General features: G+C 62.2%; 50 protein-coding genes and 1 tRNA gene (1 of these 51 running past the window's edge). 36 read left to right on the top strand and 15 right to left on the bottom strand.

What is annotated here, in order from left to right; all coding sequences use genetic code 11:
* The 4 genes in view from mnmG to GPA21_RS02255 are tightly spaced (at most 22 nt apart) and all read left to right on the top strand, a layout consistent with a single transcriptional unit that may run on beyond the window.
* Positions 1-1549, top strand: the 3' portion of a protein-coding gene (mnmG, locus tag GPA21_RS02270; RefSeq protein ID WP_168986590.1) for a tRNA uridine-5-carboxymethylaminomethyl(34) synthesis enzyme MnmG. 365 nt of this gene lie to the left of the window's left edge; only the last 1549 of its 1914 coding nucleotides appear in the window; its start codon lies off the left edge, out of view; the stop codon is at positions 1547-1549.
* Positions 1546-2172, top strand: a complete 627-nt coding sequence (gene rsmG, locus GPA21_RS02265; RefSeq protein WP_168986589.1) for a 16S rRNA (guanine(527)-N(7))-methyltransferase RsmG — start codon at positions 1546-1548, stop codon at positions 2170-2172. Before mnmG ends, rsmG begins: the two co-directional genes overlap by 4 nt.
* Positions 2172-2942: a ParA family protein gene (locus tag GPA21_RS02260; RefSeq protein ID WP_168986588.1), complete on the top strand. Its 771-nt coding sequence runs from the start codon at positions 2172-2174 to the stop codon at positions 2940-2942. The genes rsmG and GPA21_RS02260 overlap by 1 nt, the downstream gene beginning before the upstream one ends.
* Before the next feature lie 22 nt (positions 2943-2964).
* Positions 2965-3816, top strand: coding sequence for a ParB/RepB/Spo0J family partition protein (locus tag GPA21_RS02255; protein ID WP_168986587.1), 852 nt, complete (start codon positions 2965-2967; stop codon positions 3814-3816).
* Positions 3817-3842: 26 nt separating this feature from the next.
* Here GPA21_RS02255 and GPA21_RS02250 read toward each other — a convergent pair whose 3' ends face one another.
* Positions 3843-5159, bottom strand: coding sequence for an MFS transporter (locus tag GPA21_RS02250; protein ID WP_168986586.1), 1317 nt, complete (start codon positions 5157-5159; stop codon positions 3843-3845).
* Between the two features lie 216 nt (positions 5160-5375).
* Here GPA21_RS02250 and GPA21_RS02245 point away from each other — a divergent pair, with 216 nt between their 5' ends.
* Genes GPA21_RS02245 through GPA21_RS02205 form a run of 9 tightly spaced genes read left to right on the top strand, consistent with a single transcriptional unit; the run spans position 5376 to position 12268 of the window.
* A complete protein-coding gene (locus GPA21_RS02245) occupies positions 5376-5717 on the top strand; it encodes an ATP synthase subunit I (RefSeq protein ID WP_168986585.1) in 342 nt (113 codons plus the stop codon).
* A gap of 1 nt (position 5718) precedes the next feature.
* Positions 5719-6573 (top strand): F0F1 ATP synthase subunit A, encoded by an 855-nt coding sequence (atpB, locus tag GPA21_RS02240; protein WP_168986584.1) that lies wholly within the window; start codon positions 5719-5721, stop codon positions 6571-6573.
* A gap of 53 nt (positions 6574-6626) precedes the next feature.
* The gene (gene atpE, locus GPA21_RS02235; protein WP_168986583.1) at positions 6627-6872 is read left to right on the top strand and encodes a F0F1 ATP synthase subunit C; all 246 of its coding nucleotides are present in this window, start codon (positions 6627-6629) and stop codon (positions 6870-6872) included.
* Between the two features lie 37 nt (positions 6873-6909).
* Positions 6910-7383: a F0F1 ATP synthase subunit B gene (locus GPA21_RS02230; RefSeq protein WP_168986582.1), complete on the top strand. Its 474-nt coding sequence runs from the start codon at positions 6910-6912 to the stop codon at positions 7381-7383.
* 3 nt (positions 7384-7386) lie between these two features.
* Positions 7387-7923, top strand: a complete 537-nt coding sequence (locus GPA21_RS02225) for a F0F1 ATP synthase subunit delta (protein WP_168986581.1) — start codon at positions 7387-7389, stop codon at positions 7921-7923.
* Positions 7924-7935: 12 nt separating this feature from the next.
* Complete coding sequence (gene atpA, locus GPA21_RS02220) at positions 7936-9474, top strand: F0F1 ATP synthase subunit alpha (RefSeq protein WP_168986580.1); 1539 nt, start codon at positions 7936-7938, stop codon at positions 9472-9474.
* Between the two features lie 21 nt (positions 9475-9495).
* A complete protein-coding gene (gene atpG / locus GPA21_RS02215; protein ID WP_168986579.1) occupies positions 9496-10362 on the top strand; it encodes a F0F1 ATP synthase subunit gamma in 867 nt (288 codons plus the stop codon).
* A gap of 25 nt (positions 10363-10387) precedes the next feature.
* On the top strand, positions 10388-11785 hold the full coding sequence (gene atpD / locus GPA21_RS02210) for a F0F1 ATP synthase subunit beta (RefSeq protein WP_168986578.1): 1398 nt from the start codon (positions 10388-10390) through the stop codon (positions 11783-11785).
* 57 nt (positions 11786-11842) lie between these two features.
* The gene (locus tag GPA21_RS02205) at positions 11843-12268 is read left to right on the top strand and encodes a F0F1 ATP synthase subunit epsilon (protein WP_168986577.1); all 426 of its coding nucleotides are present in this window, start codon (positions 11843-11845) and stop codon (positions 12266-12268) included.
* Between the two features lie 57 nt (positions 12269-12325).
* On the opposite strand, the gene GPA21_RS02200 is transcribed toward GPA21_RS02205, so the two are convergent.
* From GPA21_RS02200 to GPA21_RS02185, 4 genes are all read right to left on the bottom strand, one after another.
* The gene (locus GPA21_RS02200) at positions 12326-12922 is read right to left on the bottom strand and encodes a ubiquinone biosynthesis accessory factor UbiJ (protein ID WP_168986576.1); all 597 of its coding nucleotides are present in this window, start codon (positions 12920-12922) and stop codon (positions 12326-12328) included.
* A 227-nt stretch (positions 12923-13149) separates the two neighbouring features.
* Entirely contained in the window at positions 13150-14013 is an 864-nt protein-coding gene (locus GPA21_RS02195) for a Tim44 domain-containing protein (protein WP_168986575.1), read from the bottom strand.
* Between the two features lie 49 nt (positions 14014-14062).
* Positions 14063-14800, bottom strand: a complete 738-nt coding sequence (gene ubiE, locus GPA21_RS02190) for a bifunctional demethylmenaquinone methyltransferase/2-methoxy-6-polyprenyl-1,4-benzoquinol methylase UbiE (RefSeq protein WP_168986574.1) — start codon at positions 14798-14800, stop codon at positions 14063-14065.
* Between the two features lie 2 nt (positions 14801-14802).
* A complete protein-coding gene (locus GPA21_RS02185; protein WP_168986573.1) occupies positions 14803-15225 on the bottom strand; it encodes a gamma-butyrobetaine hydroxylase family protein in 423 nt (140 codons plus the stop codon).
* A 178-nt stretch (positions 15226-15403) separates the two neighbouring features.
* On the opposite strand from GPA21_RS02185, the gene phoB reads away from it, so the two are divergent.
* Both phoB and phoR read left to right on the top strand, forming a co-directional pair.
* Complete coding sequence (phoB, locus tag GPA21_RS02180) at positions 15404-16105, top strand: phosphate regulon transcriptional regulator PhoB (protein ID WP_168986572.1); 702 nt, start codon at positions 15404-15406, stop codon at positions 16103-16105.
* 111 nt (positions 16106-16216) lie between these two features.
* Entirely contained in the window at positions 16217-17560 is a 1344-nt protein-coding gene (gene phoR / locus GPA21_RS02175; protein ID WP_246261702.1) for a phosphate regulon sensor histidine kinase PhoR, read from the top strand.
* Between the two features lie 9 nt (positions 17561-17569).
* Here phoR and GPA21_RS02170 read toward each other — a convergent pair whose 3' ends face one another.
* The 7 genes from GPA21_RS02170 to gatC all read right to left on the bottom strand — a co-directional run bounded on the left by GPA21_RS02170 (position 17570) and on the right by gatC (position 24586).
* Entirely contained in the window at positions 17570-19183 is a 1614-nt protein-coding gene (locus tag GPA21_RS02170) for a hypothetical protein (RefSeq protein ID WP_168986571.1), read from the bottom strand.
* Positions 19184-19227: 44 nt separating this feature from the next.
* Positions 19228-19638 (bottom strand): HIT family protein, encoded by a 411-nt coding sequence (locus GPA21_RS02165; protein WP_168986570.1) that lies wholly within the window; start codon positions 19636-19638, stop codon positions 19228-19230.
* 81 nt (positions 19639-19719) lie between these two features.
* Positions 19720-20535, bottom strand: coding sequence for a class II glutamine amidotransferase (locus GPA21_RS02160; protein ID WP_168986569.1), 816 nt, complete (start codon positions 20533-20535; stop codon positions 19720-19722).
* Between the two features lie 168 nt (positions 20536-20703).
* Positions 20704-21240, bottom strand: coding sequence for a DUF3617 domain-containing protein (locus tag GPA21_RS02155; protein WP_168986568.1), 537 nt, complete (start codon positions 21238-21240; stop codon positions 20704-20706).
* Positions 21241-21263: 23 nt separating this feature from the next.
* Complete coding sequence (gene gatB, locus GPA21_RS02150) at positions 21264-22721, bottom strand: Asp-tRNA(Asn)/Glu-tRNA(Gln) amidotransferase subunit GatB (RefSeq protein ID WP_168986567.1); 1458 nt, start codon at positions 22719-22721, stop codon at positions 21264-21266.
* A 16-nt stretch (positions 22722-22737) separates the two neighbouring features.
* Complete coding sequence (gene gatA, locus GPA21_RS02145; RefSeq protein WP_168986566.1) at positions 22738-24216, bottom strand: Asp-tRNA(Asn)/Glu-tRNA(Gln) amidotransferase subunit GatA; 1479 nt, start codon at positions 24214-24216, stop codon at positions 22738-22740.
* 82 nt (positions 24217-24298) lie between these two features.
* Complete coding sequence (gene gatC / locus GPA21_RS02140) at positions 24299-24586, bottom strand: Asp-tRNA(Asn)/Glu-tRNA(Gln) amidotransferase subunit GatC (protein WP_168986565.1); 288 nt, start codon at positions 24584-24586, stop codon at positions 24299-24301.
* A gap of 118 nt (positions 24587-24704) precedes the next feature.
* Here gatC and GPA21_RS02135 point away from each other — a divergent pair, with 118 nt between their 5' ends.
* The 10 genes from GPA21_RS02135 (at position 24705) to lipA (ending at position 34823) form a co-directional block, all read left to right on the top strand.
* Complete coding sequence (locus tag GPA21_RS02135) at positions 24705-25748, top strand: rod shape-determining protein (protein WP_168986564.1); 1044 nt, start codon at positions 24705-24707, stop codon at positions 25746-25748.
* A gap of 43 nt (positions 25749-25791) precedes the next feature.
* Entirely contained in the window at positions 25792-26739 is a 948-nt protein-coding gene (mreC, locus tag GPA21_RS02130; protein WP_168986563.1) for a rod shape-determining protein MreC, read from the top strand.
* A 202-nt stretch (positions 26740-26941) separates the two neighbouring features.
* Positions 26942-27463: a rod shape-determining protein MreD gene (gene mreD / locus GPA21_RS02125; RefSeq protein WP_168986562.1), complete on the top strand. Its 522-nt coding sequence runs from the start codon at positions 26942-26944 to the stop codon at positions 27461-27463.
* A gap of 9 nt (positions 27464-27472) precedes the next feature.
* Positions 27473-29371 carry a penicillin-binding protein 2 gene (mrdA, locus tag GPA21_RS02120; protein ID WP_168986561.1) on the top strand — a complete coding sequence of 633 codons (1899 nt, stop codon included), beginning with the start codon at positions 27473-27475 and terminating at the stop codon, positions 29369-29371.
* Positions 29368-30510: a rod shape-determining protein RodA gene (gene rodA, locus GPA21_RS02115; protein WP_168986560.1), complete on the top strand. Its 1143-nt coding sequence runs from the start codon at positions 29368-29370 to the stop codon at positions 30508-30510. The genes mrdA and rodA overlap by 4 nt, the downstream gene beginning before the upstream one ends.
* A gap of 6 nt (positions 30511-30516) precedes the next feature.
* On the top strand, positions 30517-31650 hold the full coding sequence (locus GPA21_RS02110) for a septal ring lytic transglycosylase RlpA family protein (protein ID WP_246261700.1): 1134 nt from the start codon (positions 30517-30519) through the stop codon (positions 31648-31650).
* A 92-nt stretch (positions 31651-31742) separates the two neighbouring features.
* Entirely contained in the window at positions 31743-32870 is a 1128-nt protein-coding gene (locus GPA21_RS02105; RefSeq protein WP_168986559.1) for a D-alanyl-D-alanine carboxypeptidase family protein, read from the top strand.
* Positions 32871-32875: 5 nt separating this feature from the next.
* A complete protein-coding gene (locus GPA21_RS02100) occupies positions 32876-33148 on the top strand; it encodes a YbeD family protein (protein ID WP_168986558.1) in 273 nt (90 codons plus the stop codon).
* Positions 33149-33164: 16 nt separating this feature from the next.
* The gene (gene lipB, locus GPA21_RS02095; RefSeq protein WP_168986557.1) at positions 33165-33848 is read left to right on the top strand and encodes a lipoyl(octanoyl) transferase LipB; all 684 of its coding nucleotides are present in this window, start codon (positions 33165-33167) and stop codon (positions 33846-33848) included.
* 27 nt (positions 33849-33875) lie between these two features.
* Entirely contained in the window at positions 33876-34823 is a 948-nt protein-coding gene (lipA, locus tag GPA21_RS02090) for a lipoyl synthase (RefSeq protein ID WP_168986556.1), read from the top strand.
* 82 nt (positions 34824-34905) lie between these two features.
* Here lipA and dksA read toward each other — a convergent pair whose 3' ends face one another.
* Positions 34906-35337, bottom strand: a complete 432-nt coding sequence (dksA, locus tag GPA21_RS02085; protein WP_168986555.1) for an RNA polymerase-binding protein DksA — start codon at positions 35335-35337, stop codon at positions 34906-34908.
* 268 nt (positions 35338-35605) lie between these two features.
* On the opposite strand from dksA, the gene GPA21_RS02080 reads away from it, so the two are divergent.
* On the top strand, positions 35606-37600 hold the full coding sequence (locus GPA21_RS02080) for a UvrD-helicase domain-containing protein (RefSeq protein WP_168986554.1): 1995 nt from the start codon (positions 35606-35608) through the stop codon (positions 37598-37600).
* 65 nt (positions 37601-37665) lie between these two features.
* Here the strand turns inward: GPA21_RS02080 and GPA21_RS02075 are convergent, their stop codons facing one another.
* On the bottom strand, positions 37666-38124 hold the full coding sequence (locus GPA21_RS02075) for a c-type cytochrome (protein ID WP_168986553.1): 459 nt from the start codon (positions 38122-38124) through the stop codon (positions 37666-37668).
* A 143-nt stretch (positions 38125-38267) separates the two neighbouring features.
* On the opposite strand from GPA21_RS02075, the gene GPA21_RS02070 reads away from it, so the two are divergent.
* The 10 genes from GPA21_RS02070 to GPA21_RS02025 all read left to right on the top strand — a co-directional run bounded on the left by GPA21_RS02070 (position 38268) and on the right by GPA21_RS02025 (position 56937).
* Positions 38268-38344, top strand: a tRNA-Arg gene (locus GPA21_RS02070).
* Between the two features lie 210 nt (positions 38345-38554).
* Positions 38555-39679, top strand: coding sequence for a tyrosine-type recombinase/integrase (locus GPA21_RS02065; RefSeq protein WP_168986552.1), 1125 nt, complete (start codon positions 38555-38557; stop codon positions 39677-39679).
* Between the two features lie 1633 nt (positions 39680-41312).
* Positions 41313-41585: a hypothetical protein gene (locus GPA21_RS02060; RefSeq protein ID WP_168986551.1), complete on the top strand. Its 273-nt coding sequence runs from the start codon at positions 41313-41315 to the stop codon at positions 41583-41585.
* Between the two features lie 146 nt (positions 41586-41731).
* Positions 41732-45271 carry a helicase-related protein gene (locus GPA21_RS02055; RefSeq protein WP_168986550.1) on the top strand — a complete coding sequence of 1180 codons (3540 nt, stop codon included), beginning with the start codon at positions 41732-41734 and terminating at the stop codon, positions 45269-45271.
* Between the two features lie 211 nt (positions 45272-45482).
* On the top strand, positions 45483-46103 hold the full coding sequence (locus GPA21_RS02050; RefSeq protein ID WP_211163379.1) for an NYN domain-containing protein: 621 nt from the start codon (positions 45483-45485) through the stop codon (positions 46101-46103).
* Between the two features lie 8 nt (positions 46104-46111).
* Positions 46112-48991 (top strand): DUF1156 domain-containing protein, encoded by a 2880-nt coding sequence (locus tag GPA21_RS02045; RefSeq protein WP_168986549.1) that lies wholly within the window; start codon positions 46112-46114, stop codon positions 48989-48991.
* 17 nt (positions 48992-49008) lie between these two features.
* The gene (locus GPA21_RS02040; RefSeq protein WP_168986548.1) at positions 49009-50724 is read left to right on the top strand and encodes a DUF262 domain-containing protein; all 1716 of its coding nucleotides are present in this window, start codon (positions 49009-49011) and stop codon (positions 50722-50724) included.
* A 58-nt stretch (positions 50725-50782) separates the two neighbouring features.
* The gene (locus GPA21_RS02035; RefSeq protein ID WP_168986547.1) at positions 50783-52252 is read left to right on the top strand and encodes a hypothetical protein; all 1470 of its coding nucleotides are present in this window, start codon (positions 50783-50785) and stop codon (positions 52250-52252) included.
* Positions 52253-52279: 27 nt separating this feature from the next.
* Positions 52280-54022 carry an acetate and sugar kinases/Hsc70/actin family protein gene (locus tag GPA21_RS02030; RefSeq protein ID WP_211163378.1) on the top strand — a complete coding sequence of 581 codons (1743 nt, stop codon included), beginning with the start codon at positions 52280-52282 and terminating at the stop codon, positions 54020-54022.
* An 80-nt stretch (positions 54023-54102) separates the two neighbouring features.
* Positions 54103-56937 (top strand): ATP-binding protein, encoded by a 2835-nt coding sequence (locus GPA21_RS02025; protein WP_168986546.1) that lies wholly within the window; start codon positions 54103-54105, stop codon positions 56935-56937.
* Between the two features lie 74 nt (positions 56938-57011).
* Here the strand turns inward: GPA21_RS02025 and GPA21_RS02020 are convergent.
* Positions 57012-57671: hypothetical protein (locus GPA21_RS02020; protein WP_211163377.1), on the bottom strand; the 660-nt coding region annotated here is incomplete at its 5' end.

The raw sequence follows: 57671 nt of genomic DNA, 5'->3' as shown, positions 1-57671 counted from the left end.
GCAGGCAGTGGACGACATCACCGTAGAGGGCGATCGCGTTACCGGTGTCGTCACCCAGCTCGGCATCCGTTTCGAGGCGCCGGCGGTGGTGCTGACCGCGGGTACCTTCCTCAACGGTCTGGTCCATGTCGGTCTCGAAAACTTCTCGGCCGGTCGCGCGGGCGATCCGCCGGCGATCTCGCTGGGCCGGCGCCTGAAGGAGCTGGCCCTGCCGCAAGGTCGACTCAAGACCGGCACGCCACCGCGCATCGACGGCCGCAGCGTCGACTACTCGGTGATGCAGGAGCAGCCGGGCGACGATCCGGTGCCGGTGTTCAGTTTTCTCGGCTCGGCCGATCAGCACCCACGTCAGTTGCCCTGCTGGATCACGCACACCAACGAACGCACGCACGACATCATCCGGGCCAATCTCGATCGGTCGCCGATGTACTCCGGCATCATCGAAGGCGTCGGGCCGCGTTACTGTCCGTCGATCGAAGACAAGATTCATCGCTTCGCCGACAAGACCAGCCACAACATCTTTCTTGAGCCCGAGGGGCTGGAGACGCACGAGCTCTACCCTAACGGCATCTCGACCTCGCTGCCTTTCGATGTGCAGCTCGCGGTGGTGCGCTCGATCCGCGGCATGGAAAACGCCCATATCCTGCGCCCGGGCTACGCAATCGAGTACGACTACTTCGACCCGCGCAATCTCAAGTCGTCACTCGAAACCAAGACCTTTGCCGGCCTGTTCTTCGCTGGCCAGATCAACGGCACCACGGGTTACGAAGAAGCCGCAGCGCAAGGCCTGCTCGCCGGTGCCAACGCCGCGCTGCAGGTCTCCGGTCGTGAACCCTGGTGTCCGCGCCGCGACGAAGCCTATCTCGGTGTCCTGGTCGACGATCTGATTACCCGTGGCGTGTCCGAGCCCTATCGCATGTTCACCTCGCGGGCCGAATATCGACTGCAACTGCGTGAGGATAACGCCGACCTGCGCCTCACCGAGAAGGGCCGCGAGCTCGGCCTCGTCGATGATGCCCGGTGGTCAGCGTTCTGCGCAAAACGCGAAGCCATCGAGCGGGAGACCGCGCGGTTGCGCGCGGCCTGGGCCTTGCCCGACCGCATACCGGCGAGCGAGGCGGAGCGTGTTTTCGGCAAGACGCTCGAACGCGAGTACCGCTACTTTGATCTGTTGCGCCGGCCGGGCGTCGCGTATGCCGATCTGATGTCGCTGCCAGGTGCACCCGAGCAACCGGAGACCGAACCCGCCGTCGTCGAGCAGATCGAAATCGCCGCGAAGTATCAGGGCTACATCGATCGTCAGCAGGACGAAGTCGCGCGCACATTGCAGGCCGAGTCGACGCGCCTGCCTGTGGACTTCGATTACGCCGAGGTGCGCGGTCTGTCGCGAGAGGTGCAACAAAAGCTCAATCAACATCGGCCAGAGACCATAGGCCAGGCCAGCCGAATCCAGGGCGTGACGCCGGCGGCGGTGTCCCTGCTGCTCGTGTGGCTCAAGCGCAAGGAAATGATGCGCGACGCGATCGCCGGCGAGAAGAAGTCCGCATGAACATCGAAAGCGGTCTTGAGGCCGGCCTGCTGCGGCTTGGACTTGCGCTCTCGCCCGAAGCACGCAAGCGTCTGCTCGATTATGCTGCGCTGCTCGCCAAGTGGAACCGGGTCTACAACCTCACCGCGATCCGCGACCCGGAGCAGGTGCTGACCCATCATTTGCTCGATTCGCTGGCGGTGGTGCCGCATCTCGAGGGTATCGGGACGATTGCCGACGCTGGTTCCGGCGGCGGCCTGCCCGGTATCGTGCTGGCGATCGCCCGGCCCGCATTGTCGGTGACTTCCATCGAGACCGTCAGCAAGAAGGCGAGCTTCCAGCAGCAGGCGCGCATCGAGCTGGGCTTGACCAACTTCGTGGTGCTCAACGAGCGGGTCGAGAACGTGCGCCCCGAGGCGGGTTTCGATGCAGTCATTTCGCGTGCCTTCACCGAACTCGCCGATTTCGTTCGGCTCACCCGTCACCTGATCCGTCCTGGAGGGCGTCTGCTGGCGATGAAGGGCGTGCGACCCGACGCCGAAATTGCCCGACTCCCTGATGACGTACGCGTCGTCGAAACCCATTCGCTCGACGTGCCCGGCCTGGGCGCGGAGCGACATCTCGTGATCCTGGAAACCGACTGATGGCCCGAATCTTCTGTGTCGCCAACCAGAAAGGTGGCGTTGGCAAGACCACGACCTGCGTGAATCTCGCCGCGGCGCTGGCCGGCGCCGGTCAGCGTACCCTCCTGGTCGATCTCGACCCTCAGGGCAACGCGACCATGGGGAGCGGCGTCGACAAGCGCGAGCTGGATCGCTCGATCTACCATCTGCTCGTCGGGCTGGCCGCACTGGACGACGTGCGCACGACATCGCCGAGCGGTGGTTTCGATGTGCTGCCGGCCAACCGCGATCTCGCCGGGGCTGAAGTCGAGCTGGTTGACCTCGAGCACCGTGAGCGCCGGCTGAAGCAGGCACTCGCCGACGCTGCCGAGGCCTACGATTTCGTGCTCATCGATTGCCCGCCATCGCTGTCGATGCTCACCCTGAACGGACTGTGTGCGGCGCACGGCGTGATCATCCCGATGCAATGCGAGTACTATGCGCTCGAAGGGCTGTCGGATCTGGTCAATACCATCAAGAAGGTCCATGCCAATCTCAATCGCGACCTGAAGATCATCGGCCTGTTGCGGGTGATGTTCGACCCGCGCATGACACTGCAGCAGCAGGTTTCCGCCCAGCTCGAGAGCCATTTCGGTGACAAGGTCTTCAACGCCGTGGTCCCGCGCAACGTGCGTCTTGCCGAGGCCCCCAGCCATGGCATGCCCGGCGTGGTATTCGACCCGTCGTCCAAGGGCGCCCAAGCCTACATGGCCTTCGCCCACGAGATGATCGAACGCATGAAGACGTTGTGACCCACACACGGAACGAACAAGCATGACACCACCCAAGCTCAAGGGCCTCGGTCGGGGGCTCGATGCCCTACTGGCGGGTAACCGCGAAGACGAAACGCCTCAAGGCGAATTGCAGACCCTCGCCATCGACAGCCTGCGGTCCGGCAAGTACCAGCCGCGCACCCGTATGGACCCGGGTTCGCTCGAGGAGCTCGCGGCGTCGATCAAGGAGCAGGGTGTGATGCAGCCCATCCTGGTTCGTCCGGTGGGCGGTGGCCGTCACGAGATCATTGCCGGTGAGCGGCGCTGGCGCGCCGCGCAGTTGGCCGGGCTCGGCGAAGTTCCCTGCCTGGTGCGAGAGATACCCGATGAAGCGGCGCTGGCGATGTCGCTCATCGAGAACATCCAGCGCGAGGATCTCAATCCTCTTGAGGAAGCAGCCGGCATTCAGCGTCTCATCGACGAGTTTGCCATGACCCATCAGCAGGCGGCCGATGCGGTAGGCCGCTCCCGTCCGGCAGCATCGAACCTTTTGCGCCTGCTGCAGCTCGCCAAACCGGTGCAGGAGCTGCTGATGGTTGGCGATCTAGACATGGGTCACGCACGGGCACTGCTGCCGCTCGATCCGGCAAGCCAGATCCAGATCGCCAATCTCGTCGCGACCCGCGGCTTCTCGGTGCGCGAAACCGAGCGCATGGTGCAGCGCCTGCTCAACCCCCGTCCGAACAAGGCGTCCCAGCCGGTCGATCGCGATCTGCTCCGCCTGCAGGAGGAGGTTTCCGACAACCTTGGGGCGACCGTGCGTATCAAGGCCAACCGCAAGGGTGCCGGCGAGGTCAGCATCCGCTTCGGCAATCTCGACCAGCTCGATGGATTGCTCGCGCGCTTGAAATAGCGCGGTTGAAGCGGTCTGCCAGCGCGTCAGTCGTGCGCCGCGGCGACGCCGCGCTGCTCGTCGATGCCGGCAAGCGGGATCAGTGCCGCTGCAAAAAGCAGGATGCAGAACAGCACCGCACCCTGGAGTCCGAACGCCCATTGCAGCAGACCGACGCCAAAGATGCCGAAAATCGCGGCGAGCTTGGTGAACAATCCCCAGAACCCGAACAGTTCGGCAGCCCGATGCTCGGGAGAGAACATGCCCACCAGCGCGCGGCCGACCGATTGGCTCGATCCGAGGCTGAGTCCCGACAGCAGGCCGGCGAACAGGAACACCTGCTCCACCTCCAGCGACAGCCCGAAGGACTGGTCGAGCCATGCCGTCAGCTCGGCAACGAAGTAGATCGCGAGAATCGCAAGAATCCACAGAATGAGCGTGAGCGCGTAGGTCAGTCGGCCGCCCAGCCAGCCCTGAAGCCAGCCAAACGCGAGCGCGCCCACCAGGGCGGTGATCTGCACGACGACGAACATCAGGTTTCGCGTGCCCTCGCTCCAGCCTATGACCTGTGCGCCGTAGATGAACGAAAAAGCCACGATCACATAGACCCCCGCCATCGCGAACAGGATGGACAGGAACAAGCGGGCAAGATCCGGATAGCGTGCGACCGAGCGCACGGTGACCAGCAGCCTGCGATAGCCTTCGGCCACCACATCCGTGCCGAGCTCGTGTCTCACCCCGACTGCGGGCTCGCGAAGCCAGATGAAGGTCGGAATCGCCGCCAGCAGAAAGAAAACGGCGGCAAAGGGGCCGACCCAGCGGATGCGCTCGAAATTTTCGAACGTCACCGCGCCGAGAAAGAGCAGCACGAAACCGGCCGAGACCAGGCCGCCCGCGTAGCCCAGCGCCCAGCCCAGGCCGGAGATCTTGCCCAGCTCGCGAGGCTCGCCGAGAAACGGCAGAAAGCTCGCGATGAACGACTCGCCTGCGGAATAAGCGGTGTTGGAGACCACGATGAGCAAGAAACCCAGCCAGATGTAGCCGGGCGCGACGAAATACAGCATGCCAGTGCTCAGCACCGTGATCACGTAGCTCGTAAACAGCAGGCGCTTCTTCGCGCGCGCATAATCCATCATCGCGCCGAGAAGCGGTGCGGTCACCACTACGATCGCATAGCTCAGACACAGCGCCAGCGACCATAACAGGTTGCCCAGGCGATAGTCTGGCGAGTCTCCCACTACGATCCGGGTGTAGAGGTCGCCGAAGATCACGGTGATGATCAACAACGTGTAGGCCTGATTGGCGAAGTCGAACATGCTCCAGCCGAAGATTTCGCGCCGCCCCGCCTTTGCCGTTCTGATCATTGTCTGCCCTTGGAACTCATCAGCGCGAGGTTATCACTGCTCTCGATCGCACCGTTTATTCACAGATCGTAAACCGTGTTCAAGGGCTGTCTTTTATAAGACCCATGACCGATGTTGCATTGCACACGGATTTGACTTGGTCGTGGTTAACCCCTACCATTCACCCAGTTTACACATGACGGTCGGCGCATCGCCCGCTTCGCGCCACGCGGATCCATGATCAAAGTGGTGTTCCTGCAGCTCGGCGCTACCCTCGTCGCAACGGCCATCGCGGCCGTTTTTTTCGGGGTGCATGGTGCGGCGTCGGCGGCGATCGCAGGCTTGGCCTGCTTGCTGCCCAACGCGGTTTTCGCGTTCCGGCTGAGTCTTGTGGCGAAGCGCACGGGCAATGCGTCCGTGGCCGGCTTCTTCGTCGGAGAGTTCTTCAAGCTCGCGACGATTGTGGGATTGTTGGTGCTGGCTCGAGCCTTGTACGCGGATCTCCACTGGGGGGGTCTGTTCGTCGGTTTGATTCTGGTGCTGAAGGCGAATTTATTTGCTTTTTTGGTGAAGACATAACATGGCTGGAAACGCTCCCACCGCTTCAGAGTACGTCGTACATCACCTGACCAACCTGACTCTAACCGGTAAGGCTCAGCAGGACGTCGTCGACTGGAGTGTCATCAACATCGACTCCGTTTTCTGGGGTTTTGGTCTCGGCATTCTCACCGTCGTCGTGCTGTGGCGCCTCGCGCAGCGCGCCACCTCGGGTGTGCCCGGCCGGTTCCAGGGCTTTGTCGAGCTCATGGTCGAAATGGTCAATGACCAGGCCAAGAGCATCGTCCATAGTGCCGAGTCCCGCAAGTTCGTCGCGCCCCTCGCGCTGACCGTGTTCATCTGGGTGTTCCTGATGAACTTCATGGATCTCATCCCGGTCGATCTGTTCCCGATGATCTGGGAGAACGGCTTGCTGCCCGCGCTTGGCGGCGATCCTGCGGTCGCCTACGGCTACATGCGTATCGTGCCGACGGCCGACATCAACGTGCCGCTCGGGATGTCCATCTCCGTGTTGCTGCTGTGCTTCTATTACAGCATCAAGATCAAGGGCTTCGGCGGCTGGATCCATGAGCTCTTTACCGCACCCTTTGGCAACCACCCGGTGCTGTGGCCCATCAACTTCATCATGCAGATGATCGAGTACCTCGCCAAAACGGTGTCGCACGGTCTTCGTCTGTTCGGCAACCTGTTCGCCGGTGAGCTGCTCTTCGTGCTGATCGCGCTGCTCGGTGGTACTGCAACTGTCATGGGCTTCATCGGTCATCTGATCGCAGGCTCCATCTGGGCGATCTTCCACATCCTGATCATCGTGCTGCAGGCATTCATCTTCATGATGCTCACCCTGGTGTATGTCGGCCAGGCGCATGAATCACACTGATTTCTGTATCATCGCGAGTTTTTACTTAGTTACCTTTAATTGAAGGAGTTGTCATGGAACTTACCCTGGGTCTCGTCGCGCTGGCTTCTGGTCTGATCATTGGTATGGGTGCTATCGGTGCGTGTATCGGTATCGGCATCATGGGCAGCAAATACCTCGAAGCTTCCGCTCGCCAGCCCGAGCTGATGAACGCCCTGCAGACCAAAATGTTCCTGCTGGCTGGTCTGATTGACGCTGCGTTCCTGATCGGCGTCGGTATCGCGATGATGTTCGCCTTCGCCAACCCGTTCGTAGCCTGATCGGTCTCCACTACAACTCAACCGAGGGCCAAGAACAGTGAATTTGAACGCAACCCTGATAGCCCAGATCGTTGTGTTCTTCATTCTCGGCTGGTTCACGATGAAATTCGTGTGGCCGCCGATCATGAAGGCACTCGATGAGCGTGCGGCGAAAATCGCCGACGGGCTGGCAGCTGCGGACAAGGCCAAGGCCGACCTCGCACTCGCGGAGAAGAAGGCTGTCGAAGAGATGCGCAAAGCTCGCGAATCAGCGGGTGACGTGCGCGCGACTGCCGAAAAGCAGGGCGCCAAGGTGCTCGAAGACGCCCGTGCCGAAGCCAACCGCATCATCGCCCAGGCGCGTGAAGCCGCCGAAGGCGAAGCCGCCGCCGCCGCCCAGCGTGCCAAGCAAGATCTCCGTGAGCAGGTCGCTCTTCTCGCCGTTGCCGGTGCAGAGCAGATTCTGCGTCGCGAGATCGACGCCAAGGCTCACGCCGATCTGCTTGCCAACCTGAAACAGGAACTGCAATAAGTCATGGCCGAGAACGTCACCATCGCGCGTCCCTATGCCGATGCCGCCTTCGAGCTGGCTAAAGGGGCCGATGCGCTGGGGCCTTGGTCGGAAGCACTCGCAAAGCTGGCTGCAATCGTGGCCGATCCGGCGATGCAGGAATGCATCGGCGACCCTAACCTGACCGATGACCAACTTCATGGTCTGGTCGTAGGGGTTGCCGGTGAAGTCCTGAATCAGGATCAGCAGAACTTTGTACGCCTACTCGTCGAGAACGAACGCCTCAAGGTGCTTCCCGAGATCCGTGACCTTTTCGTTCGACGCAAGAACGATCACGAAGGTGTCAAGGAGGCGCTCATCACCTCCGCCTTCCCGATCGACGATGCCATCCTGGCGACCATGAAGTCCGATCTTGAAGCCCGCTTCAAGGCCCGGCTCAATGTCAAGGTCAGCCTCGACCCCGAACTCATCGGGGGTGTCCGCATCGCGGTCGGCGACGACGTCATCGACACCTCGGTCCGCGGCAAGCTCGCGAACATGGCCGCTGCGCTTAAGAACTAGGAGCATACGTAAATGCAACTCAACCCCTCTGAAATCAGTGATCTGATTAAGAGCCGCATCCAGAACCTGCAGCTTGCTGCAGCGTCGCGGAATGAAGGCACGGTGGTTTCGGTGACTGACGGCATCTGCCGCGTGCATGGTCTTGCGGATGTGATGCAGGGCGAAATGCTGGAGTTTCCGGGTAACACCTTCGGTCTGGCACTCAACCTCGAGCGCGACTCCGTCGGCGCCGTTGTGCTCGGCGAGTACGAGCACATCACCGAAGGTTCGACGGTCAAGGCGACCGGTCGAATCCTCGAAGTGCCGGTTGGTCCCGAGCTGTTGGGCCGCGTGGTCAATGGACTTGGCCAGCCGATCGACGGCAAGGGCCCGATCAACGCCAAGCTGACCGACAAGATCGAGAAGGTCGCCCCGGGCGTCATCGCCCGCCAGTCGGTGTCCGAGCCGGTTCAAACCGGTCTCAAGTCGGTCGACTCGATGGTGCCTATCGGTCGTGGCCAGCGCGAGCTGATCATCGGTGACCGTCAGACCGGCAAGACCGCGGTCGCTGTCGACGCGATCATCAACCAGAAAGGCCAGAACATGTTCTGCGTCTACGTTGCGATCGGTCAGAAAGCCTCGACCATCAACAACGTGGTGCGCAAGCTCGAAGAGCACGGCGCTCTTGAGTACACCATCGTCGTTGCCGCATCGGCATCCGAGTCGGCCGCGATGCAGTATCTGTCGGCCTACGCCGGCTGCACCATGGGCGAGTACTTCCGCGATCGCGGCCAGGACGCGCTCATCGTTTATGACGATCTTACCAAGCAAGCCTGGGCCTATCGTCAGGTCTCCCTGCTGCTGCGTCGTCCGCCGGGCCGTGAAGCCTACCCCGGTGACGTGTTCTATCTCCACTCCCGTCTGCTCGAGCGCGCCGCGCGCGTGAATGCCGACTACGTTGAGAAGTTCACCAACGGCGAAGTCAAGGGCAAGACCGGTTCGCTGACCGCACTGCCGGTCATCGAAACCCAGGCCGGTGACGTGTCCGCGTTCGTTCCGACCAACGTGATCTCGATTACCGACGGCCAGATCTTCCTCGAGACCGACCTGTTTAACGCTGGTATCCGTCCCGCGATCAACGCCGGTATTTCGGTGTCGCGCGTTGGTGGCGCCGCGCAGACCAAGGTCATCAAGAAGCTCTCCGGTGGTATCCGTACCGACTTGGCGCAGTATCGCGAACTCGCAGCCTTCGCCCAGTTTGCATCCGATCTTGACGATGCGACCCGCAAGCAGCTCGAGCGTGGCCGTCGCGTGACCGAACTCATGAAGCAGCAGCAGTACTCGCCGATGTCGATTGCCGAGATGGCGATCGTGCTCTACTCGGTGAATAACGGCTACTTCGATGATATCGAGGTGGACCGCTTGCTCAAGTTCGAGCACGGGCTGCTCGATCACGTCAAGTCCAAGCATTCGGCCCTGATTTCCCGGATTCTCGACAAGCGTGAACTCGACGCCGATGGCGAGAAGGAACTCGCCGGTGCGGTCCAGGAGTTCAAGAAGAGCTGGTCCTGAGCCCGCTGACGGAGACGCATTATGGCAAGCGGTAAGGAAATCCGAACCCAGATCAAGAGCGTGCAGAACACGCGCAAGATCACCAAGGCCATGGAGATGGTGGCCGCATCCAAGATGCGCAAGGCGCAGGAACGGATGCGGTCCGCCCGTCCGTACGCCGAGAAGATCCGCCGCCTCGCTGCGAATCTTTCGCAGGCCAACGTTACCGACTACAAGCACCCGTTCCTCGTCCGTAAAGCCGAGAACAAGCGAGTTGGCTTGATCCTCGTCACCACTGACAAGGGATTGTGTGGCGGTCTCAACACCAACATCCAACGGGTTGCGCTGGGCGCGATGAAGGAATGGGACGCCGCCGGCGCCTCGATCCAGGCATGCTGCATCGGCAACAAGGGCCTTGGCTTCATGCAACGCATGGGCGCCAAGGTCGTGTCGCAGGTGGTTCAACTCGGCGACACGCCGCATCTGGAAAATCTGATCGGGCCGGTCAAGATCATGCTCGACCTGTTCCAGAAAGGTGAGCTTGACTCGGTGCATATCGCCTACACCCGCTTCGTCAATACGATGAAGCAGGAGCCGGTGCTTGACCAGTTGCTGCCGCTGACGGGCGAGAAGCTCGGCACGCCGGACGCGTCCTGGGACTACCTGTACGAGCCGGATCCGCAGGTCGTCATTGATGAACTACTGCTTCGTTACATCGAGGCACTGGTGTATCAGGCGGTGGCGGAAAACATGGCGTCGGAGCAGAGCGCGCGAATGGTTGCGATGAAGGCTGCGTCGGACAATGCGAAGAACGTGATCGGAGAACTGCAACTGGTCTATAACAAGACCCGCCAGGCTGCGATCACCAAGGAATTGTCCGAAATCGTCGGCGGTGCCGCGGCGGTCTAACGAATTTTGATTTAAGGAAACGACGATGAGTACTGGTACGATCGTTCAGTGTATCGGCGCGGTGGTGGATATCCAGTTCCCGCGCGAAGCGATGCCGCGAGTCTATTACGCGCTGAAACTCGAGGAATCCGACAGCTCGTTCGCCGAGCCGGGTCTGACCTTCGAGGTGCAGCAGCAGATCGGTGACGGCGTGGTGCGGACCATTGCACTGGGTTCCACTGACGGCCTGCGCCGCGGCATGAAGGTGTCAGACACCGGTGCACCGATTTCGGTGCCTGTTGGTCATGGCACCCTGGGTCGCATCATGGACGTGCTGGGCCGTCCGATCGACGAAGCCGGCGACATCGAAACCGACGAGAAGCGCGCAATTCACAATGCCGCGCCGAAGTTCGACGAACTTTCCCCGTCGGTCGAGCTGCTCGAAACCGGCATCAAGGTTATCGATCTGATCTGCCCGTTTGCCAAGGGCGGTAAGGTCGGACTGTTCGGTGGTGCTGGCGTGGGCAAGACCGTCAATATGATGGAGCTCATCAACAACATCGCCAAGCAGCACTCGGGTTTGTCGGTGTTTGCCGGTGTGGGTGAGCGTACCCGTGAGGGCAACGACTTCTACCACGAGATGAAGGAGTCGAACGTTCTCGACAAGGTTGCGATGGTGTTCGGTCAGATGAACGAGCCCCCGGGCAACCGTCTTCGTGTCGCGCTGACCGGCCTGACCATGGCCGAGCGTTTCCGCGACGAAGGCCGTGACATCCTGTTCTTCGTCGATAACATCTACCGTTACACCCTGGCCGGTACCGAAGTGTCCGCGCTTCTGGGTCGTATGCCTTCCGCGGTGGGCTACCAGCCGACGCTGGCTGAAGAGATGGGTCGCCTCCAGGAACGGATTACCTCGACCAAAGTGGGTTCGATCACCTCGATCCAGGCGGTTTACGTGCCGGCGGATGACCTTACCGATCCGTCGCCCGCAACGACCTTCTTGCACCTTGACTCGACCGTCGTGCTGTCGCGTGACATCGCTGCGCTGGGTATCTACCCGGCAGTCGACCCGCTCGACTCCACGAGCCGTCAGCTCGATCCGCTGGTCGTCGGTGAAGAGCACTACAACGTCGCACGTCAGGTACAGCAGACCCTGCAGAAGTACAAGGAACTGCGCGACATCATCGCGATTCTCGGTATGGACGAACTGTCGCCGGAAGACAAGCTGGCGGTCGGCCGCGCACGTAAGATCCAGCGCTTCCTGTCGCAGCCCTTCCACGTCGCCGAGGTGTTTACCGGCTCGCCGGGCAAGTATGTGTCGCTCAAGGACACCATCGCCGGCTTCAAGATGATCGTCAGCGGCGAATGCGACCACCTCCCCGAGCAGGCCTTCTATATGGTGGGCGGCATCGAAGAGGCAATGGAAAAAGCCAAGAAGCTGTAAGGCTGACCTGTGGGCCGGTGAAGAACACCGGCTCACAGTAACCAAGAGGACACCATTATGGCAATGACGGTTCACGTCGACGTCGTCAGCGCGGAAGAAGAGATCTTCTCCGGTCTGGCCGAATTCGTCGCGCTGCCCGGCGAAACCGGGGAGCTCGGCATTCTGCCTGGGCACATGCCGCTGATGACACGCATCAAGCCGGGTGCCGTTCGAGTCAAGGTACCGAATCAAACCGACGAAGAGCTGATCTTCGTGGCGGGTGGCATTCTCGAAGTGCAACCGGGTTTGGTCACCGTGCTTGCTGACACCGCCATCCGCGGGGCAGATCTGGACGAGGCCAAGGCGCTCGAAGCCAAGAAGAAGGCCGAAGAAGCGTTGAAGAGCCAGGCGGCGAAGATCGATTATGTGAAGGCTCAGGCCGAGCTGATGGAAGCGATTGCGCAAATCGCTGCAATCCAGAAGCTGAAGAAGCGCGGTCACTGATCCGCTTTGCGGATAGACTGAAGAAGGCGGCCCGAGGGTCGCCTTTTTTAGTTTTTGCTACGCGCCGCTGCGAGGAATCCGGGCTAGCCGGGAGATCCGCTTTTCGAGTCGTGCGATGTCGTCTCGCAAGGCTCGGACGTCGGAATCGACCGGCGCGACGGCTGCCTTCCCAACGAGCAGGGGCTGCTCTTCGACAAGGTAGTCACGCAGGTTGTCGGCGACAGATTCGGCCGCCCGTCGTGGCACCGGTGTGAGCCGGCGAAATCCGCCGACGATGCGGTGGGCTGCGATGTCACCGACGAATCCGGCCAGGTCGGCTTCGACGTCCCATTCGAGATGGCGGAGCACGAACGCGACTGTGTCGGCCAATTCAGCGTTGCCCGAAAGCCGAACCGCACCCATCGCATTTTGCTGATCTTCAAAGGCGAACTTGGGTACGGACGCAAGTGGCACCGTGATCGTGACATCGGGTTCGACTTCGCTGGTGTTGGCGGCAAACAGCCCCTGGGGGTCGATCTCGAGCCTGAGTTCCAGCGCGTCCAGGTGAATCCAGACGACGGCTCCACCATGAGGACGAAGACGTTCCAGCGCCCAGGCGTTGCCAGCCAGTACATGATTCAGCGGTGCGATCAGGAGGGCTGCGGGTAGTTGCATCTGAATCGGGTTATGAATTGGAAGGCAACACCAATGGCCATCGGCTTGGGGCGATCTGACACCTGCGCGAAGAGTAAAGCCCTTACCATCCAGCACTTCCCCATGCCGAGCTGAGTACCTGCTAATCAGGTTTGCGCTCGTACGGCCACCGGAAGTTGTGTCGCAGCGGTCTGCACGGCGCCGGGAGACCAGCGCCGTGCAGACCGAAGCGTTAGACCATCGCGTGCTCAGGCAACTTGCTGGATGCCGGCAATCAGCCAGCCGCGGTCGGAGACCTTCGATTTCGTGAGATGCCAGATTTCGTCGAAGGCCGTCGGCGCGCTACCGGCTTCTTCACGCAGGAGGCCGTTGAAACGCACGCTGACGACGTAACGGCTCTCCTCCTCTTCGACCTCGATGACCTCGGCGTTGAGCTCCACGACATCGGTCCGCTGCCCGGGGGTGTGGAAGTCGTTCATCTGCATGCGGATCTCGGCGAACATCTCGGGTGTGGTGAACTCGCGGATATCGTCGAGGTTGCCCTCATCGTGTGCGGCTTGCAGGCGGATGAAGTTGACCTTGGCCTGGCGGGCGAAGCCTTCTGCATCGAAATCAGGGTGCTGACTGGCAACCGCGGGTGCCACCGAAGCGCTGGCGCTCATCGGTTGATGAAACGGCGCGGCGGGCTCGGGGCGGCCGGCGCCTTGACCGGCGGCTGCGAACTGCATTTGTCCGTTACGGCCGCCCTGGTTTGCAGCGGCACGACGCGACAGCATGCGGAAGAGCATGACCGCGGCGAGCACCATCAGTGCGATGAGCACGAAGGAGGCGAACCCCTCGCCCAACCCGAGGTGCGAGAACAGGGCGGCAAGGCCGAGACCTGCAGCGAGGCCCGCGATCGGACCCATCCAGGAGCGACCGCCCTGTTGTGCTGCCGCACCCTGGCCCTGGCGCTGAGGCGTGGCCGCAGGTTGCCGGGGTTGGGACGGCGGGGTTGCCTGGCGTTGCATGCCGAAGCTGCTGCCCCCGCCCAGCCGACGCGCTTCGGCATCAGGCACGAATCCGGCGAAAGCGAAGATGGCGACGACGAAACTGATCACTAGATGCTTCATCTTGTTATGGACTCCTTGAAACGAAATCGGAAAACGCGAGCGCCCAGGCTCACATCTTGTAGCCGCGGTGCAGGCAGACCACACCACCGGTCATGTTGAAGTAGTCGACTCGCTTGAGACCGACTTGTTCCATCAACTGCTTGAGCTCGTCCTGGGATGGGTGCATCCGGATCGATTCCGCCAGATAGCGGTAGCTGTCGGCGTCATTCGCCACGCGCTGCCCCATCCACGGGAGAATCTTGAACGAATAGAAGTCGTACGCCGGCGCCAGCGGACCCCATACCTTGGAGAACTCGAGTACCAGCAGACGCCCGCCGGGTCGCAGCACGCGAAGCATTTCTGCAAGCGCCTGGTCCTTGTGGGTCATGTTGCGCAGGCCGAAAGCAACGGTCACGCAATCGAACCAGTTTGACGGAAACGGAAGCTTCTCGGCGTCACACTGTGCGACTGGCCCGTTGAATCCGTTGTCGATCAGCCGGTCACGCCCGCGCGCGAGCATCGCATGGTTGATATCCGTGAGCCATACCTGTCCGCTTGAACCGACCTTGCGGGAAAAGGCGAGCGACAGATCGGCGGTGCCGCCGGCGACGTCGAGCACGCGGTCGCCCGGTCCCACGCCGGAAATCTGGATCGTGAATGTTTTCCAGAGGCGGTGAAGTCCGAGCGACATCAAGTCGTTCATGATGTCGTAGCGATTCGCCACCGACGAAAAAACCTTTTCGACGTGTTTGCTCTTCTCGGCCTCGGGGACCGACTGAAAGCCGAAGTGTGTCTTGTTATCGCTCATGCTCAGTGCTTTGAACAACCACTCGATTTCGGGGCGGGCGGAGGCGCGAGAGCCGGGTCGCGACTCGCGCCCTCGGCCTCGAGGCGTGCGAGGTACTCTTCCCACAACGCCTCGTAGCGACTGCCCAACATGTAGAGGTAGTCCCAGGAATACAAGCCGCTGTCGTGCCCGTCCGAAAACGTCGGTTTGATCGCATAGTTGCCTACAGGGTCGAGACCGGTGATGTAGACATCCTGCTTGCCGACCTGCAGCACCTCCTGCCCCGGTCCGTGACCGCGCACCTCCGCGGAGGGAGAGTAGACTCGCAAAAACTCGAACGGCAGCGAAAAGCGATTGCCGTCGTCGAATGTGATCTCGAGCAGTCGTGACTTGCGATGCATCGTGATGTCGGTGGGGATCGGTGTGTTCTTGTCTAGTCCGGCCATGGCGAGGGGTGAACCAGGTTTTGGGTTGGGGTCCCAATCATACCCGAATCCCCGGCCGTTAAAGCCCTTGCGGGTCGGCGGTCGTGCAAGCGGGAGTGTGTCGGGCGGAGCGGTTTATGTTGTCACAAAAACGTCAAATAGCTGCAATACACTGCAGGCTCTCACAGAGGGAGCAGTCATGCCTGCCAATATTCTTCTTGTAGAAGACGAGCCTGCGATCCAGGAGCTCATAGCGGTGAATCTCACCCGAGCGGGCCACCACGTGGTGCGGGTCTCGGACGCGGAAACCGCCGAGCGCATGGTGCGCGAGGCCTTGCCGGACCTCATCCTGCTCGACTGGATGCTGCCCGGCATGTCGGGTGTTGAGCTGGCGCGCCGGCTTCGCGCGGACGAGCGAACCCGGCCGGTGCCGATCATCATGCTGACCGCCCGCGGCGAAGAGCAGGACAAGGTGGTTGGACTGGATACCGGCGCGGACGATTACATCACCAAACCGTTCAGCCCGCGAGAGCTCGTTGCCCGCATCAAGGCGGTATTGCGTCGGCGCGCCCCGCAGGTCACCGACGACCCGGTCGAGGCCGGTGGCATTCGCCTGGATCCGAGCACGCACCGCGTCAGTGCGAACGGTCAGTCGCTGTCTCTGGGCCCGACCGAGTTCCGGCTGCTGCACTTTCTCATGACGCATCCCGAGCGGGTGCATTCGCGCACCCAACTGCTCGATCGCGTGTGGGGTGACCATGTGTTCGTCGAGGAGCGCACGGTGGATGTGCATATCCGCCGGTTGCGTTCGGCTCTCGAACAAACCGGCCATGACGCACTCGTGCAGACCGTGCGCGGCAGTGGCTACCGGTTCTCCACTCAGCTCGAAAGCAACACCTGAAAACTGATCGTCGCCGTCGTCCCGGGGGCACGCGACAGCGCAGACCGGTGGTGGGCGTCCACCATCAAGTCCGCTGATGCGGAGGGCGGTTGCGTCCGCAGCGCGCGTACAATGAGCAGCGATGCCGCACTAACATCGATCATGCCGCCTCCCTCACGTCCCGTCTGGATTCCGACTCTTTATGCACTGGCCGCCACCGGCTTGCTTGGCCTTGCCACGCTGTGGTCTGTCGGCTCCGGGTTGGCCGTTGCCGTAATCATGTTCGGAATGCTGGCGATCATTTTCCGGCATTTGCTCAACCTGGCGCGCCTGCAGTTCTGGCTGGAGGACGCGCAACAGGTACCCGAGGGTAGCGGCGAGTGGGCGCCGGTTTTCAAACGGCTCGACCAGCGACTGCGAGATCTGCAGCAGCGACACGACAAACTGGTCGCTTCGCTCGAGCGCTTCCGTGCCGCCAGTCAGGCGATGCCCGATGGCGTCATCTACCTCGGTGACGACGGTCGTATCGAATGGATCAACCAGAAGGCCGAGCAGCACTTCGGGCTCAATCACCTATCCGACCTGGGGCATCCGCTGGTCGGACTGGTGCGCCACCCTGAGCTGTTGAGCTACCTCGAGAAAGGGCCGTCAGATGAGCCCCTGGTGATTCCGTCTCCGCGCAGGCCCGCGATCCGCCTCATGATTCAGCGGGTTCCCTTTGCCGAAGACCGGCAAATGCTGGTGTCGCGCGATATCACCCAGATAGAGAAGCTGGAGACGATGCGCCGCGACTTCATTGCCAACGTCTCGCACGAGCTACGCACACCGCTCACCGTGGTTGGTGGTTTCGTGGAGACGGTGATGGACGGGCTGGATGACCTGCCGCGCGAGGACGTTCTACGTTATCTCAATCTCGCACTCGAGCAGTCCGTGCGCATGCAGCGCCTGATCGAGGACTTGCTGGCGCTGTCCGCGCTGGAAACCGGCGCGCCGCCGCCGCGGGAAGAGCGCGTCAGCGTTCTCGACCTCGTGCGCAAGGTCCATCAGGAGGCAGAGTTGTTGTCTGCCGGTCGGCATGAGGTCAAGCTGCTGATCGACGAGCGTGATGAAGGCGACCAGTTGCTGGGCAGCCAGAAGGAACTGCACTCGGCATTCGCCAACCTCGCGAGCAACGCGGTGCGTTACACGCAACCGGGCGGAACGATCAGCATTGGCTGGCAGCATACCCGCAAGGGTGCCGAGTTCACGGTCGAAGACAACGGTATCGGAATCGCACCTGAACACATCAGTCGTCTGACCGAGCGCTTCTTCCGGGTGGACCGGAGCCGCTCACGCGAGACCGGAGGCACCGGTCTCGGCCTGGCGATCGTCAAGCACATCCTCTCAAGGCATCACGGTGAGCTTCAAATCGAGAGCGAAGCGGGCAAGGGGAGCCGGTTCAGCGTTGTCTTCCCGGCGAATCGGCTCCGTCATTGAGGCGAGCACTCAAGTGCTCGATGTGACTGCTTCGTAGGCGACCTGGTCGTAGTTGGCGCCACGCTGCAACAGCGTGGTCAGTCGCACTTGTTTGACTTCGCCATCGTGGATCTCGATTACACGGTGCGGCTGGAACCAGCCGGCCGGAAGAACGAGCGACCGCGGCCGCTTGAGGGCTGGCGTCTCCGGAAGGCTGAAAGCCTGCTGATACGCACCGCGCACGGTGGCCTGCATGCCCACCTGGCGAACGGCGACAACACGCGGGATACCATTCAGCATGTTGATCCCGGCCTCGAGCATGCCGTCATCGTGAAACATCAGCCAGCTGATCTGGCCAAGCAGGAAGTGGCCGCCGTCAGCAGGGCGCAAGCCGACGAGTTGATGATGCTCGAGGCGCTCTGGGGACTGCAGCTGGGAAAGGCGGAAGCCCCCTACCGACTGATCTCTTATTTCCCAACGGCCGCAGACGAAGCCGAGCTTGTCGGCCTCGCGACGTCGCTGCAGTTCGACGTCGTCCAGGTTGCGGCCATCAGCCCGTTCGCCAAAAGTCAGCAAAGTGATGTCACTGCGCAGACTGCGCGTGACCGGTGCCCCGCCCGGCTGTTCGAACAGCTTTCCCTGCACGTGAAAACCGATCGCAAGCCAGTCTCCGGTCAGCTCAACATGGCCGCGTCCGCCGCGGCGGGGAAAGCGGCGTCCGACCGACGCCAGACCCCAGGGGCGGTAAAGCGACAGCAACAGCTTTGCGCTTGCTTCGGCAGCACAATCCGACCCCAGGCCGAGAGACGCTGGAGTCACCCCTTGCTTGAGCTGCCCGAGCACCGCCTGAATCTGGCCCGCGAGCCTGCTGCCATCGAAGCGTCGCAAGGTCTTGCTTGTCGCGTTCAGCACACCGATGGGGCGCAGGCCGTGGTCGGCTGCAAGGTCTATCCCGTAGCTGGTCGGCTTGACGGCCGGATCGGCATCCTTGGCGCCGAGCAAAGTGCAGTAAGGCGCAAAGCGCTGCGACCAGCGACAAATCCAGTTGAACTCCCGCTCTCCCCGCCCGAAAGGGTTGGAGAGGTCGACCAGCAGAAAAGTGATGAAAGCTTCGGTCGCGCTCTGCGCCCGCCAGATCTGGTTGAGCGTGTCTGCGACCCGGATGTCGGCGACACCCTGTGCCTCGGCCATCGAGAAGCTCTCTTGCAGTTCGGCCCACATGCCGATTGGTACCGCACGGTGTGCGCGGAAGTATTCGAGCAGGGCAAGCCCTTTGTAATGGACCCGACGCTGGGCAAGCAGTGCGCGCTGGTCGTCGAGCGTGCCCGAGGTGGCGTCCCGGCGAGTGATTTCCGCATAGGATTCGGCGAGGTTGCGCCACAGCGCCACCACGCGCTTCAGAGTGGCGTTCTCGATGCTGTCGGGTGGCAGTGAACGGGAGGCATACCGCTTGGCCAGTTCAGCCTGGACCAGGGTTATCGTTTCCCGTGCGGCTTCGAGTACCTCCAGGTGCTGGTTCGATGGTGCGGTGCCGTCGAGCAGTCCGCTGACCATGTCGGACAGCGACTTCTGGGTTTCATCGACGTTGACCGGATTCAGCCGTTTCAGCAGGTCAAGGCATTCGGCCGGATTGCGATAGTCCATGAGTTCTCCACGTGCAGCATCATTCTTGTTGTTGATTGTGTTTGTCAGGTTTCACGTAACGATGATTCGATGGCCTGAGCCAGCAGCTCGCCAGGTGGTGCCGTCCGTCCGGTGCCGTCACGGCGGACAGGAGCCCAGATCGGGTCCGGAAAATTAGCGTCGTCGCGGAACCTTGGGATCACGTGCCAGTGCAAGTGGGGCACCAGGTTGCCAAGACTGGCGAGATTGATCTTGTCGGGTTGCATCAGGCTGCGCAGTGCCTTTTCGGTTGCGAGCACCACGTCAAGAAGGTGTTGCCGTTCGGCAGGCAGCAGATCCGACATCTCGGCAACGTGGGCCGACCACACCACCCGGCAAAAACCGGGAAACGCCTGGTCATCCACGGCGATGACACGGCACGCCTCATCCTGCCACAACACGGTTTCGGCCACGGGAACGCAAAGCGGGCAGGTCATGTCGCGAAGGCCCCCATAACCTTTGGTTACTCGAATTTACAGTTTATCCCCACTGAATGGCGCTGCGAAGCAAAAACGTGATCAATTCGTGACAGATTGCGACGTGAAGGCGAGCGTTTCTGTTGCCCCGAGATCTTCCGGTTCACCGTGGCTGAAGCTCAGCAGGTTGCCGGGTTCGATCAATGTCCAGGTCTCGTTGTCGGTCAGCGGCGTGGTGGCGATGACTGCAACCCTGTCCTGGGGCGTGGTGAGCCGTTCGAAATCCACCGCGACATCCTGGTCGGACAAATGCGCGACAGCAAACGGTGCCTTGCGCACGATGTACGCAAGGTGTGAAGAGCAGTGCGCGAACAGGCGTTCGCCATTGGACAGCATGAAGTTGAATTCGCCATGGCCGCCGATCTCCGTCGCGAGATCGCGCAGCGTGCGATGAAGTACATCCGGAGCAGGCATGCCTTCGGGGTGTCTCGATGCCAGTGACTGCATGATGTGGCAGAAGGCGAGCTCCGAGTCGGTGCTGCCAACCGGCCGGAAACGGCCATCGAGCTGAGGTGAAAAGTCGATCAGATTGCCGTTGTGGGCGAAGATCCAGTAGCGACCCCACAGCTCACGCTGGAAAGGATGCGTATTGTCGAGACGCATTTCACCCTGCGTCGCCTTGCGGATGTGGGCGATGACATTGAGCGAACGTATCGGATAGTTTCGCACCAGTTCCGCGACCGGGGATTCGATGCTTGCGCACGGGTCCAGGAATACACGTACGCCTTTTCCCTCGAAAAACGCGATGCCCCAGCCGTCGCGATGATGGTCGGTCAGCCCGCCTCGCGCTTGAAAGCCGGTAAAGGAAAAGCAGATATCGGTCGGCACATTGCAGTTCATGCCGAGCAGCTGACACATTTCGGACGACCCCCGGTGCTTAACCCATCGTGAGGTCATTATATCGTCGCCGCTACAGGAACTCCGGAATTCGCGGGTGTCACCGGTTCGCGCTTCTCCTCGGGCCGCTGTCGGCGCATATCGGCGCCTCGCGAATCGATCCAGTAGCGGGGGCAGGTGCCGCAGGGTTCAGCGTCGCTGCATTTGCTCGAGTTGCTTCATGATCGCTTCGAGGTCGATCTCGCCCATCCCGGGCAGGCCTGGCATACCGTCGATGATGACGTCCCCGGCTTGCTGGCCCGGAGCGCAGGCGCCGACCCATTGCGCTTCCAGTGTCATGTCGGTGCGTGCGATACCTTCCAGAGGCGGCGTGAAAGTGGTCGTGATGTTGCCCTGGTAGCTCCGCCGGACATCTCCTGTGAACACGCCTTCGACCTTGGCCTCCGAGCCGTCTGCATCGCAGGTCGCGTTGTAGATCAGGCGGTTGCCGTCTCGCCGGTAGCTCAGGTCGCGGCACTCGACGTCTTCCTCGGGTTGCATCAGCAGGTCGTCGACATCGTCGCCGATGCACACGCGATAGCTCATGCCCATGCCGCCCATCTGCACGATGGAGGTTTGCATCTGCCACAGGCCGGGATCGGGCCGGGGCATGTCTGCCGGAATCTGGGCGAATGCGCTGCCGACGAGCAGCGTACTCATGCATACGGTCAAGAATGGGGTCTTCATGGTGGTTATCCTCGTGTTGCGAATCAGCCGCCGAGCTTACGGCGCAGGATTTCGTTGACCTGTGCCGGGTTGGCCTTGCCGCGGCTGGCCTTCATGACTTGACCAACCAGCGCATTGAAGGCCTTTTCCTTGCCGGCCCGGAATTCGTCCACCGATTTCTGGTTGGCGGCGAGCACTTCGTCGATCATCGCCTCGATCGCGCCGCTGTCGGTAACCTGTTTCAGACCCTGCGCCTCGATGATGTCGTCAGCGCTGTCACCCTCGCCGTTCCACAGCGCGTCGAATACCTTCTTGCCGATGGCGTTGGAGATGGTGTTGTCGGCGATGCGGGTGACCAGGCCGGCGAGCTGTGTGGGTGATACCGGCGAGGCGGTGACATCGAGTTCGGCCTTGTTCAGTCTTGCGGCCAGATCGCCCATGACCCAGTTGGCGCATGTCTTGGCCTGCGCCTGGCCAGCGGCATCCACGGCAGCCTGGTAATAGGTGGCGACTTCGCGGCTGGCAGTCAGCGTGGTCGCGTCGTAGGCGGACAGGCCGTAGTCGTCGATGAAGCGGGCTTTCATCGCGGCCGGCAATTCGGGGAGCTGCTCGCGGACCCGGTCGATCCATTCCGGGACGATCACCAGAGGCATCAGATCGGGGTCCGGGAAGTAGCGGTAGTCGTGCGCGTCTTCCTTGGTCCGCATCACCCGGGTTTCACCGGTGTCCGGGTCGAACAGCACGGTGGCCTGCTGGATTGTGCCGCCGTCCTCGAGTCGCTCGATCTGCCACTGGACCTCGAAGTCGATGGCCTGTTGCAGGAAGCGGAAGGAATTGAGGTTCTTGATCTCGCGCCGGGTGCCGAGCGGCCCGCCGGGGCGGCGCACGGACACGTTGGCGTCGCAGCGGAACGAGCCTTCCTGCATGTTGCCGTCGCAGATCTCGATCCAGCGCACCAGTGCGTGCAGCGCGCGGGCGTAGGCCACCGCTTCGGCCGACGAACGCATGTCCGGCTCGGAGACGATCTCGAGCAGCGGCGTGCCGGCGCGGTTGAGATCGATGCCGCTCATGCCATGGAAGTCTTCGTGCAGACTCTTGCCAGCGTCTTCTTCGAGGTGGGCGCGGGTGAGATTGACGGTCTTTTCGTAGGCCTTGTCACCTTCGCCGACGCGGATCGTGATCGTGCCGCCGGAAACCACTGGCAGCTCGAACTGGCTGATCTGGTAACCCTTGGGAAGGTCCGGGTAGAAGTAGTTCTTTCGCGCGAAAACGCTCTTCGGAGCGACCTGTGCGTCGATCGCCAGGCCGAAGCGGATCGCGCGTTCGACCGCGCCGCGGTTGAGCACCGGCAACACCCCGGGCAGTGCGATGTCCACCGCGCTGGCCTGGCGGTTGGGTTCGCTGCCGAAGGCGGTCGAGGCGCCGGAGAAGATCTTGGAGGCGGTGTTGAGCTGGGCATGGACTTCCAGTCCGATGACCACTTCCCAGTCGTTTCTGCTCATGTCGGGTGACTCTCTTTCAGGCGGCGATCGCCGGGCGGCGCAGGTGCCAGTCGGTGGCCTGCTGGTAGCGGTGGGCGGTGCCGAGCAGGCGGGATTCGTCGAAGTAGTTGCCAATCAATTGCAGGCCGACCGGCAGCCCACCGTCGCCGAAACCTGCCGGGTGCGACAGGCCGGGCAGGCCGGCGAGGTTGACCGCGATGGTGTAGATGTCCGACAGGTACATCTGCACCGGGTCGTCGGTCTTGGCGCCGATCGCCCATGCGGTGGTCGGGCTGGTCGGCCCGGCGATGACGTCGCACTGCGTGAAGGCGGCGCGGAAATCCTCGGCGATCAGCCGGCGCAGCTTTTGCGCCTGCAGGTAGTAGGCGTCGTAATAGCCGTGCGACAGCACGTAGGTGCCGACCAGGATGCGGCGCTTGACCTCGGCACCGAAACCTTCGGCGCGGCTCTTGCGGTACATGTCGTCCAGGTCGCCGTACTCGGCGGCGCGGTGGCCGTAGCGCACACCGTCAAAGCGCGACAGGTTGCTCGACGCCTCGGCCGGCGCGAGTACGTAATACGCCGGAATCGCGAGCTTCGCATTGGGCAGCTTCACCGCCACGGTGGTGGCGCCCAGCCGGCGGTATTCTTCAATCGCGGCTTCGACCGCGGCGCGCACATCGGCCGCCAGACCGTCGCCGAAGAACTCCTCGGGCAGACCGATGCGCAACCCGGCGAGCGGGCGTGCCGGCTCGGCCGCGCTCTGCTGCAAGGCGAGGCTGTAGTCTTCGGCGGGGCGCTCGAGGCTGGTCGAGTCCCGCGGGTCGAAGCCCGCGATCGCCGACAGCATGAGCGCGCAATCCTCCGCTGAGGCGGCGAACACCCCGGCCTGATCGAAGGAGGAGGCATAGGCGATCATGCCGTAGCGGCTGACCACGCCGTAGGTTGGCTTGATGCCGGTCACCCCGGTCAGTGCGGCCGGCTGGCGCACCGAGCCGCCGGTGTCGGTGCCGGTTGCCGCCGGCACCAGGCGTGCGGCTACCGCCGCCGCCGACCCGCCGCTGGAGCCGCCCGGAATGCGGTCGGTGTTCCACGGGTTGCGCACTGCGCCGAAATGGGAGTTCTCGTTGGACGACCCCATCGCGAACTCGTCCATGTTGGTCTTGCCCAGCATCACCGCACCGGCGCGCCCCAGCAGCTCGACGACGTGCGCGTCATACGGGCTCACGAAGTTCGAGAGCATTCTGGAGCCGCAAGTGGTCAGCACCCCTTGGGTACAGAACACGTCCTTGTGCGCGATCGGGATGCCGGTCAACGGGCCGGCGCTGCCGGTGGCGATACGGGCGTCTGCAGCTCGGGCAGCGTCGAGTGCGCGGGCACGGTCGACGGTGATGAAGCTGTTCAGCGTGCCGTCGAGGCGGTCAATCCGGTCGAGGAACAGGTTTGCGAGTTCCACGCTTGAGGTCTGGCCTGCGTCGAGTGCGGCACGCAGTTCGGTAAGGCTGGCGTTGATCATGGGAGGGGTCGTGCAGTGTCGGTGGCGAGCAGCATGCCGACCGCGCCCCGCCGCAGCGCGGGCGGACGCGGTCGGCAGGGATTCATTCGATGACCTTGGGAACCAGGTAGAGGCCGGCTTCTGTCTGGGGTGCGACGCGTTGGAAGTCGTCGCGACGGTCGGTTTCGGTGACTGCGTCGTCGCGCAGGCGTTGGGCGACGTCTTGCGGATGGCTCATCGGCTCGACCCCGGAGGTGTCGATTGCCTGCATCTGTTCGACGAGTTCGAGGATGCCGTTGAGCTTGCTGCGGGTGGCTTCGGCGTCGCTCTCCGAGAGGTCGAGGCGGGCCAGTGAGGAGATCTTGCGGACGTCTTCGAGAGAGAGCGACATGTGATTACAAAACCCGCTTAATGCTTGAGAAATTGTAGGTTATCATAATCCCTTTCGCCCTTTCAGGTGCGATCTTCGGCCCCTCGCGGCACTGTCCTCACCGGTTTCGGGATTACCCATGTTTGGTTTCTTGCGTTCTTATTTTTCCAGTGATCTGGCGATCGACCTCGGCACCGCCAATACCCTCATTTACGTCAGGGGCAAGGGAATCGTTCTGGACGAGCCATCTGTCGTCGCGATCCGCACCGAGGGCGGTCCGACCGCCAAACGCACGATTCAGGCAGTGGGTGCCGCAGCAAAGCAGATGCTTGGCAAAACCCCGGGCAACATCAATGCCATTCGTCCGATGAAGGACGGCGTGATCGCAGACTTCGTCGTCACCGAGCAGATGATCAAGCAGTTCATCAAGAAGGTGCACGACTCCCGCATGTTCTCGCCGAGTCCGCGCATCATCATTTGCGTGCCTTGCGGCTCCACCCAAGTCGAGCGTCGTGCGATCCGTGACGCGGCCCTTGCCGCCGGTGCGAGCCAGGTGTTCCTGATCGAGGAGCCGATGGCCGCGGCCATCGGCGCCGGCCTGCCTGTGTCCGACGCGACCGGCTCGATGGTTGTCGACGTTGGCGGCGGCACTACCGAGGTCGGTGTGATCTCGTTGGGCGGTCTGGTCTACAGCGGTTCCGTGCGAGTGGGTGGCGACAAGTTCGACGAGGCCATCATCAACTATATCCGCCGCAACTACGGCATGCTCATCGGCGATACCACTGCCGAGAACATCAAGAAGAGCATCGGCTCGGCCTTCCCGGGCTCCGAGGTCCGCGAGCTAGAGGTCAAGGGTCGCAACCTCGCAGAGGGTATCCCCCGCAGTTTCACCATTTCGAGCAACGAAGTGCTCGAGGCGGTTGCTGAACCGCTCAACCAGATCGTTTCCGCAGTCAAGATCGCACTGGAGCAGACGCCGCCCGAACTGGGCGCCGACATCGCCGAGCGTGGCATCGTGCTCACCGGCGGCGGGGCACTGCTGCACGATCTGGATCGCCTGCTGATGGAAGAGACCGGCCTGCCGGTCTTCGTTGCCGACGAGCCGCTCACCTGCGTCGCCCGCGGTTGCGGCATGGCGCTGGACAAGATGGACGCCCTCGGATCCATCTTCGCTTCCGAGTAAATAGCACCCCTCGGCCGCCACACGCGCCGGGAGTGCATTGAAGATGTCGCTGGCCGGTCACCAGTCACCGCCCTTCTTTCAGCGCGGCCTCAGCCCATTCGCGAGGCTGCTGGTGTTCGTCGCGCTCAGTCTGTTCATTCTCGTCGCCGACCTGCGCTTCCGCTACCTCGAGGTGGTGCGCCAGGGCTTGTCGGTGGTCACCCATCCGCTGCAGCTCGCGGCGGCCGCGCCGGTGGATTTCGTGCGCAATGCCGCGGTGTATTTCGCGACTCTGGTCGAAGTACAGGTCGAAAACGCCGACCTGCGGCGCAGTCAGCTCGAGGCTGCCCAGCGATTGCTGCGCTTCGAACAGATCGAGCGCGAGAATCAGGAGCTGCGGCGCCTGCTGATGATGTCGCGCTCGGTCGCGGTGCATAGTCTCGCCGCCGAAATCCTTTACGATGCACCGGATCCCTTTGCGCGCACGGTCATCATCGACAAGGGTGGACACCATGGTGTTGCGACCGGACTGGCGGTCGTCGACGCGAATGGCATGATCGGCCAGGTTACGCGCGTTTATCCGATCCAGTCCGAAGTGACGCTGATCACCGACAAGGAGCAGTCGGTGCCGGTGCAGGTTGAGCGCACCGGTCAGCGCGGGGTGCTGGTCGGCGGCGGCAAGGGCCCGATGGAGTTGCGCCACATGCCGGCCGAGTCGGACATCGTCGCGGGCGACCGTCTGGTCACCTCCGGCCTCGATGGCTTCTTTCTCGCCGGATTGCCGGTTGCCGAGGTCACTCTGGTGGTACGCGACGGCGAGGTGTTCCTGACGGTATTCGGGGAACCTCTGGCCCGTGTCGAGCGCGCGATTCAGGTACTGGTGCTCGGCCGTGCCGAGCCTGCGCCGTCCAGACCCCGAGCCTCGGAGGCGATTCCAATCAGCGCTGACGATCTGGTCGACGAGGCTCAGGCGTCGGTCGAACCCGAGCCGGATGCGGAGGGGGCACAATGAGCGCCGCAGTTGCCACGTATTCGGAGAGCCGGGAACGTATCACTTTGCCTTCGGGTCGGACTTCGCGACGATTCGCCACGGATCTGACACCTGATTCGCGGCTCATGCCGCGCCTGCCCCAGTGCAAACCTTGGGGCGACCGCAATGTGCACCTGAAAATGCGGGCAAATGATTGCCCTTCGGCATGGAGCAATCCGAGCTAATGCAACCGACACATCGCTCGAATCGCATCCTGCAGCCTGCGCGCAACTGGTTCATCTATCTGAGCCTGTTGATCGCGCTCGGTCTGACCTACATTCCGACTGGACGTCTGCCAGGCGTGCCGGATTGGGTTGCGCTGGTGCTCGCCTTCTGGTGTGTGCGCGAGCCCTTGCGCGTCGGCATGGGCATGGGCTTCGTGCTTGGCTTGCTGGTGGATATCGGCCAGGGCGCCGCGATGGGGCAGCATGCCCTGGCCTACGTGGTGCTTTGCTTCTTCGCCAGTGCGCTGTCGCGGCGCATGCTCTGGTTCTCTGCCTGGCAGCAGGCCATGCATATACTCCCTTTGCTGCTGTTGGCGCAAAGCATCATGGTGCTGGTGCGGCTGATTGGCGGTGCCGAGTTCCCCGGTTGGTGGTATTTCCTGTCGAGCTTCTCGTCCGCCTTGTTGTGGGCGCCGCTCGGTTTTCTGTTGTTGTTGCCCCAGTACCAGCCGGTCGATCGTGATGACAACCGGCCGATCTGATTACCCTGCATGACCGAGTTTCGCAGCCCTGAAGCTGAGCTGGCGGCGTTCCGGCGGCGCCTGCTGGTTGCCGCCCTGTTCGTCACGGTCTGCTTCGGCCTGCTTGCAGCGCGTTTCTACTACCTGCAAGTGGTGCGCTTCGATTACTTTCATGCCCGCGCCGAGGGCAACCGCATCGCGGTGTTGCCGGTGGTGCCCAACCGGGGCGTCATCGTCGATCGCAACGGCACGCTGCTGGCGCGCAACTACTCGGTCCTCACGCTGGAGATCAATCCGGCGCGGGTGCGAAATCTGGATGCCACGATCGACGCGCTGGGCGAGATCGTCACCATCGAGGAACGCGACAGGCGACGCTTCCGCCGTTTGCTCCTCGAAACCAAGTATTTCGAGAGCGTACCGATCCGCACTCACCTGACCGACGAGGAAGTCGCGCGCATCGCCGTGCGCCTTTACCGCTTCCCGGGAGTCGAGGTGCAGGCGCGACTGTTCCGTGACTATCCCGAGGGCGCCTCAACCGCGCACGTGGTCGGCTATATCGGGCGGATCAACGAGCGTGATCAGCAACGCATCGAAGAGCGTGGCGAGACAGCCAACTATCGGGGCTCGGAGTACATCGGCAAGAGTGGACTCGAACTCAGCTACCAGCGCGAGCTGCACGGCACTACCGGGATCGAGCAGGTGGAGATCAACGCGGGCGGGCGGGCGGTGCGGTTGATGTCGCGCACCCCCGCGATACCAGGCAACGACCTGCAACTGACGCTCGACATCGGTCTGCAGCAGGCGGCCGAGGCCGCGCTCGGCAACCGAAGGGGTGCGGTGGTGGCCATCGAACCGGCGACCGGCGGTGTGCTGGCTTTGGCTTCCACCCCGTCTTTCGATCCCAACCTGTTCATCGATGGCATCTCGGTCGCGGAATGGCGGGCGCTATCGGATTCACCGGAGCACCCCCTGCTCAACCGCGCGCTCTACAGCGCCTATCCGCCTGGCTCGACGTATAAGCCCTTTATCGCGCTGCTCGGGCTGGAAAGCGGCAAGCGCCAGATCGAACAGCGTTTCAACAATCAGGGGCTGTTCACCTTCGTCGGCCAGCGTTATGTCGACCGCAAGTCGCGCTGCCAGCACAATGTCGATCTGCACGGGACCATCGTGCATTCCTGCAACACGTACTACTACCAGCTCGCGCACGATCTCGGCATTCAGGCGATCGCCGACTTCATGGGTCAGTTCGGCTTCGGACAGCGCACCGGCATCGACGTCCCTGGCGAGGCTACCGGTGTGCTGCCTTCGCCAGCCTGGAAGCGCAGCCGCTTTTCCAGCCGTGAGCAGCAGCAATGGTATGGCGGCGAAACCATCTCGGTGGGTATCGGCCAGGGATACAACGCTTTCACCCCAATCCAGCTCGCGAACGGGCTGGCGACCCTGCTCAATGGCGGAAATCTCTTCCGGCCGCATGTCGTCAGCCATATCGTCGATTCAGTGACCGGCGAGCGACGTCTGGTCGAGCCGGAGCCGATTGCGCGCATCCCGCTCAACCCCAGGCATGTCGACGCCATCCGTCAGGCGATGGCTGACGTCACCGTTACCGGCACCGCGGTGCAGGCCTTCAGGGATGCGCCCTACACCTCGGGGGGCAAGACCGGCACTGCACAGGTCTTCTCCCTGCGCGGCCAGCGCTACGATGCGGACAAGATCCCAGAACACTTGCGTGACCACGCCTGGTACATCGGTTTCGCCCCGGCCGAGAATCCGACCATCGCGCTGGCGGTGCTCGTCGAGAACGGCGGTTTCGGCGGTCAGTCGGCGGCGCCGGTGGCAAGACAGGTGTTCGACTACTATCTGCTCGGCGCGCCGGTTGAGGCGCCCGCTCAAGAAGGCGACCCCTTGCTGGCCGAGGAGCTCGAGCGATGAGCGGCTGGCGTTTCCATCCCCTCGCACTGCTGCAGGCGCTTTTCCGGCCGCTCGATCCATTGCTGCTGCTGGTGCTCGCGGGTTTGCTCGGCTACAGCTACGCGTTGATGATGAGCGCCTCGCCGGAGCGCTTGCCCGTGCTGCAGATTCACATGATGGCGGCGATTGGTGCGATGTGGGTGGTGGCGTTGCTGCCGCCCAAGCGCTTGCTGTCGCTTGCGCTACCGCTCTATCTCCTGGGGCTGTTCCTCCTTGTCGGGGTGTTCTTCCTGGGTGAGACGAGCAAGGGCGCAAAGCGATGGCTCGACATCGGCGTGGCGCGCATCCAGCCCTCGGAGATCATGAAGATCGCGGTGCCGCTGATGCTCGCCTGGTACTTCCAGCAGCGCGAGGGTCTGATCCGCTTCGGCGACTTCATCGTCGCGACGCTGCTGCTTGGCTTGCCGCTGGGCCTGATCGTGGTGCAGCCGGATCTCGGCACCAGTTTGCTGGTCGGTGCGGCGGGACTCTATGTGATCTTCTTCGCCGGTCTGTCATGGAAGCTCATCGTGCCTGTCGCCGTGGTCGCTGTGGTCGGTATCGGCGCAGTCGTCGGCTTCGGAGACACGCTTTGTCAGCCGGGGGTGGACTGGCAGGTGTTGCGCGATTACCAGAAACAACGGGTATGCACCCTGCTCGACCCCACCCAGGACCCGCTGGGTCGAGGTTTTCACACCATCCAGTCCACCATCGCAATCGGTTCCGGGGGCACGTTCGGTAAAGGCTGGCTCGAAGGCACCCAGACGCATCTGGCCTTCATCCCCGAGCGCCACACCGATTTCATCTTCTCGGTGCTGGCCGAGGAGTTCGGTCTGGTCGGTACATTGGGTCTGCTGGCGATCTATATGGTGCTGCTGCTGCGCGGGTTCTTCATCGCCGCGTTTGCACCGACGCTTGCATGCCGGCTGCTGGCAGGGGCGATCACCCTGGTGGTGTTCACCTATGCGTTTGTAAATATGGGCATGGTGAGCGGCATTTTGCCCGTGGTGGGTGTACCATTGCCGTTCATCAGCTACGGTGGTACCGCGCTGGTGACGCTCTGTCTCGGGATCGGCATCCTGATGAGCATCGAGCGTAACCGGCACGCGGTCAAAGAATAGGACATCATGACCATTCCGACCCTTTCCAGCCGGCAACACGCCATGCCGCCCAGCGCCCCGTTTTCAGTGCTCGCCTGCCGACTGGCAGTGGCGGGTGTTCTCGTTTTCGGTCTGGCGGCCTGCGGCGGCAAGCCGACCAGGGTTTCGGACGCTTCCGGCGCGACGACGGGCACTGCGCCGGCGAGTGCGGTCACTACCACACGTGGTGGCGGCTACTACCTCGACGATGGCCCCGACGCGGTGATCCCTGTCGGCCTGGACGAGATTCCCGATGCGGTACCGCGTATCGAGCCCTTTCACCGCCCGGCGTTTCGCCCATATACCGTGTTCGGCCAGGAGTACGTGCCACGTACCGAGCTCACGCCATTCCGCGAGCGGGGCCATGGCAGCTGGTACGGACGCCGCTTCCACGGCAACCCGACGTCTACCGGCGAGCCCTACGACATGTACGCAATGACCGCGGCGCACCCCACACTGCCGCTGCCCAGCTACGCACGGGTGACGAACATCGCCAACGGTCGCAGCGTCATCGTGCGCATCAACGACCGCGGCCCGTTCCTGCGCGGACGCATCATCGATCTCTCCTACGCCGCCGCTCATCGTCTCGGATACATCAACGCCGGCAGTGCGATGGTCGAGGTCGAATCCATCACCCATGAGGACATCCGCGTTGCCGATGCGCGCGGGGTGCCGGCATTGCCCGGCACGGCGTCCTCCGGGACTCAGATCGCATCGGCACCCACGCCTGCGGTCGCACCTGCTCCGACACAACAGCCGCCGCGCCAGATCGCAGCCATCGAGCAACAGAGCCTGCCACCATTGTTGCCACGCTCGCCCATCGCGAGCGATGCCGATGGCGCCGCGTTGCAAGCGGCCGCACCGTTACGGAACATGTCCGGGCCGGTGCAATCCGGGGCCTATCTGCAACTTGCTGCATTCTCCACCCCGGCCAACGCCGAGACGCTGGCGGCACGAGTGCGCACCGAACTCGCGGCCTTTGCCGACCGCCTGCATCTGCTCGACGAGGGCGGCCGCTACCGTTTGCAACTCGGTCCCTTCGCCTCCGCTGACGATGCCAGGCTCGAGGCGCAGCGCATCGGTATGATGTTCGACCTGCAACCTTTCGTCGTCATGCGTTGAACCAAGCCGCCGTCCGGCCGGTCAAGCTGTCTTCCGGTTGCCCGCGCCTGGCGCGGGCGCTTTCCAGAACCTGATTCACTCCACGGACCCACATGCGTTTTCTCCTCACCGCACTGCTTTTCGCCGTCTCGCTCACTGTCTCCGCGCAAACCGCGCCCCAACTGTCGCTTGCCGCCAACGCCTGGTTGCTGATCGATCATCAGACCGGTCAGGTGCTTACCGCGCACAACCCTGACGAGCGTATCGAGCCGGCCTCGCTGACCAAGCTGATGACTGCCTACGTGACTTTCTCGGCCCTGCGTGCCGGCACGATCACCCTCGACCAGGAGGTGGCAGTCTCGGAGACGGCTTGGCGTATGACCGGTTCACGGATGTTCATCGAGCCGGGCCGCCCCGTGACGGTGGAGCAGCTGATCAACGGCATGATCGTGCAGTCCGGCAACGATGCCTGCGTCGCACTGGCCGAACTGATCGCCGGCTCCGAGGAGGCGTTCACCCATCTCATGAATCGCGAGGCCCAGCGACTGGGCATGCGCAACACGAACTTCGCCAACTCCTCGGGTCTCCCGGACGAACAGCTCTACACCACGGCGACCGATCTTGCGCTGCTTGCCTCCGCGCTGGTGCGTGACTTTCCCGAGTACTACCCGCTTTATTCGCAGAAGGAATACACCTACAACGACATTACCCAGCCCAACCGCAATCGCCTGCTGTGGCTGGACAGCACGGTCGACGGCATGAAGACCGGCTACACCCGCGCCGCAGGGTACTGCCTGGTTTCGACCGCCTTGCGCGGTCCGCGCCGGCTGATCTCGGTGGTGCTCGGCGCCGAATCCGAGACTGTCCGCGCCCAGGAATCGCTGAAGCTGCTCAACTACGGCTTCCAGTTCTTCGACACCGTTCGCTTGTATGGGGCGGAGCAGGAAATGTCGCGCGTCCAGGTGTGGAAAGGCATCGTCAACGATGTGCCGGTCGGCTTCCTCGATGATTTCGTGATGTCGCTGCCCAAGGATGGCGCCCAGCGCGTCGAGGCCGCACTGGCAAGCCATCAGCCGGTCATGGCGCCGATCCAGCGTGGCCAGGAGCTGGGTACATTGACGCTCAGCGTTGATGGTCGCCTGCTTGGCGAATACCCGGTCGTTGCGCTGCAGGACGTTGAAGTGGCCGGCTTCTTCGGGCGCCTGTGGGATGCGCTGCGCCTCTGGATCAAGAGCCTGTAATCGACATGAGCGAAACTCCCCGGGAAACCCTCATCGAGTTCCCCTGCGACTTTCCGATCAAGATCATGGGGGCTCGGGTCGACGGCTTCGCCCAGGCGGTGGTGGAAGTCGTGCAGCGTTTCGACGCCGGTTTCGATCCCGCGACGATCGAGATGCGCGCCTCGAGCAAGGGCAACTACCTCGCCCTGACCTGTACCGTGCGTGCGGTGTCGCAGGCCCAGCTCGACGACATCTATCGCGCCTTGTCTTCCCACTCCATGGTCAAGGTCGTTCTCTGAGCGCAGCGGTCCTCTGATGGCTTTGGTCGCACCTACTTCCCAGCAGGCAAAAGAACCCGAAGCACGCTGGCTGAGGGTGCGCCGACTCGGGCTCGTGCCCTATGAGCCGACCTGGCAGGCGATGCGTGAATTCACCGACGCGCGCCAGGCCGACACGCCCGACGAAATCTGGGTGCTCGAGCATCCGCCGGTGTACACCCTCGGCCAGTCTGGCCGGCCTGAGCACTTGCTGCGGGACGAGGGCATCCCGCTGGTCCGCATCGATCGCGGCGGACAGATTACCTACCATGGCCCTGGTCAGGTGGTTGTCTATCTGCTCGTCGATCTGGCGCGACGCGGCATCAAGGTGCGCGAACTGGTCAATCTCATGGAGCAGGCCGTCATCGACTGCCTCGCCGGTTTCGGGCTGAGCGCCGAGCGGCAGGCCGGTGCCCCCGGCGTATACGTTGGCGGCGCCAAGATCGCCGCGCTCGGGCTTCGCGTTCGCAACGGCTGCAGTTATCATGGGCTGTCGCTCAATGTGGACATGGATCTAACCCCCTTTGGCTGGATAAACCCTTGTGGATACGAGGGTTTGCAAACGGTGCAGCTTACCGGCTACGGCATTCGCACCAGCGTCGAAGCCGCCGGCGAAGCCCTGCTTGACCACCTCGAGAGATTGCTGCCGCCAGTCAGGCCAAAAGCCCCGGCTGGCAACTGATACCGATAACAGATCGAGACCCCCGACATGGAAACCACAGCCCGCAAGCAGCGAGGCGCAGACAAGACCGCCCGCATCCCGATCAAGATCGTCCCGGCCGAGCGCCTGAAAAAGCCCGAGTGGATCCGCATCAAGCTCGGCGCCGGCCAGGAGGCCGAGCGCTTCAACGAGATCAAGGCCACGCTGCGCGAGCACAAGCTGCACACCGTGTGCGAGGAAGCCTCCTGCCCCAATATCCATGAATGCTTCGGCAAGGGCACCGCGACCTTCATGATCATGGGTGACATCTGTACCCGTCGTTGTCCGTTCTGCGACGTCGGTCACGGACGGCCCGAGCCGCTCAACCCCAACGAGCCGCTGGATCTGGCAAAGACCATCGCCGCGATGCGCCTCAACTACGTGGTCATCACCTCGGTCGACCGCGACGACCTGCGCGACGGCGGGGCACAGCATTTCGTCGATTGCATTCGCGAGACCCGCGTGCACTCGCCCAAGACCACCATCGAGGTACTGGTTCCGGACTTCCGCGGTCGCATGGACATTGCGCTCGACATCTTCGACCAGGCGCCGCCGGACGTGATGAACCATAACCTCGAGACCGTACCCCGCCTCTACAAGCAGGCGCGACCGGGTTCGGATTACGCCTGGTCGCTCAAGCTGCTGCAGGAGTTCAAGCGTCGCCACCCCGAGGTGCCGACCAAGTCCGGCCTGATGGTTGGCCTAGGCGAAACCGACGAGGAAATCCTCGAAGTCATGCGCGATCTGCGTGCCCACGATGTCGAAATGCTCACCATCGGGCAGTATCTGCAGCCCTCCGGCGGCCATCTGCCGGTGTTGCGTTATGTGCACCCGGATGTTTTCAAGATGTTCGAGACCGAGGCCTTGAAAATGGGCTTCAAGAATGCTGCCTGCGGACCGATGGTGCGCTCGTCCTACTGGGCGGATCAGCAGGCCCACGGCGCTGGGGTGGTGTGACTCTCCGGCAGTCCGTTCCGGCTCCGATTTAGACTACGAAGCCGCCCTCGGGCGGCTTCGTGCTTCTGGCGGGTACTGAATCTCAGCGGAACATGCGCTCTTCGCGTTCGTGCCGCTCCTGTTCCTCGATGCACAGTGTAGCGGTCGGACGGGCGATGAGCCGGCGCAAGCCGATCGGTTCGCCCGAGGCCTCGCAGTAGCCGTAGGTGCCGTTGGCGATGCGGTCCAGCGCCTGGTCTATCTTGTGAATCAGCTTGCGCTCGCGGTCGCGGATGCGCTGTTCGAGCACGTGCTCTTCCTCCTGGGTGGCGCGGTCGGCCTCGTCCGGCGTGGCCTCGGTCTCCTGCAGGTGGTGAATCGTCGCCTGTCCGTTCTCGAGAAGATCGTCACGCATGTGCTGCAGCATGGCGCGGAAGAAATCCAGCTGCTTCGCGTTCATGTAGTCGCCTTCGGGCATGGCGAGCACTTCGTCCATGCTGATCTCCGGCGATTCGGGCGCGTTTTGTTTCGTCATTGTCACCACTCCTTGGCAGTCCCTGCCGGTTGTCGTCGGTCCACCGCCGGTGGGGACGACTGTCTCATTTCGTATTTGAGCCTTAACCTGCCCTGCTTGTCCAGCCAAACCGCCACGTTTCCGTGACAAACAACGTATTCGTCATGCCTTATATGCCCGTCGGGTGTCGTCTGGGCGGATGACCGTCGGCGGTGCAGGGAGTAGAATTCCCGGCATTCACATGCGCCGCCTCGGGGTGGCGCATCGTTTTTGAGGTCTCGCCCCACGCATGTCAGCCCACCTCAATGCCCCGCAGCGCGAAGCGATCCGTTATCTCGACGGACCGAGCCTGGTGCTGGCCGGCGCCGGCAGCGGCAAGACTCGGGTCATCACCCACAAGATCGCCTGGCTGGTGGATCAGTGCGGCATCAGTGCCAACAACATCGCTGCAATCACCTTCACCAACAAGGCCGCCAAGGAGATGCAGGAGCGGGTTGCCGGGCTGATGGGCGGGCGCATGCCCAAGGGGCTCACGGTGTGCACCTTTCACGCCTTGGGCGTGAAGATCGTCCGTCAGGAGGCGGTACATTGCGGGCTCAAGCCGCAGTTCTCGATTCTCGATGCTTCGGACACCGTACAGATCGTTGCCGACATCGCCCGCGACGCCGACAAGGGGATTGCCAAGCAAATGCAGTGGCAGATCTCGTCGTGGAAGAACGCGATGATCACACCGGGCGAAGCCGCCCAGCTTGCCGACAACGAGCTTGCCAGCGCGGCTGCGCAACTCTATGCGGAGTACGAGCGCACCCTGCGTGCCTACCAGGCGGTGGATTTCGACGACCTCATCTCGTTGCCCGTGCAACTCTTCGAGAACCATCCCGAGGTACGTGAGCGCTGGCAGAATCGCCTGCGCTATCTCCTTATCGATGAATACCAGGACACCAACCGCGCGCAATACCGCCTGCTGCGCGCGCTGGCGGGCGTGCGCGGCGCCTTCACCGCGGTGGGCGACGACGACCAGGCGATCTACGCCTGGCGGGGCGCGGACGTCGAGAACCTCAAGCTGCTCAAGGAAGACTACCCGGAGCTGCGGGTGATCAAGCTCGAGCAGAACTACCGCTCCTCACGGCGCATTCTGCATGCCGCCAACACCCTGATCGCCAACAACGAAAAGCTGTTCGAGAAGCGACTGTGGTCCGAGCATGGCGATGGCGACCAGATCGTGGTCACCTCCTGCCGCGACCCTGAACACGAGGCCGAGTCGATCGCGATGAAGATCACCGCCCATCGTTTCCAGAACCGCAGCCGTTTCTCGGACTACGCGATTCTCTACCGCGGCAACCACCAGGCGCGGGTGCTCGAGCAGCATCTGCGTAACCAGAAGATCCCCTACGTGATCTCCGGTGGGCAGTCCTTTTTCGACAAGGCCGAGATCCGCGACCTCATCGCCTACCTGCGTCTGCTGGTGAATGAGGATGACGACCTCGCCTTCATCCGCGCAATCACCACCCCGCGACGCGGCATCGGCGCCGCCACCCTCGAAGCGCTCGGCGCCTACGCCGGCCAGCGCCACGTGAGCCTGTTCGCAGCCTGCTTCGAAGAGGGCGTCACCCAACACCTCAACCCACGCCAGCTCGAACTGGTGCGCGAGTTCGCCGCCTTCATCAACCGGCTGCAATACCGAGCGCCACGCGAGCCGGCGGCCCAGTTGCTCGAGGACCTGCTCGTTGCGATCCGGCTGGAAGCCTGGTTCTTCGAGCATCTCGACACCCGCGAAGCCGAATCCAAGTGGAACAACGTGCGCGACTTCGTTGGCTGGCTCGGACGCAAGGGCGAGGAAGACGACAAGAACCTCCTTGAACTCACCCAGACCATTGCGCTGATCTCCATGCTCGACAAGGAAGACCCGGATTTTGACGGCGTTCAGCTCGCCACCCTGCACGCCTCCAAGGGGCTGGAGTTCAAACACGTGTTCATGGTCGGCGTGGAAGAGGGTCTGCTGCCCCACCAGTCCAGCATCGATGAGGACAAGATCGACGAAGAGCGCCGCCTGATGTACGTCGGCATTACCCGCGCCCAGCGCAGCCTCAACATCACCTGGTGCGAACGGCGCAAGGCCGGGCGAGACACCCGGCGCTGCGAGCCCTCACGCTTCATCGAGGAGATGGGCGAGGACGTGCGCATCAACGACCGCAAGTCCAACGAACCGGTCTCGCGCGAGGAAGGAAAGGCCAGGCTCGCCAACCTCATGGCCATGCTCGAGAACCGGCAAGAGCCCTCCTGACGGTTGTAGCACGCAACAAAAAGGGTGGCCTCGGCCACCCTTCGGTATTTGCAGCTTGCGCCGTCTTATTCCACCGGCGGCTCGGTGAAGTCGCCACCTGCAGTGTTCAGCAGATAGGCCACCGCGCGTTCGATCTCGGTGTCGGTGAGATCCGGCGAACCGGCACGAGCCGGCATCGCGCCGAGGCCGTTGATCACCGAGGATACGTTCGCTTCGAAGCCTTCGGCGATACGTGGTGCCCATGCATCAGCGTCGCCGGTCTTGGGTGCATCGAGCAGACCCGAGGCGTGGCAGGTGGTGCACAGTGCCTGATAGATCTCGGCGCCGGTGCGGTTGCCCGGGGTGATCTGCACGCGTTGAATCGCGATCTGCGCCACCGGCTGGATCAAGGAGGCGGTAACCTCGTGGTCCACCTCGGGCGCCTTGCCACAGCCTGCCACGACCAGCGCAGCCATGATGCCGACAGCCGGAAGAGCGAAACGGACACGTTGCCGGGGAGCGGACTGGACAGAAGTCTTCGACATGCTTGATCCTTTGGTCAGTAGGCGGGCGAAAGCCGAATTATAGCGTCACGAAAACGGTTTTGCGCAGTGGCATGGACTTGTCGAACGATTCAGGCTACCATCACCGGCCTTGCGTAGGCAGTGTCATCGCTACCCAAGCCCCCGCGCCCGTAGCTCAGCTGGATAGAGTACTGCCCTCCGAAGGCAGGGGTCGTGCGTTCGAATCGCGCCGGGCGCGCCATATCTTTCAATGGGTTAGCTGTGCAGCTAGCCCATTTTCTTTGGGTTTGGCGTAAAAATGGCGTAACCGTGCCATTTTTCGCTTCGCAAAAGCTTTACGTCCGCTCCGCCGTCTTGGAAACTCGGGGCGTCGCTGAATGCCGCTGCCCCACCTCTGCAGCCCCTCCTTCTTGTCAGCGCTTCTGACTGATCGATTTGAGGAGTAGCTGCAATGACGAAACGGAAACATCCTGGTATTCAGCCGCGGGGAAACGCCTGGCGTGCGGAAGTCTGTGTCAACGGACATCGCGACAGTGCAACCTTCAACACACTCGCCGAAGCCAAGAGCTGGCGCGAACATAGAACAGCCGAGCTCAAGCTCTTGAACCGACCGCCGCAGCGGAGCGGAGAGCAGGCCAAGCTCACGTTGCGTGAGTTGCTCGAGCAACAGAAAGACGAACTCGACATTCGCACGCGAGGCTCTGCACTCGCACATGACGCACGTGTGCGCAAGATCGTGAGCATCGATGTTGGGCAGCAAAGCCCTCGACCGATCGGCGACATCGTCGTGAAGCAACTCACAGACCGGGATTTCCTGAACTACAAGAAAGCCCGGCTGAACGACGGCGTTGCCCGCTCAACTGTGAAGCGCGAACTCAATCTGTTGCGTGCTGCGTTCAATCGTTTGATCGAAGCGGGCGCGATTCTTCACAATCCAGTTCGCTCTGCGATCAAATCATTGCCGAAAAAGGACCCAGAAGTTGGTAATCTGCTGGGGGTGTCGGAGCGAGAACGCTTTATCGAGCAATGTGAAGTCAATGCCAGCAATCCCCGGCGCAATCCTTGGCTGTCTCACGCTTTCGCATTTTCTGCAGCGACTGCGTTGCGTAAAGCCGAGCTTCTCGCCCTGGAGTGGACTGACGTGGACTTCGAAAATGCGGTGCTCCGGGTTCAACGCGTTGATGATTTGCCGGATAGCAAGGGAAAGAGAACAACCCGCGGCACGAAAAACGGTGAAGAGCGAGAGACACCGCTTTCTGCGGAAGCGCTCGAGATTCTGCGAAGTGTGCCACGAGCGGTCGATCCTGCCCTGCGACACAAGGTGTTCCCGATTACGTATGAAGCCCTCAAGTCGGCATTCAGACGAGTCCGGGAGAAAGCGGGAACACGTCATTTCCGCTGGCATGATCTGCGGCACATGGCTGCAACTGATGCGCTCGCGCGCTTGGGCAACATTGCGCACGTCGCGGTCGTGACGGGTCATCGCGACTGGGAGTCATTGAAGCGCTATACGCATCCAACCGCGAAAGATGTCGCCAAACTTCTGGGAGCTCGCCTTGCGGAACAGCCGTCATAGACATTGCGATGAGTGTAGCCGATGCAATGACGTAGGGATTTCACCGGTAGCGACGCGGCAAACCCAATGAGTGGCTATACGAGGAGAGGCTGTCGAGCTGGGTGGGCCTCTGGAACGAGGTGGCACGGATCCCGTTGGCGCCCAAGCGCCAGCGGGACTTGAGCGCTTTTGATCGGATTCAACTGAAAACTCTGAGCCGAGAGTCTCAAGCGATATTCTTGGGGCTAAAAGATGTCGGAGCAGACCCCTATATATTGACTTGAATAAAATGATAAGTGCTGCAAGGCATTTCGATGCGTAGAATGCGCTTGCATGAATCCGCCTTGGCTTTGCTTTACCTGTTTTGAATTTAGAGTTTTTTGGGTTCGAAGCGGACAACGCAGAGTCAGTCGTAAAGGGCTGACCGTATTCGAAGTCTATGTTGCCGGACAAAACGTACGGCTTGATACCCTCAGGTTTATTCCCGGCGGTATGAAGCAAGTGTGACGGAATCGACGCACGCGTTGAGTTATTGCTTTCTAGGCTCGGGCGCAGTAATTGAGTTGGCTCCAAGACGACAATGTTCTTCCTGGATTGAGATCGCCAATTGCAGGATCGAAAGAGTGTTCGCTGTCCGAGCCCGAGGCGGCGAGCTTCATTCCATGGCGTTCCGTATGACTTATACGTGTAACGCGCGCGCTTAACGAGTGAAGCGCCAGTCGAGATTCGTCTTACGTCGATCGCCGGCCCTCGAACTGCTCGCGGAAAATTTTTGGATATAAGACCCTCCGCGAACGCCCTCTTTGTTTCGCGGACTCGTGACGGATTTTCAAGGTTTGTGGAAAATGCAATCCCGTGGAATGAAAGAGCACCGGATTTCTCCACTTCGATGAGCCCGCTGAACGCGATTGATTGTCGACGTGCTGCATTGAGCGCTGCATCAATCAGCGAAAGAGCAGCTGACGGCGGCCCGCCTGGCGTGATTGTTACGAAGTAGACAGGTCGGCCGGCATCGATAGCCGGCGCTGCAACACGAATGAGCTCGTTGATCTTCCGTGTTCTTCTACTATTTCTCCGTCGCTGCACATTGCCGAACATTTCATCTCTTGATCTTCTGTCCGACTCAAGTCGCTGCTCTGCTGTTGTCAACTTGGTCGAAGTTTTGAGTTTGTGGCAGCTCCAAAGCGCACGGTCATGACGCAATAGGCGGTTCCAGTAAGATGCCATGTGCTGGCGAGAGAACTTCTTGCCTTCGTGATGGCGTTGAATCTTCTCAACAATTTTCGGATGAAATGCATGGATTTCACTGATTGAATCAAGGGTGCCGCTCGATCCCCGACGATGCTTTCTGGCGGCCTCAGCGAGTCGCTCGGCGACGCCGGGTGAAAGATCGCAAACTGCAGATCCGGCTCGATTGATTGATTCGCCCATTGATTTGATTAAATAAACGATTAAACGCCCTTGGGCTATTTGACCTCTCTTCTTAATTCAACCCTATAGCACTGTGCTCAGTAAAGATTTGGTAGCTAAAATCTGGCTATTGAATCAATTCAGTAGACGGGTAGATATTCTGGTTGACGACGCTTACAAAGCTTTTCAAAGGGAAAAGTGTCGAAATAGAATTCCGGTATCTGTGTCTGTTGGAGGTTTCGAGATGCCGGCAAGAGTAGAGGAGCCGAAAGAAATTCTTTCCGAGGTCGAACTGGCGGTTCTTCTGGAAGTGGATGTTCGAACTATTCGGCGCGCGCGGCAGCGTGGAGAGCCGATCTTTCCCTACGTCATGGTTGGCGATATGCCACGCTATTCGCGAACAGTCGTGCTTGCACAGTTCGCGAAGTGGCCTGTCGATCCGATGACTACTATTGCCGCTGGCGGCGTTGAAGTCGTCACCAGGCCGAAAGTCGGGCGCCCGCGGAAAGTCAGCTGATCCGACAGCTGAGTGCCACCGGCTGGCAGGTGGCGCCTTCAGTAAGCCTGTGGGGTCGGCACAATGACAATGTGCGATCGTGCCGGCCCGATAGGTTGGCTGGCTGGCATAATCCCCAATTTGCCTGCTGTTGAACCCGGATACCCATGCTCAGACTCGAAGAGGTCAGGAAAGACGCCGCGCTTGCCGGGATCGAACCGGGCCAGATCGTTCGCGTCATCGCCGTTGAGCCGGTTGGCACAGAAGCGCTCACCGTCGTCTACAAGACCCCTGATGGCCGCTTGGGCGAGCGCATGGTGTTTCGCAGCGACGAAGCATTGCTGGCGCTGGCCGAAGAGGGGCGCCCGTGGGCCTTCGATGCACCGGGGGAAGCCTTCAAACTCGCGGCAGAGGCGTGGCGCATCAACCTAGCCCATCTGTTCGACCCGATGATGGCGGTGCATACGTCGAACGTCGAACCTCTGCCGCACCAGATCACCGCCGTCTACGAATCCATGTTGCCGCGCCAGCCGCTGCGCTACGTGCTGGCGGACGACCCTGGCGCGGGCAAAACCATCATGGCCGGCCTCTTCATTCGCGAGCTCCTGATGCGCGCCGACGCCCGCCGCGTGCTCATCGTCGCGCCGGGTAGCCTGGTCGAGCAGTGGCAGGACGAGATGCGCGAGAAGTTCGGGCTGGAGTTCCGCATCTTCGGTCGCGACCTCGTCGAGAACAGCGCCAGCGGCAACCCGTTCGAGGACACGGACCTGCTCGTAGCCCGAGTCGATCAGCTCTCGCGCAACGAGGACCTGCTCGCCAAACTTGAACTCACCCGCTGGGATCTGGTGGTGGTCGATGAAGCGCACAAGCTCTCGGCGAGCTACTTTGGCAACAAGATCAACAAGACTAAGCGCTTTCAGCTCGGCGAACTGCTCGGTGGCATCGCCCGGCATTTCCTGCTGATGACGGCGACGCCGCACAACGGCAAGGAAGAGGACTTCCAGCTTTTCCTGTCGCTGCTGGATTCCGATCGCTTCTACGGCAAGTTCCGCGATGGCGCCCACAAAGTGGATGTGTCCGATCTCATGCGCCGCATGGTCAAGGAGGAGATGCTGCGCTTTGACGGCACCAAGCTCTTCCCGGAACGGCGAGCCTACACGGTGAATTACCGCCTCTCGGATCTGGAGGCAGCGCTGTACACCGCAGTCACGGATTACGTGAAGACGGAGATGAACCGCGCCGACCAACTCGAAGACGGCGCGCGCCGCGGTACGGTCGGTTTCGCGCTCACTGCGCTTCAGCGCCGGCTGGCTTCCAGCCCGGAAGCCATCTATCAGTCACTGCGCCGTCGTCGGGCCAAGCTGCAGCGTCGGGTCGAGGAAGAGAAGCTGCGCCAGCGCGGTGAAGTGCTGGCGGACAGCGTGTTCGCCAATGGCGCCGGCGACGATATCTGGGACGCGCCCGACAACCTCACCCCGGAAGACTACGAGGAGTTCGAGGAATCCGTCGTCGATCAGGCCACTGCCGCGCGCACCATCGTAGAGCTGCAGGCCGAGATCGTCATCCTCGAAGGGCTCGAAGAACAGGCCCGCCAAGTGGTGCATTCCGGCCAGGATCGCAAGTGGGACGAACTCTCGCGCCTGTTGCAGGACACGCCCGAGATGCACGACGCCGACGGCCGGCAGCGCAAGCTCATCGTCTTCACCGAACACCGCGACACCCTCAACTACCTCGCCGTAAAGATCCGCGGCGTGCTTGGCAGCGAAGAGGCGGTGGTGCTCATCCACGGTGGCGTCAAGCGCGAGGACCGGCGCAAGGTGCAGGAGCTCTTTCGCAACGACCCGGTGGTGCGCGTGCTCATCGCCACGGACGCGGCCGGCGAAGGCGTGAACCTGCAGAACGCCAATCTGATGGTCAACTACGACCTGCCCTGGAACCCCAACCGAATCGAGCAGCGCTTCGGCCGCATCCACCGCATCGGCCAGACCGAGATCTGCCACCTGTGGAACATGGTCGCCAATGAAACGCGTGAAGGCGACGTCTTCCAGCGCCTGTTCGACAAGCTCGAAGTCGAGCGCAAGGCCCTGGGCGGGCGGGTGTTCGACATCCTCGGTGAAGTGTTCGAGGAAAAGAGTCTGCGCGAGCTACTCATCGAGGCCATCAAGTACGGCGAAGACCCCGCGCGCAAAGCCGAGCTCTTCCGCAAGATCGAAGGCGCCCTCGATACCGACCACCTGCAGACCATCATCCGCCGCAACGCGCTGTGTGAAGAGGTCATGGACCCGCAGCGCCTCTACGCGGTGAAGGAAGAGATGGAAAAGGCCGAAGCCCGCAAGCTGCAGCCTTATTTCATCCGCGCCTTCTTCAATCAGGCATTCCAGTCGCTCGGGGGCGAACTGCGACCGCGCGAAGCCGGCCGCGCCGAGATCACCCATGTGCCGGCCATCATCCGCGAACGCGACCGCCAGATCGCCGGCAGGGACAGGCGCTACAACGAGCCGGTGCTGCGCCGCTACGAGCGCGTCTGCTTCGAGAAGGACCACGTTCGCGTGCCCGGCCGGGTGGAGGCCAAGATGGCGAGCCTCCTCCACCCTGGCCACCCGCTCATGCAGTCCGTCACCGACATCGTGCTGGAACAGCATCGCAACAAGCTCAAGCAAGGTGCGGTGCTGGTCGATCCGGCAGACATGGGGCTCACGCCGCGGCTGATGTTCATCGTCGATCACGCGGTGAAGGAAGGCGCGGACCAAAACCGTATCGTGTCGCGCCGCATGCAGTTCGTGGAGATCGACCCTGCAGGCGAGGCCATCCATGCCGGCTGGGCGCCACACCTCGATCTTGAACCCATCGCCGCCGACGATCTCGCCCGCATCCGCGACGTGCTCGACGCCCCCTGGGTCGCCACCGGCCACGCCAACCAACTCGAACAGCGGGCGCTCGCCCACGCCTCCACCCATCTCGTGCCCGAGCACTTCGAGGAAGTCCGCGCCCGCCGCGTGCAGCAGGTCGACAAGACGCTCGCCGCAGTGCATGAGCGGCTGGTAAAGGAAATCAACTACTGGCAGGACCGCTCGATCAAGCTCAAGGACGACGTCGCCGCCGGCAAGCAGCCGCGCCTCAACTACGACAACGCCCTGCGTACCCTGGACGAGCTATCCGCCCGGCTGCAGACTCGCACCGCCGAGCTGCAGGCCATGCGCCATGTCATTTCCAGCACACCCACCGTGGTTGGCGGCGCGCTGGTCATCCCGCAGGGGCTGTTGCTTCAGCGTCGTGGCGAACCCGGCTGGAGCGCAGACGCCGCCGCCCGCGCCCGCATCGAGGCCATTGCCATGCAGGCGGTGATGAATGCCGAGCGCGCCCTCGGGCATGAGGTCATCGACGTGTCCGCGCAGAAGTGCGGCTGGGACGTCACCAGTCTGCCCAAGTCAGTCGATGGCCGCCTGCCGCCCGCCCGTCACATCGAGGTCAAGGGCCGGGCAAAAGGCGCCACCACCATCACCGTCACCCGCAACGAGATCCTCTACGGGCTCAACCAGGCCGACAAGTTCATCCTGCCGGTGGTGCTGGCCGATGGCGACGATGTGGAGGGTCCGTACTACGTCCGGCGGCCGTTCGTGCAAGAGCCCGACTGGGCGGTGAGCAGCATCAATCTGGATTTGGCGCAGTTGCTGGCGCGCGCCACCTCAGCGGAGGTTCTGCCTTGAAGCTTGGTGAGAGCCAGAAACAGAAACGCCTCCACAAGGGAGGCGTCGGACCCGGGATGCGATCCCGGGCGGGGCGCAAACTAACTCCACAAACAGAGACGCCCCTTGCGGGGCGTCGGGCCGGAGATGCTATCTCCGGGGGGGTTAGTGGTTCAATTCTGGCCATGCCGTCCTGCATTGTCAAGCGCGCTGACTTCCTGGAGGGCAGTGCATGATGCAGCGCGTCATCACCTACATTGATGGCTTCAACCTGTATTTCGGTCTCAAGCAGGCGGGTTTCAAGCGTTACTACTGGCTGGATGTCGCCGCGCTGGGCCAGCAACTGCTCAAGCCGGGGCAAACCCTGGTGGCGACCCATTACTTTACCGCCCGCATCCGCGACAACGGCCGCAACGTAGCCGACCAGAAGCGGCAGAACGACTATCTCGAGGCGCTTGCCGTGCAAGGTGTGCGCTGCCAGTTCGGTCACTACCTTGAAAAGGTCCGAGAATGCCGGGCCTGCCATGCCACCTGGCCCGACTACGAAGAAAAGATGACCGACGTGAATATCGCCATCCAGCTGATGACCGACGCTTTCGACGATGCCTTCGACACCGCGCTCGTCATCTCGGGCGACAGCGATCTGGTCACGCCCATCCGGCGGGTGCGCGAGCGATTTGCAAACAAGCGCGTCATCGTTGCCTTTCCGCCCCGGCGCCATTCCAAGGCACTCAAGCAAACCGCCAACGGCCATCTCGCCATTGGCGAAGACAAGCTGCGTGCCAGTCAGTTACCCGAACACATTGCCAAGCCGGACGGCTTCGTTCTGCACCGCCCGGCGAGCTGGAGTTGAAGCACCCCATGACCCCCATCAAAACCCCCAAAAAGCTCATCGAAGTCGCCCTCCCGCTCGACGCCATCAACGTCGCCGCGGCGCGCGAGAAGTCCATCCGCCACGGTCACCCCAGCACGCTGCACCTGTGGTGGGCGCGCCGGCCGCTGGCCGCGGCGCGGGCGGTGATCTTTGCGCAGATGGTCAATGACCCCGGCTACGAGCGCCACCTGGGGCGCGGGGTGAACAAGGAAAAGGCGGCCGTCGAGCGCGAGCGCCTGTTCAAGATCATCGAAGACCTCGTGCAGTGGGAGAACACCAACAACGAGGAGGTGCTCGCCCGCGCCCGCGAGGAGATCTGGAAGAGCTGGCGCGAGACCTGTGCGCTCAACAAGGGCCATCCGCAGGCGGCCGAGCTCTTCAACCCGGACAAGCTGCCCGCCTTCCACGACCCCTTCGCGGGCGGGGGTGCGCTGCCGCTGGAGGCGCAGCGCCTGGGGCTGGAGAGCTACGCCAGTGACCTCAACCCGGTGGCGGTGACCATCAACAAGGCGATGATCGAGATCCCGCCGCGCTTTGCCGGCCGTGCGCCGGTGGGACCGCGCATCCCCGGCGACAAGCAGGGCAGGCTTTCTGAGGACTGGTCCGGCGCCAAGGGACTGGCCGAGGACGTGCGCCGCTACGGCGCCTGGATGCGGGCGGAGGCGGAAAAGCGCATCGGCCACCTGTACCCGAAGATCGAAGTCACCGCCGAGATGGTCGCCGAACGCCCGGACCTGAAGCCGCTGCTCGGGCAGAAGCTCACCGTGATCGCGTGGCTGTGGGCGCGCACGGTGAAGAGCCCCAACCCAGCCTTCAGCCATGCCGAGGTGCCGCTGGCCTCGACCTTCGTGCTGTCGAGCAAGGCGGGCAAGGAGGCGTATGTGGCGCCGGTGGTCGAGGGGGATGGCTATCGTTTCACGGTGAAAGTGGGGACGCCGCCGGAGAGTGCGAAGGATGGAACCAAGCTTGGACGTGGCGCGAACTTCCAATGTCTGCTGTCGGATACGCCGATTGAACCGAAGCACATCAAGGCGGAAGGTGTTGCCGGACGACTCGGGCAACGGCTGATGGCAGTCGTCGCCGAAGGTGTGCGCAGCCGGGTCTATCTGTCGCCGACTGAACTGCATGAAGCCATTGCGCGTCAGGCACAGCCTGAATGGAAGCCGGAAACCCCGTTGCCCGACGATCCGCGCAACTTCTGGACGCTGAACTATGGGCTGAGCAAATTCGGCGACCTCTTCACCCCCCGCCAACTGGTAGCGCTGACCACCTTTTCCGATCTGGTGCAGGAGGCCATCGAAAACTGCCGTCAGGACGCGTTGACCGCAGGATTGGCCGACGACGGCACAGGGCTGGATGCGGGCGGCAGCGGCGCGACGGCGTATGCGCAGGCGGTGGGGGTGTATTTAGCCTTTGCCATCAGCAAGGTTGCGAACATTGGTTCATCCATTGCCTCATGGATGAATGACAGGGGGGCGTTCCGCGAGACTTTTGCCCGCCAAGCGATCCCGATGGTTTGGGATTTTGCGGAGTCGAACCCATTTGCTGACGCGGGCGGAAGCCTGGAGGCTGCGGTCGATAAGGGGTCAATGTCAGTTCGTGACTTGCCGAAGTGCGGGTTTGGCCTCGCCGTACAGCAAGATGCTCAAACACAAACCATCAGTAGCCAGAAAGTCGTCTCCACCGATCCACCGTACTACGACAACATTGGTTACGCCGACCTATCCGATTTCTTTTACGTTTGGCTGCGCAAGAGCCTGAGGTCGATCTTCCCTGGCCTTTACGCGACGCTGGCGGTACCGAAAGCCGAGGAACTGGTCGCGACGCCTTACCGTCACGGCAGCAAGGAAAAGGCAGAGTCATTTTTCCTCGACGGTATGACCCATGCCATCCACAACTTGGCGGAATTGGCACACCCGACTTTTCCGGTGACGATCTACTACGCCTTCAAGCAGGCGGAAACCAAGGGCGACGCAGGCACCTCGAGTACTGGCTGGGAGACCTTCCTCGACGCCGTGATTCGCGCCGGCTTCGCCCTCACTGGCACCTGGCCGGTGCGCACCGAGGGCGCTGGTCGAATGATTGCGAGCGGCACCAACGCGCTCGCCTCCAGCATCGTCCTCGTCTGCCGCAAGCGCGACGCCGGTGCCGCCACCGTCAGTCGCCGCGAGTTCATTCGCGAACTCAACGCCGTGCTGCCCGAGGCGCTGATGGACATGACCCGCGGCGGCATCAACAGCCCCGTGGCGCCGGTCGATCTGTCGCAGGCCATCATCGGCCCGGGCATGGCGATCTTCAGTCAGTACGCGGCGGTGCTGGAAGCCGATGGCAAGCCGATGAGCGTGCGCACCGCGTTGCAACTCATCAACCGCTTTCTCGCCGAGGACGACTTCGACCACGACACCCAGTTCTGCCTGCACTGGTTCGAGGGCCAGGGCTGGGCCACCGGCAAGTATGGCGAGGCCGACGTGCTCGCCCGCGCCAAGGGCACCAGCGTGTCCGGCCTGACTGAGGCCGGCGTGGTTGAATCCGGCAAGGGCGACCTGCGCCTGTTGAAATGGGCCGAGATGCCGCGCGACTGGAACCCGGAAACCGACACCCGCGTGCCGGTGTGGGAAGCGCTGCACCAGATGATCCGCGCGCTCAACCAGGACGGCGAATCCGCCGCAGGCAGCCTGCTCGCCCGCATGCCCGCCCGCGCCGAACCCATCCGCGCGCTGGCATATCGTCTCTATACCCTGTGCGAGCGCAAGGGCTGGGCCGAAGACGCTCGCGCCTACAACGAGCTGATCACCGCCTGGAGCGGCGTGGAGCGCGGGGCGAGCGAGGCGGGCCATGTGGGGGCGCAGGCGAGTCTGGATATCTGATTTAGGAAGCGACAACGATGCAGAACAAGAAACTGCCGATCCGGAAGATCGTCAGCTACCTGAACGACGACGAGGCGGAAGGTGGTGGCTTCTGGTTGCCGAACATTCAACGCCCCTTCGTGTGGAGTGAAGAGCAGATTGCGCGCCTGTTCGATTCGATCATGCGCGAGTACCCGATTAGCACGTTGCTAGTGTGGAAGACCAAGGAGGCGGTGAAGCACCGCAAGTTCATCGACAACTACCGGCGCGACATCAAGCTGACCGATTTCTATGTGCCGGACAATACGCGCTCGAAGATGATGGTGCTCGATGGGCAGCAGCGCCTGCAAAGCCTTTTCATTGGTCTGCGCGGCAGCTATGAGGGGCGCGAGATGTATTTCGACGTACTCAGTGGCGGCGCGGCGGCGGCACCGGAGGACATCCGTTTCCGCTTTGCCTTCAAGGCGGCGAATCCAGGTTGGCCCTGGGTGCGGTTCAAGGATCTCGTTTTCCAGAACAACAAACTGCCGGGTGAGATGGCGGATGCACTCACGCAGAATGCCCCTGATCCGCTGTCACAAGACGCCTTCCGCACCGTTAGCAGGAACGTCGAGCGGGTGCGGCAGGAGTTTGTGACCGACGACAACATTACCTTCCAGGAGCTGGATGGCATCGACAACCCGGATGCCTACCGCGTGGATGACATCGTCGAGATCTTCATCCGAGCCAACTCCGGCGGCACCAAGCTGGGCAAGTCCGACCTGTTGTTCTCGTTGCTGACTTCGAGTTGGGATGAGGCTGATGGCGAGATGGAAGCGCTGCTGGAGGATCTCAACCAAGGGGGATTCGATTTCGATCGCGACTTCGTGCTGAAGTCCTGCCTGACGATACTGGGCAGGGGCGCGCGCTACGAGGTGGGCAAGTTCCGCGACGGCAAGACCAAGGAAGAGATCATTGCCAAGTGGGACGAGCTGGCCGAAGCGATCAAGGCGGTGCGGGATCTGCTGGTTGCGAAGACCTATATCCGTTCCGACCGGGCGATGCCCTCATATTTGGCATTGATCCCGCTCATCTACTACCGCTTCCACTACCCGGCGAAGTTCGCGCTCAATCGGGACATGGCGGCCTACCTGCTGCGGGTGCTGGTGACGGGGGTGTTCGGTGGCAGCCCGGACAACCTGATCGACAAGCTGGTGCGCAACATCCAGGAGCAACAGGATTTCGTACTCTCCGAGGTCTATGGCGTGATCCGTGCGGAAGGGCGCAGCCTGGAAATTACGCCGGCGGTGATCTTCGACCAGTACTACGGGTCGAGGACGATCCACCTCTTCTTCAACCTCTGGTATCGGGACTTCGACTATTCGCCCGCATTGGATGCAAACGGCCCACAGGTGGACCACATCTTCCCGCAGAGCCTGTTGAAGACGGTGAAGGACATCAACCCGGAGAGCGGCAAGCGCAACATCCTGCACTACCGTGCCGAGCACCGCGACCAGATCGCCAACTGCATGCTGCTGACGGCCGATGAGAATGGGTTCTCGGGCAAGTGCGACACGCCGCCGGCCCAGTGGTTTGACCGTTCCCGATTCGCCACGGATGAGGAGCACAAGCGCTATCTGCAGATGCACCTGATTCCAGAGGACCCAGCATTGTGGGCGCTGGAACGCTACGACGACTTCATCGCCGCCCGCAGGGCACTCATCAAGGATAAGTTCGCCTACATGCTGCGCAAGGACCAAGAGGTGCTGGCGTGAGCAGTGCAGTACGAGGAGTCTGTTGCTTTCTGAGGCAGCTGGCAGGGGGGGTGGTGGTATGACTCAGGCGGATATGACTGATGCGATCAGCGGCGACGCTGCCTTCGACGTCTTTGCGTCCGATAGCCCTGTCGTGCACAAGCAGAAAGCCCTAAGAGCCTTGATGCGGGAGAAGCTGATTCCCAAACAGGCGGATGACGCGCGTTTCAAGGCGGGGTTGGCGCAGCTGACGCAGGTGGCGGTTGACCCCACGGTAGAACCGGAAACCCGTCTGCTGGCAATTGCCTGCGTGGTTCATGCCGCGCAGATGGTGAAGCGTCTGCAGCCGAATCTGCAGCTGTGGCTGGCGCCCGCAATGGGCGAGGATTTTCCGCCATTGCAGTTGCTGAAGGAGGCTGATGATCGGCTGAACGTTGCACGTGCCTTGGCGCTGGCGGACGGTGCCTGGTTGGCTGGGTATCTTGCGGATGCGATTGCATACGAGGAGACCGGTGAAAAGGCTCGCGAGGAGTTGATTGCTGCCTTGCTGGCGCGCAGTGAAACGCTGGCTGAGCTGCTTGGGCGTGTGGCGCAGGCAATGGCCGGAGTTAGACCCGAAACCGAGAAGCCGGGCGATTCCATCGGCCGCCGGCAAGCGCGGACGCTGTCAGCCCTGCGTGCATTGATTCCGACATCCGAGCTGGAAGCGGGCGATGAGTTGGGTAAGGCGCTGCATGCGCTGGTGAGCTTGCCGCTGCGGGCGGTTGGCCGGCCGAAGGAAGAGAAGGTTCAGCATGAACTGGCGGAAGAGGTGGTGTTGCTGACACACGAGATCGTGCGGTCGCGCTTTTCGGTGGCGACCGATCCGGCGGTTTTCCAGGCGGTGGCCTACTGCCGGCAGATGCTGGGCGGCAGTACCTGGCCGGACGTGCTTCAGGGCGCCCTGTCATTGTTGGTCAAGGATGTGAGGGAGGCGCTGATTCTGCTGGGTCGGCAAGGCGTGCGTGACCAAGGTCTCTTGGAGCAGCTCGACATGCTGTGCAACTATCCACTGCGGGCGCGCGCGATCGCGAAGGAGATTGCGGAACGGCATCCGGAGCTGGATGAGGACACCCGGCAATGGCTCATCCATGGCCGCGTTATCGCCAAGCGTGAGGCCAGCAGTACCGCGCTGGAGGTGGCGGCGCGCGAGGCGGATGTGGCAATCGGACTGGCGCTGAATGCAGCCAGGGAAGCCCGGCAGGCGGTTGCGGGCGTGAAGGAACCGGTGATCTCGGTGCTCGATATCTACGAGCAGAGCCTGGTGAGCGTTACGCAGGATTGCTTCCAGCGTTTCGAAGGGTTGCTGTTGCAGATGGACCAGGTTGCCCAGCAGCGAAGCCTTGCGTTGTACGGGGAGGTTGGGCAGGAGGTCGATTTTGCGCCGAAGTATTTTCAGGCGGTGGGTGAGGTGGCGCGCCAGAAGGTTGTCATCCGCCAACCTGCTGTGGTGCGCATACGCAAGGATGGAACGGCGGGCGACGTGGTGTTGAAGGGATTGGTCGAATAACTCAGAACGAAGTTGGGGAGGGGGCAGGTGAATCCGGAGATTGCCAGGTTTCTGCTGGAGAGCTTGATCGAGCGTATCGATCGCAATGCCATCGGCACAATTTCGTCTGCAGAGCGTGAGGCGCTGGGGGTCGCCTTGGGTCTGCTGCGCGGCAGGGCTGCCGGACCAACCCCGAAACCCCCTGAGACACCGACTCCCATGCCGCCAAGTCCGCCGCCTCTTGCCGGGGGTGCAACCGTTTCCGCGCCAACTCCTCAGGAGGAGGCGCCTGTTCCAGAGTTGCCGGAAACGCCTCAGCCGCAGGTCGCACTGGTCACGGATGCGTTGGACAGGAGCACGCCTGACGACCCCGATGTGCTGCTTTGCCTGGACTTTGGGACGGCCATGTCCAAGGCGTTTGCGCAATCGGACGATGGTCAGCCGTTTGAGCTCGAACTGGGTGCTCAAGCCGGAGGTGAAGGCTATGCAGTGCCGTCGTCGGTTTTCATCACTGATGGCGGCAAGGTGCTATTCGGTTTCGAGGCTGTGGATGCGAGTCAGGAGCTTTCTGACTCCAACCGGGCTCGATTGGATTCGATCAAGAGTTGGCTGAGTCAGCGCTCTGACGGAAATCTTGACGCATACCCGTTGCGCGCCGAAATGAATCCGACCCAGGTCAAGCTGACCGAAGGCGATCTGATCCGGATCTATCTCGCGTACTTGACCGATCTGGCGGTGTCGCAGGTCCAGACCTGGTCGGTGGAAGACACGAAAGGCCCACTCTCTCGTTATGTGCGTCGGCGGTTTGCGCATCCGTGCTGGCCGTCATCGGCGCAGAAGTCGTGGGCGGACCGTTTGATGCGTCACTGGATGGCCGAGGCCCAGATTCTTGCCGACACGTTTCACGGTCGGTGGGAGGGCGGCCTGGATGTGGCTGAAGTTAAAGATGCTGTCGATCAGGTGCGCGCCTTGGACCGGCGACCGGAGTATCTGATCGCCGACGGTGTGCCCGAGCCCGTGGCCGTGGCGGCCGGTGCGCTCGTCGACGGCGAGGACAAGCGCCTTCCTTTCATGGTGATCGACGTAGGCGCGGGTACGACCGATTTCGGACTCTTCCTGCTTCGCGAGGATGAGCAGCGCGAGATCACGCGTGTGTTTCAGGTGCCGGGATCGATCAAGGCCCTGATGCAGGCAGGCGATCGGATTGACATGATGCTGAAGAAGTTCATCCTGGATGCCCAGGGTGTCGACCTGACCGAGCCTCACGGCCGACTTGTGGCAGCCGATCTGAGCCGTCGAATTCGTGGGTTGAAGGAGCGCTTGTTTGCCGACACCTCGGTCCAGTATGTGCTTAGCGACGGTACGCTCGGTAAGATTGAGTTGGATGACTTCATGGCGTCGCGGCCGGTCAGGGAGTTTTCCGAGCGTGTCGATCAAGGTTTCCGGGGCGTGCTGGAGGGGTTGCACGACACCTGGATCAACTACCTGACCAAGACCGACCTCACGGTGATCCTCACTGGTGGCGGCGCAAGCCTGCCGATGATGCGCGCACTGGCTGAGGGCTGGGTGGAAGTGCGTGGAAAGCGGATTGGGCGCAAGGTGGTCAATCCGCTGCCGAGCTGGATTCTTGACGATAGTCCGGATCTGGAACCCGTTTATCCGCAGCTGGCCGTGGCGATTGGCGGCGCGGCGCATGAGTTGCCGGAAACGGTCGATGGCCCTGAAGCTTTCGCGGGCGGTGGAGGTCGAGCCGCCTACGAGGTCGGGAATCTTCAGGTGAGTGGGGCATAACCCATTTTGAACATCGAATGATCGCGGTATCGAAGTTGCCGAAGCTCTGAGTTTCGGCTGCTTCATGGGAGATGAAAGGGATGAGTTTGAAACCGTGGCGTGAGATCGCCGTTCCGCACGAGGACGTGCTCAAGGGCACCTTCCAGCAGGCCGAGTTTGCGGCTGATCTGTCTCGCGTGCATCTGGGTACGGCGACCGCCGAGTATCAGGATCCGTCGCTGTTCTTCCAGCGCACGTTCATTACGGAAGGCATGCGCCTGCTGCTGGATTCAGTGGTTCGGCGTCTGAGTGGGCGTGGCGGCGATCCGGTCATTCAGCTGCAGACCGCCTTTGGCGGCGGCAAGACGCACACGATGTTGGCGGTGTACCACTTGGCCAAAGGCGAAGTGACGGCGTCGAACATGCCGGGGATTCCATCGATACTGAATGCGGCTGGCGTCGTGGAGATGCCGCGGGCGCGCATCGCGGTGCTCGATGGCATTCGCTTGTCGCCCAACCAGCCGATTCAGCGCGACGGGCAGGCGGTGCGGACGATCTGGGGTGAGCTGGCGTGGCAGTTGGGGGGTGCCGAAGGCTACGAGATGGTGCGCGAGGCGGACGAGTCCGGCACCTCACCGGGCAAGGGCGTGCTGGCGGACCTGCTCGGACGCTTTGCACCCTGCGTGATTCTGATCGACGAGCTGGTCGCGTATATCCGCCAGTTCGAGGAAGGCAAGACGCTGTCCGGCGGCTCATTCGATTCCAATTTGAGCTTTATTCAGGCGCTGACCGAGGCGCTGAAGGCGGTGCCGACGGCGGTATTGCTGGCCTCGCTGCCCGAGTCCGACAAGGAAGCCGGCAGCCAGCGCGGGGTGAAGGCGCTGGCGACGCTGTCGCATTACTTCGGGCGGGTGCAGGCGCTGTGGAAGCCGGTGTCGTCCGAAGAAGCCTTCGAAATCGTGCGCCGCCGTCTGTTCTCCGACATCAACGACAAGCTCGGTGCGGAGGCAGTGTGCCGCGCGTATGCCGACTACTACATCGCCAACGCCGCGGACTTGCCGCATGAAACTCAAGAGGCGCGCTACTTCGAGCGCCTGATGCATGCCTATCCGATCCATCCCGAGGTCTTCGTGCGGCTGTACGAAGACTGGTCTTCGCTCGACAACTTCCAGCGTACCCGCGGCGTGCTGAAGCTGATGGCGAAGATCATTCACCGGCTGTGGAAGGACAACAATTCCGACCTGCTGATCATGCCGGGGAGCCTGCCGCTGTACGACGCCGACACTCGCAACGAGTCGATCTACTACCTGCCGCAGGGTTGGGATCCGGTGCTGGAGCGCGACATCGACGGCGAGCGGGCGGAGACGACGGATCTGGAAAGCTTGGATACCCGCCTGGGCAGCGTGCAGGCGTGCCGCCGTACCGCACGGACCATATTCCTGGGCAGCGCACCGACCACGGCGAGCCAGATGGTGCGTGGCATCGAACTGGAGCGGGTGCTACTGGGTGTCGCGCAACCAGGGCAGCAATTGGGGGTGTTCAAGGATGCGCTGCGTCGCTTGAACGACCGTTTGCACTATCTCAACTCCGGCAATAACCGCTTCTGGTTCGACACGCGTCCGAACCTGCGCCGCGAGATGGAAGACCGCAAGCGGCGCTTTCAGGACAAGGACGATGTGATTCCGGCGGTGCGCGACCGTGTGCAGCGAACCCTGGCGCAAGGCGTGTTCGGTGGCGTGCATGTGTTCACCGCCAGTGCCGACATTCCTGACGACTGGGCACTGCGCCTGGTCGTGCTGCCGCCGACAGCCGGCTACAGCCGCAGCGGGGATCAGTCGGCGATCCGCAACGCCACCGAAATCCTCAAGCAACGTGGCGAGCAGCCACGCTTCAAGCAGAACCGGTTGATCTTCCTGGCCCCGGATGCGGACAGCGTGAGCCGCTTGAAGGACCAAGTGCGCTCCGTACTGGCTTGGCAATCGATTGTCGCCGACATCAAGGACCTGAAGCTCAACCTTGACCAATACCAGGCCCGCCAGGCCAGCCGCAGCCTGGATGACGCCAACGAGGCCCTGCGCGGGATGGTGAAGGAAACATACCGCTGGTTGCTGGCTCCGGCGCAGTTTGCCGAGCGCGGTAAGGGTTTGTCGGAACTGCAGTGGGAGCCGTTCCAGATCAATACAGGGGCGCAGAACCTCACTCAAGAGATCGAGCGGGTGCTGCGCGAGAACGAGCTGCTGATCACCGAGTGGGCGCCCATCCACCTGCACAATCTGCTGAAGACCTGGTTCTGGAAGGACGGTAACACTGAGGCCAATGCGTTAAACGTGTGGCAGCAAACTTGCCAGCAACTGTACTTGCCGCGCTTGCGCGACGACGGGGTGTTCCACAATACGCTGGCAGCGGGTGCGGAGAGTCGGGACTTTTTTGGATTCGCGCAGGGCAAGGAAGGCGATCGTTACCTTGGGTTCAGTTTCGGCAGGCGCACGACACCGATCCTGGATACGTCGTTGATTCTGCTCGAGCCGGTTGCGGCTACCGCGTATGCAGAAGAGGAGCAGCGTGCGCGAGAAGCCGTTCAGCAACCAGGATCAGGTGGCGGAACTGTTGTTTATCCGACTGGCGGCGGGCGCAGTGATACGAAGGCCGAAGACTCTGGACGTGGCGCCGGCCCGGTGGTCACAACACCACCGCAGGACGGGGCAAAGCGAACGCATTTCTTCGGCACGATCGATCTCGATCCGGTTATGGCGAAGAAGCAGTTTGCCGAGATCGTGGATGAGGTCGTGTTGAACTTCACCGCCAAACCAGGCGTGAAGGTGCGGATTTCCATCGAGATCGATGCCGAGACTGACTCAGGATTCGACGATGGGTTGCAGCGTGCGGTGCGGGAAAACTGCGGTGTGTTGAGGTTCAAGAACGCCGAGTTTGACTGATTCTGAACCTGACGCCCGTGCGCCCTTTGTGACCGCTTCGCGGAAAGGGCGCACGGGGTAGAACGAAACTGAGACTACGGAGCCGGCGTCTTCTTCGGTTTCTTGAAGTGTTGTAAGCGGTCTGTCTTCTTTGAGCGCTTCACTGGGTTAGTTGCGAAGGCTCCGAGAACGAGCGGTTGCGTAGCCGAGCGCCCATTTCGAGGCCGCCCGTACGAGCCCTGCGAATAATCCGAAAGCTGGCCAAGCATTGCGGCGATGGTTTCTCGTGCAACGCCAGCGGCTTTGTGATCACTCGTGATCTGATGACGATAGCAGTACGCTGAAATGTGTTCCCGACGCCGCGGAAAGACGACTCGGCTTACTTCGCTCAGTCGATTGCTCAGCGACTTTCTGTGATAGCTGACGTGCAAGTACTCAGCGCCAGACTTCATCGCGCAGTCGAATTCGTCGAGCAGATGCTGCGCTGCTGGTGAGTCGAGTGAAACCAGGATGGATCTCCGTTCCTGGCCGCGATCGTGCTCGATCCCTTTGGAGTCTCGAATGCGACCAACCTTGGCGCCAAGGATGGTGAGCTCGAGTCCGATCGGATAGCCTTCAACAGCCGGCTCAAAGCGCACGACGACGCCTTTCTGTAGCTCGTCTGGGCGGCAACCACTGAGCTGAAGGACTGCAACGGCGCTCCGTAGGCGACGACTTGGTGGCAATGAATCCCAAATCAATTGGCGCCAATTGAC

Source organism: Azoarcus taiwanensis (assembly GCF_012910885.1).
In the GTDB taxonomy this organism is placed as follows: domain Bacteria; phylum Pseudomonadota; class Gammaproteobacteria; order Burkholderiales; family Rhodocyclaceae; genus Azoarcus_F; species Azoarcus_F taiwanensis.
Note: the sequence above shows the minus strand (reverse complement) of the source record. Positions and strands in the feature narration are given on the sequence as shown.

Coding starts and splice junctions, on each gene's coding strand:
- rsmG (WP_168986589.1), top strand. CDS start 1,546: ATGAACATCGAAAGCGGTCTTGAGGCCGGCCTGCTGCGGCTTGGACTT.
- GPA21_RS02260 (WP_168986588.1), top strand. CDS start 2,172: ATGGCCCGAATCTTCTGTGTCGCCAACCAGAAAGGTGGCGTTGGCAAG.
- GPA21_RS02255 (WP_168986587.1), top strand. CDS start 2,965: ATGACACCACCCAAGCTCAAGGGCCTCGGTCGGGGGCTCGATGCCCTA.
- GPA21_RS02250 (WP_168986586.1), bottom strand. CDS start 5,159: ATGATCAGAACGGCAAAGGCGGGGCGGCGCGAAATCTTCGGCTGGAGC.
- GPA21_RS02245 (WP_168986585.1), top strand. CDS start 5,376: ATGATCAAAGTGGTGTTCCTGCAGCTCGGCGCTACCCTCGTCGCAACG.
- atpB (WP_168986584.1), top strand. CDS start 5,719: ATGGCTGGAAACGCTCCCACCGCTTCAGAGTACGTCGTACATCACCTG.
- atpE (WP_168986583.1), top strand. CDS start 6,627: ATGGAACTTACCCTGGGTCTCGTCGCGCTGGCTTCTGGTCTGATCATT.
- GPA21_RS02225 (WP_168986581.1), top strand. CDS start 7,387: ATGGCCGAGAACGTCACCATCGCGCGTCCCTATGCCGATGCCGCCTTC.
- atpA (WP_168986580.1), top strand. CDS start 7,936: ATGCAACTCAACCCCTCTGAAATCAGTGATCTGATTAAGAGCCGCATC.
- atpG (WP_168986579.1), top strand. CDS start 9,496: ATGGCAAGCGGTAAGGAAATCCGAACCCAGATCAAGAGCGTGCAGAAC.
- atpD (WP_168986578.1), top strand. CDS start 10,388: ATGAGTACTGGTACGATCGTTCAGTGTATCGGCGCGGTGGTGGATATC.
- GPA21_RS02205 (WP_168986577.1), top strand. CDS start 11,843: ATGGCAATGACGGTTCACGTCGACGTCGTCAGCGCGGAAGAAGAGATC.
- GPA21_RS02200 (WP_168986576.1), bottom strand. CDS start 12,922: ATGCAACTACCCGCAGCCCTCCTGATCGCACCGCTGAATCATGTACTG.
- GPA21_RS02195 (WP_168986575.1), bottom strand. CDS start 14,013: ATGAAGCATCTAGTGATCAGTTTCGTCGTCGCCATCTTCGCTTTCGCC.
- ubiE (WP_168986574.1), bottom strand. CDS start 14,800: ATGAGCGATAACAAGACACACTTCGGCTTTCAGTCGGTCCCCGAGGCC.
- GPA21_RS02185 (WP_168986573.1), bottom strand. CDS start 15,225: ATGGCCGGACTAGACAAGAACACACCGATCCCCACCGACATCACGATG.
- phoB (WP_168986572.1), top strand. CDS start 15,404: ATGCCTGCCAATATTCTTCTTGTAGAAGACGAGCCTGCGATCCAGGAG.
- phoR (WP_246261702.1), top strand. CDS start 16,217: ATGAGCAGCGATGCCGCACTAACATCGATCATGCCGCCTCCCTCACGT.
- GPA21_RS02170 (WP_168986571.1), bottom strand. CDS start 19,183: ATGGACTATCGCAATCCGGCCGAATGCCTTGACCTGCTGAAACGGCTG.
- GPA21_RS02165 (WP_168986570.1), bottom strand. CDS start 19,638: ATGACCTGCCCGCTTTGCGTTCCCGTGGCCGAAACCGTGTTGTGGCAG.
- GPA21_RS02160 (WP_168986569.1), bottom strand. CDS start 20,535: ATGTGTCAGCTGCTCGGCATGAACTGCAATGTGCCGACCGATATCTGC.
- GPA21_RS02155 (WP_168986568.1), bottom strand. CDS start 21,240: ATGAAGACCCCATTCTTGACCGTATGCATGAGTACGCTGCTCGTCGGC.
- gatB (WP_168986567.1), bottom strand. CDS start 22,721: ATGAGCAGAAACGACTGGGAAGTGGTCATCGGACTGGAAGTCCATGCC.
- gatA (WP_168986566.1), bottom strand. CDS start 24,216: ATGATCAACGCCAGCCTTACCGAACTGCGTGCCGCACTCGACGCAGGC.
- gatC (WP_168986565.1), bottom strand. CDS start 24,586: ATGTCGCTCTCTCTCGAAGACGTCCGCAAGATCTCCTCACTGGCCCGC.
- GPA21_RS02135 (WP_168986564.1), top strand. CDS start 24,705: ATGTTTGGTTTCTTGCGTTCTTATTTTTCCAGTGATCTGGCGATCGAC.
- mreC (WP_168986563.1), top strand. CDS start 25,792: ATGTCGCTGGCCGGTCACCAGTCACCGCCCTTCTTTCAGCGCGGCCTC.
- mreD (WP_168986562.1), top strand. CDS start 26,942: ATGCAACCGACACATCGCTCGAATCGCATCCTGCAGCCTGCGCGCAAC.
- mrdA (WP_168986561.1), top strand. CDS start 27,473: ATGACCGAGTTTCGCAGCCCTGAAGCTGAGCTGGCGGCGTTCCGGCGG.
- rodA (WP_168986560.1), top strand. CDS start 29,368: ATGAGCGGCTGGCGTTTCCATCCCCTCGCACTGCTGCAGGCGCTTTTC.
- GPA21_RS02110 (WP_246261700.1), top strand. CDS start 30,517: ATGACCATTCCGACCCTTTCCAGCCGGCAACACGCCATGCCGCCCAGC.
- GPA21_RS02105 (WP_168986559.1), top strand. CDS start 31,743: ATGCGTTTTCTCCTCACCGCACTGCTTTTCGCCGTCTCGCTCACTGTC.
- GPA21_RS02100 (WP_168986558.1), top strand. CDS start 32,876: ATGAGCGAAACTCCCCGGGAAACCCTCATCGAGTTCCCCTGCGACTTT.
- lipB (WP_168986557.1), top strand. CDS start 33,165: ATGGCTTTGGTCGCACCTACTTCCCAGCAGGCAAAAGAACCCGAAGCA.
- lipA (WP_168986556.1), top strand. CDS start 33,876: ATGGAAACCACAGCCCGCAAGCAGCGAGGCGCAGACAAGACCGCCCGC.
- dksA (WP_168986555.1), bottom strand. CDS start 35,337: ATGACGAAACAAAACGCGCCCGAATCGCCGGAGATCAGCATGGACGAA.
- GPA21_RS02080 (WP_168986554.1), top strand. CDS start 35,606: ATGTCAGCCCACCTCAATGCCCCGCAGCGCGAAGCGATCCGTTATCTC.
- GPA21_RS02075 (WP_168986553.1), bottom strand. CDS start 38,124: ATGTCGAAGACTTCTGTCCAGTCCGCTCCCCGGCAACGTGTCCGTTTC.
- GPA21_RS02065 (WP_168986552.1), top strand. CDS start 38,555: ATGACGAAACGGAAACATCCTGGTATTCAGCCGCGGGGAAACGCCTGG.
- GPA21_RS02060 (WP_168986551.1), top strand. CDS start 41,313: ATGCCGGCAAGAGTAGAGGAGCCGAAAGAAATTCTTTCCGAGGTCGAA.
- GPA21_RS02055 (WP_168986550.1), top strand. CDS start 41,732: ATGCTCAGACTCGAAGAGGTCAGGAAAGACGCCGCGCTTGCCGGGATC.
- GPA21_RS02050 (WP_211163379.1), top strand. CDS start 45,483: ATGATGCAGCGCGTCATCACCTACATTGATGGCTTCAACCTGTATTTC.
- GPA21_RS02045 (WP_168986549.1), top strand. CDS start 46,112: ATGACCCCCATCAAAACCCCCAAAAAGCTCATCGAAGTCGCCCTCCCG.
- GPA21_RS02040 (WP_168986548.1), top strand. CDS start 49,009: ATGCAGAACAAGAAACTGCCGATCCGGAAGATCGTCAGCTACCTGAAC.
- GPA21_RS02035 (WP_168986547.1), top strand. CDS start 50,783: ATGACTCAGGCGGATATGACTGATGCGATCAGCGGCGACGCTGCCTTC.
- GPA21_RS02025 (WP_168986546.1), top strand. CDS start 54,103: ATGAGTTTGAAACCGTGGCGTGAGATCGCCGTTCCGCACGAGGACGTG.